Genomic DNA, 57,671 nt, shown 5'->3' with positions numbered 1-57,671 from the left:
TAAAGCCTGTAACTTAGTAAGTTCGAGACGTAAAAATTCACGTACTTCCTGATCATTGAATTGTGTATGAATAAACTGCGCACTTTCAGCATTTAATTGAATTAAATCAACTATTTGATTTTGCAGCTCTTCAATGTCATTAGCAATCGCACTCCATTTTTTCGGCAGTGCATCCGATATTGGCAGTTTTAGTTTTGATGAAGCAGGTGTCCAATGTTTTGCGGCATTCGGACTAATAAGCACCGTTTCCAACAGCCAGTTTTCTTCATTTTCCTCTGGCTCACTTAAACGCAGTGCTACCTTCACACCATCGAAAACATGGGAAGTTTGCATCGGCCAGCCACCATTTTGGAAAAATGGAATCAGTGCAAGCGTATCGTCTTTAGAAAGCCCGGCATCCATCAGTTTTTGTTCAACTGCATGCTGTAATAGGTCATTGGAAAATGAAAAGCCTTCTTCTGTTACAGTTACCTGCTGCCAAAGCTTTGGGTCATTCCAAAGCGGCAATGTCGTTTGGATTGTTTGAAAGTGATTCACAGTTTCATCATCATACGCAGCGAAATCCAAAAACGGATGACGATTTGCAGGTGACAGAACGTCTAGCAAATGAGATGCCGATATGATTAAATCACGCTCTTCCAATGAAGTGTGCAGACCGTAAAAACTTTGCTCAAATTTGAAAAAGAGTGACGGAGTCCAATTGGCTGTCGGTAAAATTAAATCATTTTTATTGAACGCAGTAGCGCGGAAGTAACCGGGACGCAGCGCTGAAAGCTTTATGCGAAAGACTTGTAGAAAGGGTAGCTTCGTATTAAATAAATATTGCATTGTATCGTTGCGCGGTAAACGCAATGTCACCTCCTATTAGCAAAATACATAATCTAGATGAGTAAATTGCTTTTATTTATCTCTTCTTGCAGTGCACGCAAACGTTTGTACTGCTGCTGCACGGCTTCAATATATGCTGTAAAGTAGTCGAGTTTTCCGGCTTTTTTGGAAGCCGATTTCATGGCACGCCAAATGCGGACTGCCTGCTTATAATTTTGCCGCGATTTCTGCTGAATTTCTTCCATCGCATAAAAATGGTAAAGAGGAAGCGCAGTTTCAGGTGACTGTGCAACAACATCCTTTAAACCGCACTGGTCTAAATAAGGAATCGATGAAGGATATAGCTGATGCAGTGCTACCCACTCGTCCAAACGATTTTGACGCAGTAAATAGTTTGAAAACGACTCAATCCCATATCTGCCAAACGAAGAGTACAGTGCGAGCTCCTCATTTTCACTTAATTGAATTTGACCGTATAAGTGATCGAGTTTACGCGTAAATTTTTGGCGACGAATCGGCAATAAGTTATCCTGCACAAACGTCTGTAAAAAAGGAAGGGCCTTTTTTAAAATAACAGTCGCGTCATCAACAAAGTCTTTCTGTAATGCATATTGGGCTATGTCGATAAACCCTTCCACATTATGTTCACTCATTGTTTCGACTGCTTGTTCCAGTTGTGGTGGGGAACTTAATAAAATATAAAAAATGGATTTTACTACATTCAATTCGATATCTGTGTTGCTATCATCGCTTTGTTCCAAAAGAGCCAGTTCATTTTTTAAGCGCTTTTGTTCATTAAATAGCTTAGTCCAAAATTGCAAATACAATGACAACCGGAATGCTGTTGCTCCTTTTTCGATAAAAAGAATCTCATGGACATTCTTCTGAATTGCATCAAAAAATGGTTCTGTTGCGAACAGCCTTGTTGTTTTACTTAATGTATCAATCGATCGCTGTATGCGGCTTAACGTATTTTCCAAAAAGAACTGAACATAATGATGGCTCAGATCTGTTTTCGTTTTGACTGCGTGTAACAGATAGTGTTTCGAAACAGCGATATCCATAAACAAGTTAAACAGCTCCTGCCATTCCTGCTCATAAGGGCGGTGGCGCTGAAGCTTAGTACGAATATTTTCAATTAAGCCCGATAACGTATACGGCTCCAATGGCTGCGGACCTTTAATTGCATAATTAAGCACTTCGTCAGCCATCATCTGCCAGTTTTCAGGACTGCGCTCTGACGCTAAAGACTGGAGCGGAACGGATCTTTTAGAACGCCAAATAGATAGCCATTGCTGCAGTGAAATAAAATACTGCGCCAGCTTTAAAATAACCGCAAGTTGATGTCGGCACAGTTCCTTTTTAGGGCAGCTACAGCTAATCTGTCGTTCCGGAAAATTAATTGTCACTTCCGCTGTATTGACATCCTGGATTTGGCATACCAGTATTTGACTGAATCTTGAATAGTGCGGTGGCTTGATTGCCTGATTACGGACAGAGAACATGGCGCGTGTCACCAATTCTGCATCTTCATTTGCTGAAGGGAGAAGCTGTTCTTCAAAGGATTGTAATGTATGTTGAATAAAGTCTTTATGTGCATGGGCAATCTCGGAAAAAGATAAACTCAAAACGGGTTTCCCCTCCCTAATAATTAATTGCATTGGAAATTTTAACATCCTTCAAGGTGAAGGAAGAAAAAAAGTCGTTCCTTCCATTATAATACGAATCCGGACAAATCGGTAATGTGAAGAGACATTGAATAAATTTTTTAAGCGAATAGCACTTTTTAAAAGGTTTGAAATGTGGAAAGTGTGGGGAAACTATAAGCAACAGAGAAATTGATTTAATATTCAAGAACACCTGAATGATTGCATCCATATGATAAATGAAATTAGGTCTTATGACTCGGATAAATGCCAACAAAATAAGTGAAGGAGGAATTCCCATGATTCAAGTACAATTTATGAAGCCTTTTTATACAAAAATGACAGGCACGAAATTACGCTTAGTCTTTGCTTATCAATACTTTTCCATTACAAAAGATGAGGAAGTTTTTCATTTTATCCCGATTGAAGGGAAAGAAATGATTATTGACTTAAACTCACTGCAAGTCGAAAACTTATCGGAAGTTTTTGTATTCCAGCGCGGCAACCGCTTCGTGCGTCTCCCGCTGTATCAGCTTTTACTCGTATCAAATGTACATGAGTATTTAATGCCGATTATTGAAAATGTATCAAGTAACGTAACACCATTAAAAAATGAAACGTCACCGGTATTCGATGAGGAAGTGGAAGGAATTGTTCGGGCTTTAGAAGAAAACAACTTATCCCGTCTAATCGATGAAGCGCTCGAATCACGTGATGAAGCATTGTTCCACAATTTAATTGCGGAAAAGGAACGATTAACTGGAGGCTATGCATCGTGATTGCCCATATAAACTAAACCCTGTTAGCTGATCTTAGCTAATGGGGTTTTTGTTTATTACAGATCATTTCTCACCAATTAGTATAACAATCTCTTACAAAGGCAAAATTAATAGGAAAGCTTTCATTAAACAGCTCGAATAATAAAAACTATTTCACACGGCGAGCAGAAAGTTGTATACTGTAATGCAGGACTAATTTTCAAGCATTTACAGGCAACCATTTGAACAACCATTCCGTCCTATAAATGAACGGAATTTTGAAACTGTATTAAATGAAGTTATTTAATTTATAAATAACGAATGCAGGCAAAATGCGTGAAACAAATTATACAATAATCAAACAATGAGATATAGCTTTTTTGAAAGTGAAGGAGAAACGATCATGACAAAATCAATCTGTGTCGTTGGATTAGGATACATCGGTTTACCAACGGCAGTAATGTTCGCAAATCACGGCGTAAAGGTACATGGTGTTGATGTGAATCCAGCAGCTGTGAAAAGTATTCAGGATAAACAATTACATATTGAGGAGAACGGTTTACAGGAGCGCCTGGACAAAGCGGTAGATGAAGGCTTTTTAACGGCATCAACGACACCTGTCGCTTCGGATGTGTATATTGTCGCGGTACCGTCACCAATTAATCCGGACAATACAGCGAATTTAGAATATGTTCGTCAAGCAACAGCTTCAATCGTACCTTTCGTGAAAAAGGGCGATTTAGTTATTTTAGAATCAACAGTACCACCAAAAACAGTAGAAAATGTAATGCTGCCTGAGTTAGTGAAATCTGGTTTAGAGATCGGTACAGAACTATTTGTAGCCCATTCTCCAGAGCGAGTTATTCCAGGGCGTATTTTTGAGGAGCTTGTAAACAATGACCGTATTGTTGGCGGGATTTCACAAAAATCAGCAGAACTTACAAAAGAACTGTATGAAACATTTGTTAAAGGTACGATCCATTTAACAGATGCAACAACAGCTGAATTAGTAAAAGTAATGGAAAACACATATCGTGATGTAAACATTGCATTTGCGAACGAACTGGCTAAAATGGCTGAGAAATTAGATGTGAACATTTGGGAAGCAATTAAATTTGCGAACTATCACCCACGTGTAAACGTCCATTTCCCAGGACCAGGTGTAGGCGGTCACTGTATCGCGGTTGATCCTTGGTTCTTAGTTGAATTAGGCGGAGAACAAGCCCAAATCATTCATTTATCACGTAACACGAATGACTCAATGCCAAGTTTCACTGCACAAAAAACACAGGCGATTTTAAATAAAAACGGTATTGCAGGCGCAACAGTTGCTGCATTAGGTTTAGCGTTTAAAGGAAATGTGGATGATATGCGTGAAAGCCCATCGACAATCGTAATCGATGAGTTAGAGAAACTAGGCTTAACTGTCGTTTCACATGACCCGCACATTAAGCAGAACAAACATAAAACACAAACACAAAGCATGCAGGAAGCGTTGGAACAAGCGGATATTTTAGTGTTCCTGACAGACCACAAAGAATTTAAAGAGCTGGATCCGTCAACATTAAACGCGAAAAGCAAAATCGTATTCGATACGAAAAACTGCCTAAACCGCGAAGCATGGGAAAAAGCAGGCTTCCAGTTCCACTTACTTGGAGATGCGAAGAACTAAATTATCTTTTAATAAAGATGATAAATTTATTGTACAAGCAAGTTGATTGGAATGTAGGGGAGGCGACTCCAGCGGGAATAGCAAAATTTATTTTGCGACGAAAGCGAAGCGGCAGGAACACCGACGCCTGAGAATACAGGCTCAGGCCGTGCCTGCGGAAAGCGTCCGACCCGAAATGGAAATCAACCCTCATGTAATGGGGAAGAACTAATATTGTAAACTTGGCAGTACGTCTAACACGTACTGCCTACTGTTTTTTATAGATGGAAAAAAAGAAGGGAAGACTATATATGAAAGAAACCGTACTCGGCATTCAAGTAAATACCGAAAGCTATGATGAATTACTTCCAAAAGTATTTGATCAAATCGAGAAACAGCAAAAGTCGTTAATTGTAGCTATTAATCCGGAAAAGATTATTAAAGCTAAAGAAGACCCGGCATTAAAAGCTCTTCTTAATAACGCAGAGTTTCAAATTCCGGATGGCATAGGGGTTATTTTGGCTTCGAAAATCCAGAAGGGTCAAATTACATCACGTGTAACAGGTGTCGATATGATGCTGCGTTTATGTGAAGAGGCAGCACAGCGTAAAAAACCTATTTTTCTTTATGGAGGGAAGCCGGGAATTGCAGATCAGGCCGCTAAGAAATTACAAGAACTCTACCCATCTATCCAAATTGCCGGCACACAGGATGGCTATGAAAAGGATAATCAAAAAGTTATAGATAAAATTAATAAAGCGAAGCCGGATCTACTGTTTGTAGCAATGGGTTCACCCAAGCAGGAAAACTGGATTAATGCGAACCGTGATCAGCTTCATCCAACGATTTATCAAGGTGTAGGTGGGTCATTTGACGTATTGGCAGGCAATGTGAAGAGAGCACCAGAAGCTTTCCAGAAAGTTGGAATGGAATGGTTTTACCGTTTAATGAAGGAGCCGCACCGGATTAAACGCCAAATCGCCTTGCCTTTATTCTTGCTAGAAGTAGCACGTGGAACGAAAAACAACAAGTAAAGGAAAAAAAATAGTGTAATCTTTGTAATATTTGATTGTTTATTTGTAATGTTAATGATACACTAAATTCAGTAGTGAGATTTCCTCTACGATATATATTAAATTTTAACTTTTCCCTGCAAGGAAAAACTCGGTTGGTAGCCCGAGAAAAAGGCTTTAGCATTTATATGCTAAAGCCTTTTTCTTTTTTTATTTTTGTCGAATTTTAGCGAACTAGTTCTATTAATTCGTACTGTTCATACACTAACCAGGTAGGAAAAAATATGGTCATATAAATAATAACTATATTACAAAAGTAATATATTAGTAATAATTGTAATGTGTGAATTCCAGTTAAATCATTGGTATAACTGCGATATATATCCATTTTTATTACTTTTTAATGTTATCAAAACCAATAATTTCCAAGATTTTTAATTATATTTGAATAGTATTGGAAATTAATTGTCAAAGAAAATGTTGTTTTTATTAGTAGATGTATGTCATAATTAAAGAAATTTGAAGTTATCTGAATATATTTACGGATTCATATCTTGAAAACTATAAAACAGGCTATTTCTGGATTTATTGTCAAAAAAAGATTGACATAGTAAATGTATACTACTAGAATTTATGTGTAGTTAGTTTTTCTGCACATATTTCGTGTGGGTAACTAAAATTATTATTTTCACTTATGAGGAGGAAATTTTTCAATGGCTAACCAACCAAAGAAATACAAAAAATTCGTAGCAACAGCTGCGACAGCTACATTAGTAGCATCTGCAATCGTACCAGTTGCATCTGCTGCATCATTATCGGACATCGCAGGTAACACACACGAAGAAGCGATCACATCATTAGTAGATGCTGGCGTTATCAACGGCTACCCAGATGGAACGTTCCAACCTAACAAAACTTTAACTCGTTCTGACGTAGTTAAATTATTAGGTAAATACTTAGTATCAAAAGGTTTAGAAGTACCTGCTGACTACAAAACAAACGTACGCTTCAACGACTTAACTTCAGCTTCAAACGATGAGTTATTAAAATATGCTGCAGTAGTATATGATGCAGGCGTATTCAACGGTTCAAACGGTAACTTATTAGCAGGTGACAACATCACTCGCGAAAACATGGCTGTTGTATTAGTTCGTGCATTCGATACTTTAAACAACATCGACCTAGTTTCTTATGTACAAGGTCAAGAGTACAAAAAAGACGTTAAAGATCTTTACACTGCTAAATCAGAAGCTCGTTCTGCAATCGAAGTTCTTGACTTCTTCGACATTACAAACCCAGCAGTAGCGAACTTCAATCCAAAAGGTTCAACTACTCGTGGTCAATTTGCTACATTCTTATACAAAACAATCAACACTGACTTCTCAGCTGTAACTGGTGTTGCAAACAGTGCAGTTTCAGAAATTAAAGCCGTTAACAACACTACTGTTGAAGTAACTTTCAAAGAAACTGTAGGGAACATCGAAGCTTTAGACTTCACTATCGATGGTCTTGAAGTGAAAAACGCTGTTGTTAAACAAACAGACGCTAAAACAGTTGTATTAACTACTGCTGCTCAAACTGGCGAAACTGTATACACTTTAAATGTAAATGCTGCTAAAGCTGGTACATTCAAAGGCGTTTCTGCTGTAATCCCTACTGCAGTGACTATGACAACTCAATCAGTACAAGGTAAACTTGGTCAACAAGTAACTGTTAAAGCTCAAGTAACTGTAGCTGAAGGTCAATCTAAAGCAGGTATTCCAGTAACATTCTCAGTTCCAGGAAACAATAATGATGCTGTATATCCAACAGTAACTGGCGAAGCTGTAACTAATGCGGAAGGTGTAGCAACATTCACATATACTCGTTACGGCGCAGGAACAGATTCAGTAACTGCTTATGCAACTGGCGATCGTTCTAAATTCTCAACTGGTTATGTATTCTGGGGTGTTGAAACAATCGTTTCAATCGAAGAAGTAACTACTGGTTCTACAATCAACAATGGTGCTAACAAAACTTACAAAGTTACTTACAAGAACCCAACAACTGGTAAACCAGAAGCGAACAAAGTATTTAATGTTTCTGTATTAGAAAACATTAATGTTACAGCTGAAAAGTTACAAAATGTTACAGTTAATGGTGAAGCTGTAAAACAGTTAACAAATGACACAGCTCCGGTTGCTGCACAAATTACAACAGATTCTAAAGGTGAAGCTACATTCACAATTTCAGGTACAAACACTGCTGAAGTAACACCAGTAGTATTTGAAGCACACAAAAATAATGGTCTATCTACATTTGGCGAAAAGTATGAAGCTTCAGATTTACAAGCACAAGGTGCTAAAGTGAAATTCTCAGCTTTACAAGCAGAATACACAATCGATGTTACACGTGAGGGCGGCGAAGTAGCAGCAATTGATTATACAAATGGTCGTGAATACAAAGTAACAGTTAAGAACAAAAATGGCGAAGTTGCGAAAAATGAAGTAGTAAACATTGCATTTAATGAAGATCTTGACCGTGTAATTAGCACAAATACAGATGCTTACTTTGTACAAGAAGATGCAAATGGTCGCGTGTACACTCCAAATTTAAAACAAATTACTGTTACAACTAACTCTAAAGGTGAAGCAAGTTTCGTTATTGCTAACGATACAGTAAGCACATATGCAACTCCTGTAGCTTGGATTGATATCAATAGTGCATATGTAAACAAACAAGGTAACCTTGATGAAGGTGAACCAAAAACTATTGCTGCAATTTCTTACTTCGAAGCTGAGAAATTAGATGGTGCTTCATTAAAAGTTAAGGATGCAAACGGTAAATTTAAAGGTACTGCAGATTTAAAAGGTAACGTAGCTGCAGAATTTAAAGTAGAACAAGTAAACCAAAGTGGTGAAACAACTACAATCGGATCACTTGAAGAAGTAACTTATACAATTCATAACACAGGTTCTAGTGTAATTTATATTGGAGAAGCTGGTTTAACAACATCGGTTTCTGATTCTGATAAAATTTCACCAAACCGTAGCAAAACTGTTAAATTAACAGGTGCTCAAGTGTTAAAATTAAGTTCTTATGAAGGTAAATCAGGTTCAGTTAAAGTTGTAGCAACTGGTAAAGTGAAACATGAAGGTAAAGAATTCAACTTTGTAGCAAAAGAAGCTACAGCAACATTCAAATCTTTAACTGCAATTGTAGATTCTACTGAAGGTATTGTTACTAAGTTTAACTCGGATACTAAACGTATCAAAATTGGCACAAAAGACGAAATTGACTTTAATGCAGCACATGCTGATAATAAAGTTAAATATTACTATATTTCTAATGGCGGTAAAGTAACAACTGGTTTCGAGCATTTCTCAACATTAGTTGGTGGTTATGCAACAAATGATATTACAGTAGCTTACTATAAAGATTCAAATGGTAATATTGAACTTACAGTAATTGATTCTACTCCTGCTGTTAATACTGTAGCTGGTACTACAGTTGTTGTAGACGGAGCTGGTGCTGGATCAGCAACTCCTGCTACTACTGCATTAGGCGAATTAACATTCACAAGTTCAGCAGGTATTGATCTTAATGGGTATAAAATTGTAACTGGTACAGTTGCTGATGGTACAGCTGTTACTGCTTCATTAACAGGTACAACTATCACTATCAATGGTGACTTCTCTGATACTGATGCAACTGGTGTATTCTCAACTACTGCTGACATCAATACAGCACTTGGTACATTAACATTACCGACTGGTGTAACAGTTACTGCAACTGGTACAGTAACAAAAGCTATCCCTGCTGGCGCTTCTTCTTTACCGTTCACAGGTGGTAAAGCTGCAACTCCAGCAAAAGATGAAGTTGCAACATTTACTGTAACAAATGGTGCTAAAGTTTCTGGGAATATCACAGTAGCACTTACTAACCCTACTTTAAATGTAAATGTAGCAGTAGTAGCTGGAGATAGTGCTGCAACTGTTGCAGGTAAAATTAGAGCAGCTTTAACAACTGTAACTACTGGTTATACTGTAGGTGGAACTGGCGCTGATGTAGTGTTTACTTCTACTTCTGCTGGTACTAACGTAACAAATCTTACAGTTACTATCACTAACTAATATTGAAAAAAACGTGCATTATAGGCACATACAACTCTGACAACACACTACAATTTATGAAAATATATTGAGTGAGGTTAGAGTGGGGAGAGTCTTATGTGAGAGAAATCTTGCATGGGACTTTTCTTTTTGCCTTTCAGCCTACGCTCATGTTCAGAGCCGTAATAACTTACCTTTGAAATATTTAATATTAATATGGAGTAATAAATAAATGCCTTTCATTCCGAATGTGGAGTGAAGGGCATTTTCTATTTTGAAGAAGGAGTTACAAATGGAAGAGAATCAAAAGAAAGTACCTGCAAAGAGAATTCAGTTAGTAGATGTATTGTTGGAGAGAAAGGGATCGCAGTTGTTTTCAGGAAGATGTGTTCGATCTCCAGAGGATGTGCCAAACATCATTCGAGATTTCATTGGGGATAGTGACAGAGAGAAGTTTGTTGTACTTGGATTGTCAACAAAGAATGAGCCACAATTGCTACAAGTGTGCACACAGGTTCCATCAATGCATCAATTGTGCATCCGAGGGAAGGAATGAAAGCACTCGTCATTTCAAATTGCAGTGGATGTGTAGTAGCTATACAACCATCCATCGAATGACGTCACACCATCACCAGAGGACATTGATGTGACGAATCGCTTAGTTGAAGCAGGTAAAATTATTGGTATTGATGTAATGGACCATCTAATTGGCATCGGATAAGTTCCTATCATAAAAAGAGAAAGGCTATATGTAGGTGCACATGAATACGATTCTATGCATTTCAGAAGTATTGTTACAAAAGTATGGTTTCTATGTTCCAATCTCCGAAATTGGATACGAGAACAATAGTTTCTATAAAGGCATTTTAAAAATCCAATTCAAACAGAGTGTGCTAACTATACAGATGCAGAAGGTAACTACTATTTAGTCATTCAGGTAGAAATTGTTTAATCAGAACCATACGAAGTTTGAACGGTAAATGGAAAGGTAGTTGGGAATTTTACAGATAGGGAGGAACAGGAATGAATGTATTTGAAGACCGTTATGTAAGAATCATTGTGAATAGCGAAACGTTTTATCGTGAAATTGGTGAGGATAATGAATTAGGCGCAAGAATCGCAGAAGTAGATTTTAATACCATCATTTTAGATGCAGTGTATAGCGATATTGTAACAGATGAACTTTTAGTTGATTTAGTACAAGTAAAAACAATCATTGATCGGATGCCAAACATTCATGACTGCAGCGTATGAAAAAACCTAAACATTGAAAAGTTACAATAAAGCAGTAAAGGCTATTCAATCAGTATTTGATGAAAAACAGCGTGAACTGCTGGAAAAAAGAATTCAGAAAACAGTCAACAATAATACAGCTAAAGCGAAAACACGTGTAGCCAATTATGAAAAGAAAAAACAAAAGCTAACCGGAACTTAGCGGTGAAATTAGTACAAGAGCTACCAAATGGAAAAGAAAAACAGCAGTTATTGAAAAGACTAAAATAAAGCTTTCATGCTTCAAGATAGAGTAAGCTAAACATAAAGCCCCAATTGTACATTTCTGGTATACCGGACCAGCTATTTTGTACAAAAGGGGCTTATATTATTAATAAATATGAAGTTTATACCTTACTTATTCCGTCACCAACGGATAATTCTCATCAGCCGCCCATTCGTTTAACGATCCATCATACACCGCCACATTTTCCTGACCTAATTTATTCAGCAACAATGCGTTCCATGTTGCAGCAATTCCGCCACCACAATAAGTAATCACTTTTTTAGAAGGATCAAGCGCACCTAATTTTTCAAAGGTAGCGCGTAATGTAGCATCATCGTTCAGTAAACGTGTTTCCGGATTTGAATGGGAACCGAAGAACGCATGCTTGCTTCCCGGAATATGACCAGGACGCGGGTATGTTGTTGTTTCACCTCGGAAGTCTGCCTCTGACAAACTGTTAATCAATACAATATTTTCATCACCTAAAGCTGCTTTTACCTCCTCTTTTGATACGATCAGATGCTCGCGGCGTTCTCCTGGAAATGGCGCAGGTTCATAATTGGAGATTCCTGATTCAGTTGGACGACCATCAAGTTTCCATTTGCGGAATCCGCCGTCGAGTACAGCTACATTATCAAAGCCTTCATATTTTAATTGCCAGCGTAAACGTGCCGACCAGTCGGATGCTAATATATCGACATTTACCAGTGGGCCGCGGTCATAGATCACTACATAAGTTTCCTCAGTAATTCCTAAAGGTTCCACAGCTTTCAGAAATTGCTCTCTTGTTGCAATTGTAAAAGGTGCCTTTCCTTCAGGGTTAGTGAAGTCTTTCAGTAAATCAACATAAGCCGCTCGGGGAATATGTTCTTCTTTATAAGCTTCGAAACCGGACCATAGCTCTGGAAACCCTTCTCCTTCAGGTATTTTTAAAAATGTTGATGCATCGATTAAGCGTAAGTTTGGATCTTCCAGTCGTGCTTCCAACCAGTAGCCGTCCACTACATATGGAATATTTCTCAAGATTATCAAGCTCCTTTTGAATTATTCTTACTGAATTACTCTGTATAAAATTTACTTTAGCACAAATTATTAGTGAGTTCTATTTGCTGCTTTGGTAAGTGGACATATCTAACATAATTTAGATGAGCTAGCTGTAATAGGTAATGAATGTAGAAATTTTAGGGGATAAGTAGAATTAACTATATACGAAGTAGATACTATTTATAAGAAATAAGACCCTAATTAGTATGATAGGAGAAATTACTCTACTACATATTTCTGAAATTTAATAAAATTTAAATATTGGATAAATATAACTTTAATATTCAAATGGTGTAATAGTGTAAGTAAGCGTTCCTATTATAAGAGAAGTTTCAAAAGCAAGAAGTTCATTTAATCTCCCAAAGCAAGCCCTTTAACTAAATAAAGTAGGGTTTGCTTTTTTTGAGATATAAAAAATAAATTATAAGGAGCTTAACAAATGAAGAATAATGGACTCAATTATGTTTCCAAAATTGTTTTATCATTTTTACTAGTATTATCCATGATTTTACCTCACTTTGCGGTTGTGAAGGCAGAAACAACCGGTGCTATTGGAGTTGGAGATGCAATCAGTCAGTTTAATCCAGCTTCAGTTAAGCCAAATGTAACAGTAGAGGGTTATATTGTAGGGTTTGCGAAAAGTGAAACCTCTTATGTAGTAGAAGCTGAAACCGATACGAATATTGCTATCGCGGACACACCGGGTGAAACCGATGTAACGAAAATGCTCTACGTTCAATTGCCAAATTCACCTGCTTCAATTAGAGCCGAATTTGGGTTAAAAACGAATCCTGGAAATCTTGGTAAAAAAGTAGTAATAACAGGTTCACTGGAAAAATATTTTGGTAACCATGCAGGATTAAAATCACCTAGTTTCATTCAGTTTGTTGGTAATGATACACCTAATCCAGAAGAGCCGACACAAGTAGCATCTATCAAAGCTTCTCCGACAACAGGCGAAATTTATGCAGGAACAAATGTAACACTATCAACGACTACTCAAAATGCAACGATTTATTACACAACTGATGGTTCTGAACCGACGACAGAAAGCACGGTTTATAATGGATCGACAGGTATTATTGTTGATGAAGCGATGACAATTAAGGCATTCGCGACAGCATCAGACTTGGCAAATAGCGAAGTTGCAACATTTGATTACACGATCAAAACAGCGCCAACAGCTATCTCAATTGAAGAGGCACGCAATAAGGCAATCGGCGAAGAAGTAATCGTTTCGGGAATTGTCACAGCAAAACTAGAATCAGCGACAGCACATATTCAGGACGAAACGGGTGCGGCGATTGCAATTTACCCTGCGGACAGCCTTTCAGCAAATGTGGGAGACTTTGTTTCTGTTCAAGGGAAAGTTGATGAATACAGTGGTCTTAAACAGCTAACGAAAATTTCTCTTATTAGTAAATCAGCGGCGACTTTACCAGAGCCGCAAGTTGTAACAAGTATTGGAATTGCAGAAGATAATGAATCGCGATTAGTAACATTAAAAGATATAGCGATTACCGGTTCAGGGCAAAACTTTACTGGATCAGATGCAGCCGGTACATTTGCAATTTATGATAAATTAAGAGATTCAGGTTTAGTAAGTGGAAAAACGTACGGAGAAATTACAGGGATTGTTGGTCAGTTTACAAACCATCAACTTCTTCCAATCCGAATTATTGAAGATACGTCTAAAGTACAGGATATCCAAGCTTCACATTCAGGCTACGTAACAGCCGGCACGAGTGTAACACTATCTACACTTACTGAAGGTGCGAAAATTTATTACACAGTGGATGGTTCACTACCTACTACAGCTAGTGCAGTATATACGGAACCTATTACAATCAATGACCGGATGACGATTAAAGCTATTGGAGTTAAAGAAGGCTTAACTGGCAGCGCGGTTGCAACATTCGTTTATGAAATCATTAATCTGGAAAATGCGACGATCAGTGAAATTCAAGGAGCAAGTCATACTTCGCCTTATGCAGGATTACAAGTGAATGATGTTGATGGAATTGTTACATTTGTAATTGATGGTTCAAATTTCATTATGCAGGAAAATACACCGTTTGATGGAGTTAAATCAACTGCGATTAAAGTGAACAAGTCTTCGCATGGTGTAACGATAGGAGACGTAGTGAAAGTAACGGGTACTGTAAATGAGGCTGGTGGCAATACGCGGTTGAAAGATACGCAAATTGCTGCAAATAAGATTGAAAAAACAGGTACAGCTGCGATTCCTGAAACACTAGTTATCGGTGAAGATTTACTACCACCGAATAAAATTATCGATAATGACAGTTTTGCAATTTTTGACCCTCAAGAAGACGGAATCGACTTCTGGGAGTCAATCGAATATATGCTTGTATCATTCACGGATGCAAGAGTAGTAGGACCAATGTATAACAATGATTCGCCAATCGTCGTTCCTAGCACAACAAATAATACGTTTAATGCCAATGGCGGTCTAAATATTGCTGCCGATGATTACAATCCTGAAAAGATTATGCTTGAAGGCGTATCAGGGAAGAACTATGAATCAGGCGATCGCTTTAATGATGCGCTGATCGGATTTGTAGAAAACTTCTCAGATGGCTATAGACTGAATACGAATAAAGTTTTCCCGGAAGTTACAAAGGCGAATATTCAGCAGGAAGTAACACATCTTGAACCGGTAGCTGATAAGCTGAACTTTGCATCTTACAATATCGAAAACTTTTCTAATAACAAAGATAATACATCCGATGAAAAAGCAGCAAAAATTGCTTCGACATTTGTACACAACATGAAGTCGCCGGATATTATTACATTAGTAGAAGTACAGGATAATGACGGACAAACAGATTCAGGGAATGCTGATGCTTCACAAAGTTACTTGCGATTAATTAATGAGATTAAACTAGCGGGTGGTCCTCAGTATGACTGGATTGATGTTATGCCGATTAATAATACAAGTGGTGGTGCGCCTGGCGGAAATATCCGTGTAGGATACTTATACAACCCGGAACGAGTTTCACTTGTTGGCGGAACAAGAGGAACTGGTACTCAGGCGAATGCATGGACCGAAGAAGGCAGTCTTGCATTGAATCCAGGTTTTGTGAATCCTTCAAAGTTTGAAGATACACGTAAACCAATTGCGGCAGAATTTGAATTCCAGGAAGAGCGAATTGTTGTTATTGGCGCACATTTAAATTCTAAAGGCGGAGATGACTCATTATGGGGTCCAACACAGCCACCAGTTTTAGGATCTGAAGCAGAGCGTATCGAGCTTGCACAAGTAATCAATGACTTTATTGTTGAAGGACTTGCCAAAGAACCAGACGTAAACATTGTTGTAGCAGGTGATATGAATGACTTTGAATTCACACCGGCTCTTGAAGCATTAAAAGGAAACGTTTTAACGAATATGGTGGACAAAGCTCCTGTGGAAGATCGCTTCAGCTACTATTTCCAAGGAAATAACCAAGTGCTTGATCATATTTTAGTTTCTAACAATCTTGCAGAAGTAACAGAGATTGATATGATTCATATTAATGCGAACTTTACTGAAGCACAGGGCCGTGCATCTGACCACGATCCGGTATTAGTCCAAATTGATTTGAAATCTGGTAAAGAAGAAACACCGGAGCCAATCGTACCGGAAAACGAGTACAATTATAAAAACTATAAAACAGGCAAGTTAATTATGAACCGCCCAAGTATTTCACTTACATTAGGAGAAAATACAACTATTAAAAACGGCATTGCGGTATTTAGTGAATATGCCGAATTCCATGGAACAGGGTTTGCAGACAAAACTGTAACGATCAGTCCGAAAAAAGGAAATGCGATTATTGATTTTAAAGGAACAAAAATCGATCAAATCATTATTGAAGGTAATCATGTGAAAGAAATACGCAATTTGCCATCCGATGCGAATATTACGTATACAAAAGGGGCATCACCAGAAACAATTGAATTTAAATAATAGATAACGGGGAGCATCGCCAAATTGGAAAATTGATTTGGTGATGCTTTTTTACTGGTTCAATACATAAATTTCTAACAAGATTGTCATAAATATGTTGCATATGCTGATATGGAATTAGTCCTGCTATGTTATAATACTAGCAATTATATTAAATCAAATATATCTACCTATATTTGGACTAGGAGATTGTAATGTTTTCGTTACGAAATTTCATTAAATTAAAATATTTATTCATATTAGTTATTGCCCTTGCCTTTGTACTTTCAACGCTAATCAGTGTTTACAGCAACTACAAAGGAAATATGAAATTAATGCAAGAACAGACACTGGAAAATAATCGGGTTTATGCGCTGAAATTAGCGGAAACAGTCGATAAATTTATTGTTAATTCAACAAACACGATGCGTTATAGTGCAGCAGAGATTGCTTATGACTTTGAAAATATAAACAAATCGCAGGAAGTAGCAAATCGTCTTTATTTACAAGGCGATACATTTAGTTCTGTTCTCATTGTTGATGCGGAAGGCAATATTATGGTGAATGCACCGCAATCTCTCGGTGAAGCAGGTAAGAAGGTTCCATCCATAAATGGACTGGAAAACTATGATAAACATGAACCTTTTGTTTCAGATCCATATATTTCACCTACAGGACGTAAAGTCATTACCATTTCGATGCCTATTTATGATGAATCGGGCAAATTTAAAGGAGTTTTGAGCGGCACGATTTATCTGTATGACTCCAATATTTTTGAATCGATTCTAGGTGAACATCCTTATGAAAATGGATCTTATGTGTATGTTGTCGATACTCGAGGGAAAATTATTTATCATCCTAGAAAAGAAAGATTAGGGGGAGATGCTTCCAGAAGCGAGGTAGTTGTTCAATTATTAAAAGAAAAACGTGGTGCTTTAGAAGCTGTTAATACATTTGACCAGCCAGTACTCGCAGGGTATAGCCAAAGTGAAAAAACACGGTGGGGGATTATTGTCCAAACACCATATGATGAAGCGCTTAGTATGGTAGGGCAACAAGTGCTAAGTGTGTTTAAAATTGGTTTACCTTTTATTATATTCTCAACAATTTTCGTATTTTTATTGGCCAGCCATATTGTTCGTCCTCTTGAAAAAATAGCGGAAATCACAGAAAACAGTGTGAAAGATCAAGAGATGAAAAAGCTGAAGGGAATCCGGGCCTGGTATTACGAGGTATATAAAATACAGGAAGCACTCATCAGTAGTTTTTCGGTTTTGCATGGGAAAGTGAATACACTGAAAGAAGAAACATCAACAGATTCATTAACAAAGCTATTGAACCGCCATACTTTTGAAAAGAAAATCAAAGTACTGACTGAGAAGCAAAAAGACTATACGCTCGTTATGTTGGATGTAGACTGGTTTAAATCAATAAATGATATGTATGGTCATATTGCAGGGGATGAGGTACTGCAAGTTTTAGCAAGTAAACTAAAAGAATCGTTACAAGAAGATGATTTAGCATGTCGTTACGGGGGAGAAGAATTTATTCTTGTCTTTACAGAAACAACGATTGAAGATGCTTATGAACGCGTTGAATCGCTTCGAGCAAATGTTCAGCAAAGTATCAGTCCTGAAGGAAAACCTCTTACATTTTCAGCTGGTATGGCAAATTATCCGCTACATGGTGACGAACTAAAGGCTATTATAGCAAAAGCTGATGAAGCCTTATATAAAGCGAAAGATAACGGGCGCAATCGTGTAGAAGTCACAAATGCATAATTTAAAAATCCAGTCTTCTTTAAAAATTAAGTGGAACTGTTTACTCTACATGGCATTGCTGGGTAGAGTTTTTTATATTATAGGGATTGAAAAATCTGTACAGAAGAATGGTGAAAATTATTCAAATTTATAAAGGGTGTTCTAGTTAATTGATAAATCACTAAAGAATGGTATGCTAAAATTATACAAATTTTTTTAAGTGTTAATTAAGCTTTTTTTATGTTTTAATTAGTTTTATTCTGCTTAAGTATAAATTTTGATCAAAATATAGGTGTTTAAAACTTAAAATTATTCTATTCTTTAGGAGAAATGCATGATCTCTTTAAAAAAATATATGAAACTAAAATACTTAATAGTCGCGGTTATTTCCCTCGCCTTTTTTCTTTCTGTAATTGTTAGTACATATTTTAGCTATCAAGGAAATGTGAAGTTTATGGAAGAACAGGCATTGGAAAATAACCGGGTATATGCCTTGAAATTATCTGAAACTATTGACCAATTTATCGGGGATACAAAAAGGGTTATGCGTTATAGTGCAGCAGAAATTGGTGAGGACTTTAATAATATGGAAACCCTGCAACAAGAGGTTAACCGTCTTTATTCGCAGGAAAACACATTTAGTTCTGTCGTTGTTGTAGATGCGAATGCGAATATTTTAGTCAATGCGCCACAAAATCTTGGTCTGGCTGGTAGTAAGGTAACATCAAATGAAGGGCTTGATGTGCTAAAAAGACGTACGGCTTATATTACCAATCCTTATATGTCGCCGACTGGTCGTGAAATTATTCTGCTTTCCATGCCAGTCTATAATAAAGAAGGTATATTTAAAGGGGTAGTGAACGGGACGATTTATTTGCATGAGTCGGATATTTTTGAAATGGTTTTAGGCCGGCACCCTTATGAAAACGGTTCTTATGTATATGTTGTGGATACAAATGGAAAGATCATTTATCATCCGGATAAAGCACGACTAGGGGAAAATGTCTCACAAAATGAGGTTGTAGAAAATCTGATAAAGGAAAAAAGCGGTGCAAAGGAAATTGTCAATACTCTTGATCAGCCAATGCTTGCTGGGTATAGCTCCACAGAAAGAACTCGCTGGGGAATTGTTGTTCAAACCCCGTATGATGAAGCAATAAATGCCGTTGGAAAACAAGTATCGGAAGTCTTTGCGCGAGGTTTGCCATTTATTCTTCTCTCAACTATTTTCGTCTTTATACTGGCAACACGTATTGTACGTCCGCTTCAAAGTATGGCGGAAATAGCAGGGAACAGTGCACAGGAGCAGGAGATGAACAAGCTCAAAGACATTCGCGCATGGTATTTTGAAGTGTTTAATATTCGGGAAGCCCTTATTCAAAGCTTTTCAATTTTGCATGGACAAGTTAATACACTTAAAGAAGAATCCTCTACGGATCCGTTAACAAAGCTTTTAAATCGCCGTACTTTTGACAAAATAATTCACTTATGGACCGAACAGCAAAAACCATATACATTAGTCATTTTAGATGTTGATTACTTTAAAAAAGTTAATGATTCCTATGGTCACACTATAGGAGACGAGGTATTGCAATTTATAGCTAGTAAATTAAAAGAAGTTGTTGGTGAAGAAGATTTAGCTTGCCGTTATGGTGGGGAAGAATTTATACTCCTGCTTTCTGAAGAGACGGTAGGTAATGCATATAGCCGGTTAGAAGCACTCCGCAAAGAAATTTCCCGACTTATTAGTCCGACAGGGGAAGTAATTACATTCTCAGCCGGAATCGCAAATTATCCGTTGCATGGGGATCAGCCAAAAATTATATTGGAAAAAGCGGACGCAGCACTATATGAAGCGAAAAAGAACGGGCGAAACCGTGTGGAAGTAACAAATGCATAATTTAAAAATCCAGTCTCTCTTTATAATTAAGAGGGACTGGATTTATTAGTTTAATAGAAATTAATCGTAAAGTAAGGGCTCTTTTTGCTGCTGTACTCCAAGCCTACAATTGCATTTTTATAGGCAGGCTGTAATAAATTATCACGATGTCCTTTACTATTCATAAAGCCTTCATGTGCATAAATCACATTGTAGTGACCATACGAAATATTTTCGCCCCAAGTTCTAAGTTCGGATTTGCTCATACCGCCGCTGATCATACGGTCATACGGTGTTGTTCCTGAAAGACCTGTATGAGAGAAATAGTTGTTATCGATCATATCTTTGCTGTGTTTACGTGCAATCGATGCCCATTGCGGTGAATGTGTAAGCGGACTAACCCCTTCAGCAGCACGTGCCTGGTTCATCAGCTCAACCATCAGCTGTTCAGAATGTTTTTGCGTATCCGATATATCACCGTAATAGCCATCTTTATTCACTTCAGAGTCTTTATGGACATAAAGAATTGAGCGAATGACGTTCTTTTTATGAATATCATAGAAAAACGTTACGTAATAGTCATCTATCAAATAGAAATTATATTCATTGGAAGCAGGTGTATTATAGATTACATTTCCGCGACGCACATCTGCATTTTTCGTTCCGTACTTCGCTTTTACATCGCTTGCATTATTTTTACCGATTTGCAGATCTTGTGCAGCAAAGAAGCTTTTTCCTTGTTTTGTCATATATCGTGCAACTATCTTATTGTTGTCGACACCTTCTAATTCAAAGTCCAGATTTTTGCCTGTTTGTTTCCAAGCGAAGTCATATTCACTATTGTAATTTGCTATAGCTGTGTCGGGTTTTTCAGCAGCTGGAGGTGTTGGTTCGCTGATTACTTCACCGGTCGTTTTGAAACTGAGTGCCCGATATAGGAATGTTGCCATTTGTGCACTTGTGACATTATTATTCGGTAAAAACTGATTTTTTTCATTGCCGGTCGTAATACCGTGGCTCGCTAAAATATTTACATAGTCATAGTACCAGCTGGATTTTGAGACGTCTTTAAAGCTGACTGACGTACCGCCGTTTAATTTCAGGCTTTCTACTAATATCTTTGACAGATGTGAGCGTTTTACTGGCTGATCCGGATTGAAATTGCCGTATTCATCCCCATCAAAAATGCCTGATTCATATGCCCAAATAATCTCTTGTGCAAAAGGAGTGGAATTCGTTACGTCTTTAAACTTTCCATCATAAGAACGAACTTTTGGAATGGAAAGGGCCGAATCGCTTGAAAGAATCGTCTGGAGAATTTTTGATGCTTCTGCGCGTGAAACAGGTTTGCTGAAATTAAATTGGTTGCCGGATTTATAATCATACACATTTAGGTTATTTAAATATTGGATAGCTTCCGTATGGGAATTGCGGCTGTTTTCCACATCATAAAACGTCTTTTTCGCAAAGACGTCATCACTTGCTACAAATAATGCGGAAGCGAGCAGGGTAGTCACTATGAAACTTTTTGTAATTCTTTTTTTCATTCGTTTCGACTCCTTTATTAAAATTCTATATTCCGTGTCTATTATTTTTTGTCTTTACCCGTACTGAAAGGCAACAAAACACGGTGTTATGTATCATAATAAAACGGCGGGAAGAGCATGTTCCCGCCGTTTTATATTTTATTTAATTAAATACCAAAGAGCATCTTTCCATGTCGCATCAACATATGTCCATTCAAACGTATGTAATGGGTACGGTCTGAATGTAGGGGCGAACAGATTCTTTTCGTCGCCGTCAATAAAGATTTGCTGTGGTGCGATAGGAGCTGTAAATACAGCCGTGTCCTCTAAATCTTCATCTTTAGCAGCGTCCTCTTTCTTGGAATCTTCCAGCTCAACAGTTTGGATTCGCGGTTCAGTAACTATGGCATCCTCTTCAAGGCCTTCTTCTTCGATGTTTTCCTCAATCGGTTCGCCATACATAAACTCTTCTTGTTTTATTTCCGCTTTATGCTTGAATAGTAGGTCAACCGGTTCTAATCTTGTTTTCCCATCTTCTCCTACTGTATAAATAAGGTTTCCTGAATAGTCTTGTTCATATTTTACAAGCCAATCCTCGTTTACTTGGAAGCTGTCATTTGCTTCAAATGTCGTAATTGTCGCATCTGCAAGTATACCAATCGGTGTTTCCGTTAACATGTCAGTTGGTTCGATGCTAACTTCATAGACCGTATCATCCGGCTTTACTTTATCGTTCTTTTTCATTTCATTAAACGCAATGGAATCACGTGCTGGTATTTGCTGTTTCTCCAGTACATCTCCATCAATGACCAGTTCATCTTCTTTGCCTTCATTCAAAATAACAGAAGCCTTTTGACCGATTTCGACTTCCTTCCAGTCTTCATGTTCCACATAGGCAACAAATTTCTTTTCAAGTGATTGAATTTGGAAAATAATCGAATCGCCTTCAAGAACAATTTCCTTAATAATTCCGTCCACTGGTGTAGTCAAAGAATTGTTGTTACTTAACTGGGAAATCATACTGTCCAAAATGCTAATTTGACGCTCCGTTTCCGCAATGGAACGTTGAATAATCGCAATACCTTCTGCTGTTGGCGTGCTTTGTTCAATACCCAGCTCCAGTGTTAAATTAATATTCCATAATTCATTATCGCCAAGTGTTGTTGAGTCTGTTGCTGTACTCGGTGAGGAAGAACTGTTTTCGGATTGTAAGTCTGAAACGATTCTTTCCAATTCTGATAGCTCGTTTTGATAAGCGTCGCGATCTGTCTCAAGACGTGAAATTTCACGTTCAGCTTCTTCCGGTTTATAAATGGCAAGCTCCGTTAACAGGCTAACACTTTGTCCTTGTGTAACGAGCACCTCGCTAATTGATTGTACAGGCGCTGCGATGAAATGTTCCTGCTTCGCTGCAACAACAGCATCCGTTTCCAGAACTTTTTCATGATAATCGGCTACTGCAAACTGCACATTGTTAATATAGTAGTTTTTCATAATAATATCATTGTCTTTTAACAGTAAATAACCATTCACCAAAACAAACACTAAGGCAACTGCGCTAAATATCTTTACTTTTTTTGTCATACGCATTACAGACCAAGCCACCCTTCGATCCAAGTTAAAACAGGAAGAATGCTATATAACGCAACAAGCGATGCCAATACGATTTGAATAAGTATTAACTTAAACAGCAACGCTTTCGGTCGATCTGTCCAATTCGATAAAAATATGTATTGAATCCATACCGCTATTATCGATGCGACTGTTAGCTGATTCAGGAAGAACAATAAATAGTCATGATAATGTACGTATGCCATCATAGGTGCCAATGAAAACATAGTGAACTGTGTAGAATATCCTGCTATTGCAAAGATAATCACCGTCAGCAGTTTTTCAAGAACAATGAAAAAGATGACATATAGCTGTATCTTTCGAATCCAGCCGTAATCGATATTTGTCAATAAATGAATCAAATATGTAATGACATAATAATGAATGATAAAAAATAAAATACCTGCCAGAATCGCACCGATTAATGACATCAGTCGAGCGAAACTATATAAATCTCCTTCACCATTTACCAGCAATGCTGTTAAGTCGGTTGTATTCATCCCCCAGAAGTTGCGGACTATAAAAAACAGTAAAGTAAAACCAAAAATAGCCAGCAAAATTTTCCGATACCCTATAAGTCTTTGATCTTCGCTACGTTCAATATTATGTATGAGTTGCGATGGGTGTGAAAGATGATGCCAAAACTTGTACTCGAACATAAATTCACCTCAATATTTTTATTAACATATGCTTAATACCCTAATTTGGAGTAAATAACACATATATTAACAGTGTAATAGAAAATATAGTTTCATTATAAACCTTATTGCAAAGTAAGTGTAAAAAGTATGTAAATTATGAGAAATAGGCTATATGAAGCGAGAGAGAAGTGCTACTTTTAGAAAAGGTAAAGATTAAATATAGAAGAGTACACTAAAAAAGAGGCTTAAGGAGTTAGCAATGAATTCTATGAAGCAAAATCGAATCAAATCACTTCTCGAAATATTTTTTATTTCAACACGATTAGGGCTGACATCCTTTGGGGGACCGACTGCTCATCTAGGATATTTTCATGAAGAATATGTACGAAGAAGAAAGTGGATGGATGAAAAAAGCTATGCGGATTTAGTTGCGCTTTGTCAGTTTCTGCCCGGGCCTTCGAGCAGCCAAGTGGGAATCGGCATTGGAATTATGCGCGCTGGAATACTGGGGGGAATTACATCATTTATAGGGTTTACATTTCCCTCGGTTGTAGCACTTATTGCATTTGCATTACTCATGACAGGGTTTGATGTCGGAAATGCGGGGTGGATTCATGGTTTGAAAATTGTGGCGGTAGCGATTGTTGCACATGCCATTATCGGGATGGCTAAAAGTCTGACACCCGACCTGAAAAGGAAGGCAATAGCCATTTTCGCTTTGCTTGTGACACTTCTTTGGCAAACTGCTTTTAGTCAAGTCGGGGTAATTATAATTGCCGCATGTATAGGGTATTTATTGCTGAAACAAAAGAATGACGGGGCAGGGGGGCATTCACTCTTTCCTGTTTCTAAACGGGTTGGAGGGTTTTGCCTTCTTTTGTTTGTTAGTTTATTGGTAGCTTTGCCTTTGTTGAAAGAGGCGACAGGTTCTTATTGGTTAGCAATGTTTGATAGTTTTTACCGCTCAGGCTCTTTCGTTTTTGGCGGGGGACATGTAGTGCTGCCATTACTGGAAAAGGAATTTGTCCCAACAGGCTGGATGAGCGAAGAAGCATTTTTATCGGGGTATGGTGTTACACAGGCAGTACCAGGTCCTCTCTTTACATTTGCCGCTTATTTAGGGACGGTCATGAATGGCTGGCAAGGTGGAGTAGTCGCGACAGTAGCAATTTTTTTACCGGCGTTTCTTTTAGTAATTGGTGCACTGCCGTTTTGGGATCAACTACGTAACCATCCGAAAATTACAGGTGCCATCATGGGTGTGAATGCAGCTGTTATTGGGCTTTTAATTGCTGCGTTATATACTCCAATCTGGACTAGTTCTATATTGGAGGCGAAGGATTTTGGGTTAGCCGTTGTGTTATTCAGCATGCTAGCTTACTGGAAACTGCCGCCATGGATTGTCGTTGTTACCGGGGCTGTAGCTGGGTTGGTATTTTTATAGGTAAAGGGGAAGCTGTCTCTGGCATTCGAGATGGCTTTTTTCGTGTTTATTAGGCCAGATTCTACTTTATACGTATTTTGTTCTAGTTATTATAGAAAAATTTTTACTTCTTTAACTAGGTATTCTACTTTTCTTCGCTAATTTCCACATTTGGGCTTAAACGTTCTACTTTCATTTGAAGGTATTGGAACTCTAATTCTATATTTGTAATTAATATACTAATTAGGAAATCATAAAAATACCATTTTAATACCATTTGTAAAAATATGAAAATTATATTATAAAACTAATTATTACCATGTAAATTAATTATTACCAATAATAATTACTTAAAGTTCTGAAAACTAAAGCATTGGTAATATTAGTATTGGTGGGTTTCCTTTATATTTCCTAAAATAGCATTGACATTAAAAAACCTTACTAATATACTAGATATTGTTATCGTAATATACGAGACAACATTTGTTAAAATGATAAAAAATTGTTTTTATTGGAGGAAATCATTCTATGGCTAACCAACCTAAGAAATATACTAAATTCGTAGCAGCTGCTGCTACAGCTACTCTTGTAGCATCTGCGATCGTTCCTGTAGCTTCTGCTGCTGGATTCTCAGACGTTGCTGATACAAACTCACACGCTGTTAACATTAACGCATTAGCGGAAGCTGGCATCATCGGAGGATATCCAGACGGCACTTTCAAACCAAACCAAGAATTAACTCGTGGTCAAGTTGTTAAAATGTTAGGTAAATGGGTAGAAGCTCAAGGTTTCGAAATCCCAGCTGACTATGCAACTAAAGCTCGTTTCACTGACTTAGCTGCAGACGCTAAAGACCAAGAATTAGTAAAATATGCTGCATTAGTATTCGATACTGGCGTTTTCGCTGGTTCTAACGGTGCATTAAACGCTGGTGGCAAAATCACTCGCGAAAACATGGCTCTTGTATTAGACCGCGCTTTCAAAGCAATCAACGACACTACATTAGTAGAAGTTGCTGCTGAAATCGAAGACGTTAAAGTTGCTGACTTAGCAACAGCTAAAGCTGAAGCTCGTGAAGCAATCCAAGCATTACGTAACTTGGGTATTTCTGGCGTTGAAAACTTCATGCCTAAAGACTCAGTAACTCGTGCACAATTCGCTACATTCTTAAACAAAACTATCAACACTGAAGTAGCACCAGTTGAGTTAACTTTAACTTCTGCTGTAGCAACTTCTGCAACAACTTTAGAAGTAGTTTTATCTGACGAATCTAAACACGTTGTAACTTTAGAAAAAGCTTTAGAAGCTAATAAAGAAACTGAAGTAACTTTCAAAATTGAAGAAACTGAATACACTGCAAAAGTAACTTACGTAGTAGAAGAATTACTTGTAGAAGAAGTAAAAGCAATTAACGCTAAAGAATTAACAGTAACTTTTAACAATTCTATTAAGAAAGATACAGTAATCGAATCTAATGGAACACTTGTTGATGGAACAATTACTTTAACATCTTTAGATGGTAGCGCAGTTACTGTAAATTCAGCTCTTGCTACATTAAGTGAAGATGGACGAACTTTAACATTACAAGCTCCAGCGGCTGAAGTATTCAACGGTCGTTATGATGTAGCTATTGCTAAAGGCGCTTTCAAATCAGCTGGAGATAAAGAAGTTGAAAAATTCGAAACTACTACTGGTAAATTTGAAGACAAAGTTGCTCCTTCAATTACTGGCACTACAAAAGTAACTTCTACTCAAGTAAAAGTTAACTTCTCTGAGCCTGTTAACGAAGCCGATGCTGCATCATTAGTAGCTAAAGCAACATTCAAATATGCTGATGGAACGGCTATTGATTCAGCAAAAATTACTGGTTCTGTATTAAGCGCTGATAAAAAGTCACTAACTATTGGATTAGGCGATGCTGATATCGTAGTTGGAAAAGAAATCGTTGTAACATTCATTGGCGTTAAAGATTTCGCTGGTAATATTATTGCACCTAACCCAGCAACTGTAACAATTCAAAAAGGTAATAAAGATGGTGTAGCACCAACAGTTGTTGATGTAAAAGCAGTTAACAACAAAGCTCTTGAAGTGAAATTCTCAGAAGAATTAGTTGGAAATCCTACTGTTACAGGTGTATCTGGAACTTTAACTTATACTCAAGATAAAAATGACAAAACTAAATATAAAGTTGAAACAACTGAAGCTCAAACTGGTTTAAAATCAGTTACTGTTAGCGCTGGTTATACAGACTTAAGTGGTGAAACTGGTGTAGCATTCACTAAAGTTGTAAACTTCGATACTGATACAGTAGCTCCAAAATTAGTTGCAACTAATATTGTTAAAGGTACAGATAATGCTGAATACCTAGAATTAACTTTTGATGAAGAAGTTACAAAATCAGCATCTTTATCTACTATTGCTGTAACTGGTACTAAAGTAAAAGATTATGTTACAACAGGTGTTACTGTAACAGTTCCAACTGCTAAATTAGTAGTAGATGCAGATAACAAAAAGGTTGCAACAATTAAATTAACTGATTTATTAGCTGGTGCTGATGTAGAAGGCGCAGTTTATGATTTAACATTAACTGGAAAAAATGCTGATGCTACTCCTGCAACTGTAGCAATGTTTGAAGATATTAGCGCTAATGCTGGTGCTTCATCACTAAAAGCTTCATTTACTCGTAATAAAGATGGCGTTGCAGATTCAAACCAAAAAGCTACAATTGATACTACTGTTGGTACAAACGGTATCACTGTAGATGACAACAACACTGTAACTGTTAACTTTAACCAAGAGCTTGACGGTGCAACAGCTACAGATGTAAACAACTATAAAATTGATGGCACAGTTGTAGAAAAAGCTGTATTAAATGCAGCGGTTGATGGTAAACAAACTGTTACATTAACTTTAAAAGCAGATTCTAATACATTTACTGGTGAAAGAAATGTAACAATCAGCAATGTTAAAGCTAAAAATGGTGTAGTAATGGACACTTATAATACTACTGAAGTATTAAAAGAAAATGTTGCTCCAACAATCACTAAAGCAGTATTAACTGATGTTAATAAAATTACTGTTACTTTCTCAGAAGCAGTAACTAACGCTGAAATTGATTCAAATGACTTTGAACTAAATATTGGTGGAGTTAAAGTCGCAACAAACGATACTATTACTACAGCTGCACAAACAACTGCTGCTACAACTCTTGTATTAACATTAGAAGCTGCTGTTACAGCGGATGATATTTCTAAAGGTTTAACAATTAAAGCATTAAACACAATTGATGTTAAAGATGTTGCCGAAAATAAAGTAGTAGCTCCTGTAACAGTAACTGTTGCTCAATAATTAGTTTCTTAATATTATTTTAAGAAATAATGATATAAGGGTATAAGTTAAAATATTGTTATATAATTTAAGCTCTGTGGAGAATTCTCCACAGAGCTTTTTATACATATAAATAATTAGAGTATGTTGATTTGTAATAAACAAGGAAAAATTATACAATATTCCCTATGGAGGGATGTACATGCATTTTTTTAACCAATTAAAAGTGAATGGGTGTTTGCTAGAAGTACAAGGTTATTTTCAGTCAAAAATGAATGTCCTGGAAATTCAGTGTAAAGAAGTATTGCCGCTGTTTAGAAATTGGAAATATGAAGAAGTGCTTGTTGAAGAATTTGCTTTAATCGATAATGATCAGACGGTTTATTCAGATAGCTCTCCTTTGGTTATAGCAGAAGTTTGTCATAATCAAATAAAGTTATTACATATATAAAACTATCAACTTAAATATTGGGGGAGTTACATATGAAAGTTCATACTAAATTTCTAGCATCTGCAACAGCAGCTGTTCTAGCAGCAACGGCTGTCGTTCCTGCAGCTAGTGCGGCTTCTTTTTCGGACATTAAAGGCAGTGGTCATGAGAATGCGATTACTTCACTATCGGAGCAGGGCATTATCGGAGGATATCCGGATGGAACATTCAAACCGAATCAAAACCTGACGCGTTCAGATGTTGTAAAACTGTTAGGGAAATATTTAGTTTCATTAGGTCATGAAGTTCCGAAAGATTATAAAACGAAAATGCGTTTTACAGATTTAACGGCGAAATCTCAGGATGAATTGTTGCAGTATGCGGCATTAGTAAAGGATGTTGGAGTTTTCCAAGGGAGTAACGGGGCACTTATGCACCGTGATCAGTTACGCCGTGACCAGATGGCGACTGTTTTAGTGCGCGCATTTAAAGTCATTAATGATTTTGATTATGTAGAGGCAATGAAAGAAACTGACTATAAATCGAATATTAGTGATTTAAGCAGAACATCTACAGAACACCAGGAATCTATTGAAACGCTGGCTTACTATGCGGTAACAAAGCAAAAAACATTCAATCCGAAAGATCCGACAAAGAGGGGGCAATTCGCAACATTCCTTTATAATATGCTGCAAATTGAAGTACCTAAACCTGAACCGGAAAAGCCTGTTTTAACAGTAAAAAAAGTAGAAGTACAAGCAGCTGACAAACTGCGTGTTACGCTTTCTGATGATAAGGCGTATATTGTGACATTAAAAACACCATTAGTGGAAAATGTTGAAACTGAAGTTACTTTTGATGTTAATGAACAAACATTTACTACTAAAGTGAAGTTTGAAGTACCGGATTTGAAAATCGCTTCTATTACAAATCCAAATGGCGGGCAAGTTGCGATTACATTTAATCAGCCTGTAAAACTGGGTGCAGAGTTAAATACAGCAGCCATCAATAAACTTGTAGCGGTTACAGGTATCGATCGTCTTGGACAAGTACAACTGTCAAAAGGACAATTAAGTGAAGATAAGCGCACTTTGACGGTGACAATTAATGCAACTACCGGGCTTGAAGGACGCTACCGAGTCGTAGTTGACGGTATTGAATCTGCAACATCGAAAAAGCTTGTTAAGTATGATGATATTGCAACTTTCATCCCTGATAAAACATCACCGGGAGTTTTGAAAGTAGAAAGCGTTTCGGCTACTAAAGTAAAAGTAATTTTTACAGAACCCGTTACAAATCCGATTGGAGTAACTCAATTTAAACTTGCAGATGGTTCGGTTGTTTCAGGTGTACAAGGGACAATTGAAAAAAATGCGACAGAAGTTATTTATGATTTATCCGCTGCTACAGCTCGTGGACAAGTATTGGCACCAGGCACAGCTATTACAATTACATTTGGAACAATCATTGATATTTCGAACAATCTTTCCTCACCGAACCCCTTAACAACTTTCGTTACGAAAGGGAATAAGGATGGGGTTGTACCAACGTTAACAAATGTTACGCAACTTGGTGCAAAAAAGTTCAAATTAACATTTTCTGAGGAAGTTCGTGCAATTGTACCCGCAGATATTACGATTGCTCAAAATACGTACTCACCAGGAATTACGAGTGTTGTGAAAGATAAAGATGATGCTAATTCCTATATTGTGGCAACGAATGGTTCTTTAAATGGCTATACTACAATATCGACAACGCCTGGACGTTATATTACCGATGTTTCCGGGGAAGTGAATGTATTTTCAACTGCGTATAACTTTGTAGCGGATACGACAATTCCATCTGTTGTTAGTACAAATGTTGTAAAAGATAAAGGGATCGAGTATTTAGAGTTTACATTTGACCGTAATGTAGAAGCGGCGGCATTTGCTCAGGTGTCGCTGACAGGCAACTATATTTTAAATGGGTATACGTATCCGTTAGAAAAATCCTTAGTCGGACAGCTTGAAAAATCAACGACGAACGACAAAACAGTCCGTGTTCGTTTAAGCAATTTAACTGGCTCTGGCGTGACAACTACTTCGGGCTACACATATTCAGTGGGTGCTACATTCACTGGAGTTACGAGTGAATATGGACAAGCGGTAAACCCGGCCTACCAAGTGAATTTTGTGCGTGGTTCGGATTATGCGCAAAATGAAGAAAAGCTTTCCGTTTTAAGTGTGGAAACTTCATATAATGCTAGACAGAGCACGGTGATTGACAATAAAACAATTGTCGTTACATTCTCTACACATGTGGACGGTAATACGGCATCGAACCTGCAAAACTATACTTTGGACGGTTTGACAATTCAACAAGCAGTTGTTAAACATAATGAACCGTACAAAGTATATTTAACGATTAAGGAAGACATTGCCCAATCACGCGGTACGAATTTAACAATCAGCAATTTACGGGCATTAAATTCAGTCGTAACAATGGAGCCTAAAACAGAACTGGTCTTTTTAAATGAAAATATCGCACCGCAATATGTGTATCACAATATTACAGGTACCGATACGATTACCCTTTCATTTAATGAAGCAGTTAAAAATGCTTTGAATCATTCGTTTGAGGTTAAAGTGGGCGATTTAGCTGTGCCGATTTCACAAGTTTATTCGACTACTAACGAGCAGGTGGCAATTCGACTAGCCCAACCGTTAAAATCAAACCAAGTTGTTACAATTACACAAACGGCCACTTCAACGGTAAGTGACTATGCAAATAATAAGTTAGTCCTATCACCGATTCAATTTACCGTTCCTACGAATATTAACTACTAATTTTTGGAGCATATCTATTTCGATAGATATGCTTTTTTATATATTTATAATACTTTTTAGTCATTTTAACTAAATTATGTTTATATTCAAATAATTAGTGGAAATGCAAAGGTTGTAAGCAAGTTTGAAGAAGAGGCAATATATTTAATTGTTTTACAAACTAGGAGGTTAATAAAGATGCAGAAAAAGTATAAGAAGTTTTTGACGACGGCAGCTACTGCGACATTAGTAGCTTCAGCAATTGTTCCGGCGGCAAGTGCGGCCAGTTTTTCGGACACAGCAGGAAATACTCATGAGCGTGCAATTGATTCACTTGTAAGCCAAGGCATCATTTCAGGATATCCGGATGGCACATTTAAACCAAATCGTACATTGACACGTTCGGATGTTGTAAAACTATTAGGTAAATACTTAGTGTCACAAGGTTATAAAATTCCTTCAGATTATAAAACAAATATGCGCTTTTCAGACTTGCGCAGCACATCACAGGACGAGCTATTGCAATACGCGGCATTAGTAAAAGACAACGGTGTATTTAACGGAAGTAACGGAAACCTGTTACCGGCCGATCCGATTACACGTGAAAATATGGCGGTTGTTTTAGTGCGCGCTTATACGAATATTAATAATTTTGACTTCCTAGGACATGTTATGGATCAAGATTTTAATGAGGATGTCATTGATTATAATAGGGCAAAGGCAGAGGCACGTTCAGCAATTAGAGTATTAGATTTCTACAATGTAACAGGTGTACCGAACTTCAATCCGAAAGGTAACACAACACGTGGACAGTTCTCTTCATTCCTGTACAAATTGCTACAAGTGGAAGTACCGGGTGAAGGGTTGAAAGCGATTGAAGTCGTTGACGCTACAACATTAAAAGTTACACTTACGGACAATACGGAACATACAGTAAAATTGGATACTCCTCTGGAAGCCGGTAAAGAAACACCGGTTAAGTTTACGATTAACGGTAAGCAGTATGCAACTTCTGTAACATATAATGTTGTGTTAACAGTTAAATCAGCAGAAGCTACTGCAGCAAATAAATTGAAAGTCACATTAAGCGACAACTCCGAACATGAAGTTACTTTAGAAAATAATCTTCCTGAAAATGAGGAAACAACTGTTGAATTTAAAATTGACGGTAAAGATTATTCAGCGAAAGTAACGTATGTGGTTACAGAAGTGAAAGTCGCATCGGTGAAGGCACTGAATGGTGGACAAATTGAAGTGAAATTCAATCAAAGAGTAGATTTGCCTGCCAGCTTAACATCTGCACAATTGGCAAACTATGTAACGGTTTCGGCTGTAGACAATAGTGCCGTTACTCTTTCGAGAGGGCAGTTAAGTGAAGATGGCCGTACATTGACAATCTCTACAAACGGTTCGGCAGCTTTAACAGGACGCTATCTTGTAAAAGTAAACAATGTAAAAAATACAGCCGGTACAACGGTTACTCCATATGATGACATCGTCAATTTTGGTACGGATACAGTGGCACCAACGTTAATAAGTACAGTAAACCGAGATGCGAAAACAGTTCGCGTTACGTTCTCAGAGCCTTTGCGCGCATTTAGTAACAGCAGTATTACATTCAGACTTGCCAACGGTACGAATGTAACAGGTATTACTGGAGAAATCGCTGCGGGTGCTACGTATGCAGACTTTGATTTATCAAATGCGATGGTAAATGGTCAGCCATTAGCCGCAAATACACAAGTGACTGCCTCATTTGCAGGACTGCGTGATATTGCCGGAAACTTCAGTACACCAAACCCGTTAACGACAAGCTTTGCAATGGGCGGGGCTGATGGAGTTAAACCAACGCTAACAAGCATTTCACAAACAGGCCCGAAAACATTCAGGCTGACATTCTCAGAACGAATTCAAAAACCGGCAATCGGTGATCTGGAGTTACGTTTAGGGAATTCGGCAAATGCGATTACGGCAATTGATGCAGTACCTGGGGATGATCGTTCATTTATTGTAACTGCTACAAATGATTTAACCGGTGTATATAATATTGGCACAGCAGCGGGCAAAACAATTACAGATATTTCAGGTGAAACGAATACCTTTGCGACTACTCATTCGTTTACGCTTGATATAGCTGCACCTGAAGTAGCGACAACTTCTGTAACACGAGAAGGTAATTTCGAGTATTTAAATATTACACTAAACAAACCAGTGGATTTAGTGAATGCATCTCGTGTAACCGCTTCCGGCACATATGTAAAAGGCGGAGTTACACATTCATTCAACGGAACAGCAACAGCGCCAGAGTATAGAGAAAACGGCAATCGTGCTGTAGTGCGTGTAAAACTGGACGATTTACTCGGTACAGGTGATGCGGATAATGCAACGTACAATGTGACATTATCATTCACAGAAGTAGATAGTGCATATGGCGTAAATACGGCAAATAAATTAGTCACTTTCCAACGTACATCGGATTATTCAAACAATGAAAATGTATTGAATACGCCGACAGTTACAACTTCAGTGACAGATTCAACGTTAACGAACAACCAAGTACGATTGAAGTTTAACCATGTGTTGGATGCAACAACAGCAGCTAATGCAAGCAATTATTCTATTCCAAATGCAAAGATTGCAAATGCGCAAGTTCTGAATAATGCATTGGATACGGTTATTCTGACACTATCGCCAAATGAAACAACGACAACTGGACCGCGTGAATTAACGATTAGAAATGTGAAAGCGAAAGATTCAATTGCAGATCAGCCGAACATAACAACTGAAGTCAATTTGAATGAAAATATTCGCCCGGTATTAAATTCCGCTGCATTTACATCAGCAAACCAAATTGAGCTTACTTTTAGCGAGAATGTAAGCGGTCTTGATACAGATTCATTTTTAATTGTAAATGCTGCAGGAGCAACGGTCGGAATTGCATCAGTAGCAGGATCGACGTCAGGCAATATTGTAAAGGTTACTTTGTCTGCAAATCAAGATGTAGGTACGACCGTTACGATTACCCCAGGTGCAGGAATTGAGGATGTAGTTGATGAAGCAGGCAATGCGGTAGTCGATACATTCACTTTAACTCCAACATTAAGAACGAATTAGGTTGCAGGTTTAAGGGCATACATGTTTGATTGCATGTATGCCTTTTTATGATGATTTAGTCTTCTAATAAATAGACGCCGTATGGGCTTAGATATAGTTGAACTTACAACCGAAATACATGAAAATGCTAATATCGCTATCGGAAGTTCTAATAAAGGGTAGAAATCAGCGAATATGTTCAATAATCTTTCTAATAAAATTGGTTAAGGTTAATGAGATGCCTACTGTAAGTTCTCATCTACACAAAACTAAAACTATTGTATAATTATGCTAACTAGTTTTAGAGGAAGGGTTGAAATAAATGAATAAGTTTTTCTATGGCTCAATTCTTACTGCGGTACTTGTTATTATTTCGAGTGTTATAATAAGTGGCCATTCAGTACAGGCATCTACAAATCCATTTACCGACGTAAAAGAAACGAATTCACATGCAAACGCAATAGTTTCTTTATATAATGAAGGCATTATTTCAGGCGTAACGAGTCAAACTTACGAGCCAGGTAAATCGGCTACACGTGGGGACGCGGCATTATATTTAGCGAATGCATTAAATCTGCAAAATAGTACAGCACCCAATCCAGGTTTTAAGGACGTTCCAACATCAAGCAAATATTACAAGGCCATCTCTGCATTAAATAAAGCGGGCATTGTAAACGGCTATGGCAATGAATTCCGTCCTGACGCAACATTGACTCGTTCTCAGTTAGCAAAAATGTTATCGATCGGCTTTGAGTTGGAACAATCTACTACTACAAAGACGAAATTTACCGATGTCAATAAGTTAACGGATACTGCAACGAAGAAATACATCCAGACATTAGTAGATTACGGAATTACAAAAGGTACGACTGCTACAACATTCAGCCCGAATATGAAATTAACACGCGCCCAGTTAGCAACATTTTTATATAATGCTATCGAAGCGACTTCAGATGACTTTATTGTTATTGGAGTAGAATAAGGAAGCGTTTTGACGAATGCACTTGAGTTTGAATAAGCTCAAGTGTATTTTTATGGGGAAATTTAGAGATTAAAATATTGAGATAGAGGGCAGAGAAGAAATGGAAAGTTCTTATGCAAAAGGAGAAAGTTTGTGCTTGAAAGTGGCCCCCGTAAAAGATATTAGCCGGTTGCCGTCAGAAAGTAGAACCTTTGTTGAGAAATGTGGAACAAATCATGTGGAAAGTAGAACCACCATGGTTAAAAGTAGAACAAATCACTCTAAAAGTAGAACCTAAATACAGAAAAGTAGAAAGCCCCCGCCGGAAAGTAGAACCTTTTTGTCGAAATGTAGAATCATGACGCGCAAAAGTAGAACTGCCTCCCCCGACACTAGAACCCCGACACCCCAATAAAGAAATACCTACTAAAGGAAGCGAGAATTACCATCGCTTCACAACAAGTAGCGTGCTACACTTAATTTGATTGCTATTATTCTATTAAATATTGTACATTTCAGTGAAATATATGGCGATATTCGGTATAATTTATACGTTATTGAAATAAAAGGAGGGAATCTGTCGAATGTTGAAAATAAAATCAGCACTGTTAGCCTCGCTACTATTTTTATCCACAGCGCTACCAACCGCAACGTATGCAAATGTACAAGGCACAGTTGAAGCTGAAAATCCAACAGCACAAAATTCAACCACTACTATGACTCCAACTACGGATTCCGGTAATATTCCAGTAGTTCAAGAGGAAACGGTTACAGATGAAAAGGAAGCGGAATCTACTTCTGCTGATGAAAAAGCTGAACAAACAACAACTACACCTGCTCAGCAAGAACCACAAACAGAAACATCTTCGGAAAAAGAGGAATCAGTAGAGCAAGAGCAAGAGTCTCCGGCACAAACTGAACAGCCTGCAACAGATTCAGAACAAAACGAGTCATCAGAGGAGCCAGCTAATCAGCCGCAAACAGGTGAAAAGTTAACGGTTAAGCAGAAGCTTGCGGATGTACCTGATAGTTTCTGGGCTAAAAATGAAGTAATGCAGCTTGTAGAAATGGGCGTTATCGGTGGTTATCCGGATGCACAATTCCGTCCAAATTTAAATATTAACCGTGGTCAGGCAGCAAACCTGTTTAAAGGGGCATTAAAGCTTCCAGATGGTAAGTATCAGAACAAGTTTTCAGATGTAAGTACGAAATCAAGCTTTTTACAAGGTGTATTTTCTACATATGAAGCTGGTATTTTTGGTGGTAAACCAGACGGACGTTTCGGTGTAGCGGATGCGTTAACACGTGAACAGATGGCAACGACTTTAGTGCGTGCATTTGATTTGAAAGATACAGGTAAAGAACTGACGTTTAAAGACTGGAACAAAATCAGTGAATCACATCGCGAAAATGTTAAAATTTTAGCACAGCACGGAATTACAACAGGGCGTGAAGACGGTACTTACGATCCGAAAGCAACAGTTAACCGTGTTACGTTCTCGGTCATGCTTCACCGTGCATTAGTTGCAACAAATCAAATTGCAAAAAACGAATATAAAGTGCAAGCAGCGGAAGTATCCAGTAATTTTAAAAACAATCGTGAAGAAATGAACTTTGCACAAGTAACATCGGATGCAAACCCGTTATATCTTCGTTCAACAGCTACGATTGTATTTAAAGGAACAACGACTGAAACTTACGGTGTTGCAAAGGATACAGTTTATAATTATGCTGTCGGAAACCAAGGGGCAACTGTAAAAGTAACGGTTCGTTCATTGGAAAACGGCGATGACTTTGTATTTACAACATTGACGAACAAGGGAAAATCAAAGCTGACTGTGGATTTATTCCATAAAGCGACAAATGTAACGAATTACCGTTTGTACCGCTATGATCGTTTCCCAATCGAAAAAAATTCAGCCGATGTATTTGGCTTTGACTCGTCATCATACCCGACTGGATTATTACGCATTATGGAGAATGAAAAGCTGGCGACAGATCGTATGGTCGGACAAGCATATCGTTCAAAACAATTAACTCAAAGCTATAAAGATACTGGCGGAACAAGTTATATGCGTGATTTGGAATCCGAGTATGAAGCGTATTCACAAGCATGGCTTGGCGAAGATTTATTCAGCTACTATACGCTAGTTTCTAATGGGAACGACATTGTTGATACTTGGTATATGGATTCAAATGAGCGTTTATTTAAAACAGATGAAAATATGAATGGCTGGATGCTTGAAACTGCGCTTAACTATAAGAAGCGTAACAACTGGTACACAGCAGAAGGTCCATACAATAAAATGGCGACAACTACAGAGCCAATGCCGAAATCTTACCAAGGGTTCGGGCGTAATCTATTGTTGGTAAAAGAAGACCGTGCACTTGTATTATTAAAAGAACAGGGCGACCGTTATTTTGCAAACTTAGTGAAAAACTCGTTCATTAACTTGAATAAGTTCAAAGGCGACGCGACTTACTGGAAGACAGAAGTAACGAGTACGTATTTGAAAAACTTATTTGGCATTACTGCACCGTTTATCGACACACGCTTCAATGAGCAGATTGCGTTATTCTACTATAATTCCGGAGCAGAGTTTAATATGCCGAACTATAAAGAGCCATTACGTAATTATGCGGATCTTTTAGCATCACGTAAACAGGCGGGGCATGTAATTAATGTTGCTAAAGACGCTTATTATATTTCAGATTATTTCCCAGTGAATCAGCAGGTGACAACACATGCATCAATGAACCATGTACTTGGTGGGATGAATGTATTATTATTGGCATATAAAGAATTCCAGGATCCTAAATATTTAGAAGCGGCCAAATCGATTAGCCGTGCATTGCAAATTGAAAAGAACAAGTGGATCCGTTCAAACGGAGATATTTGGTACCGTGTGAATCCAAAAGGTGAATTTGCCGGTGACGATTATCAGCACTTAACGCTTGAAGACTTGATCAACTCTTATAAAAACTGGAAAGATGTAGATCCATCACAATTACCGGTGTTTGAAGAGATGCTGATTTCAAAAGCGAATTATTTATCGAAAAACCGTTTAGGTCACACATACAAAATTAAAAATGGTCTTGAAGAAATCGGCATGTCCGAGTATTTACCGGAAGGCAAATTATATACAGACGCATTGTAATAAAAAATCACTCTATTCTTTATTGGATAGAGTGATTTTTTTTGAGGAAGTGGCGAATAAATATAAAAAATGTCAATTAAATATGGAATTGCCGATTATCTCATGTAAAGTGTCGATTATTTGATATTGAATGACTAAAATACTAATAAGCTCACAACGTTGACTAATATGAATAGATAATTGGCGTATAAATGTTGTCAGTTACGGATTTTGTAACTTTACAATGCATTTTGAAGAATAAGGATTTCCTTTAGGCGAAATAAGTATGTAAAGTGCCGAATATTCATTGGGCTCATTTACCCTAAATCCTTTTCCTTATATATCAACTAACAAACTGTGAGAATATGCCGATAATTAACCTAGGATTACGAACCATTTTTAAGCATGACCCGTGAAGGAAGGGATAAAACGATGAAGAAAAACTTGAAGGTTGGTTTGATGGCAGGACTCTTGATCACTCCGGCAATCGTCGCGCAGGCTGGAGAGGCAGAAGCGAGTGAAACACCGACTCCGTTTAATGTCGTAGCTTCAGTTACTGCAGAAGGATTATTGAACAGCTTTAAAGCTGCCAATGAAGAGTCCACAATTGCGACATTAACTCAGGAAAGAACAATTTACGATACATATAAAGATGATGAAACATTTGCGGATATCATGCCGCTGATAAATGCTAAACTGAAATATTTAGAAAAATACATGCAACTTAAGCAAGATGCAGCACAAGTAAAAATTTTAATTTCAAAGTTAACGAATACAAATAAAAACTTAGTTGCAGACAGACAAGTAGCACTTGAGGCACTTGAAAATCTAAATGTAAATTTGGAGAATGCCGGCAGTGAGTTAAGCAGTGCTGTAAACGGTAATGCAGGTACCTTCTTGGAAACATTACTGTATTACGATGCAAAAGATCAAACGGATTTCATTAATAAACACGTGACAGCGGCATCTTTAAGTCATCTGCAATCTTTTGAAGACCAAACGACAGCCATTGAGCAGTTTATTGAAAATTACATTAGTCCGGTCACGACATTAACCGCTCAGGAGTCATTTAGTAAGGAAAGCTTTATTAGCGCTGTGGCTAACGCACGTACTGCATTTAATGACATAACAGATCTTGCCTTTAAAAATGTATTGAAAGTTCAACTAGTAGAAAGTAATGCAGGGATTGAACAATTTATAAAAAATGCAGAAGCTGATATTAAAAAGGCACAAACGGTTGAAGATAAAATTAGAGATTTAGTTGGTAACCCACCAACTGCAACAACATTTAATTCAAAAGTAAATGCACTTGTTAAAGAATATGGACAATTAACAGCTCTTCAAAAAAATCTGGTACCAAACGCGGATGAATTAAAACCATATGAAAATGTATTAAACGTAGTAAATGAAATTACGAGAATTTCTAAGTTACCAGCAAATACTGAAGAATTCCGTGAAGAGGCAGAAAATGTAGAGAAACTATATAATGCCCTCGATCCTTTGGATACACGATTAGTAGTGAATTATGACAAATTACTAGAAATGCAAGCGGCAATTGAAAATGCAAAAAAAGTTGAAACAGAAATAGTAAAGATTGATTCAGCAAAATATGAAGAGAAAAGCTCAATCGTTGCAGATGCAAGAGCAGCGTACAATGCATTACCAACAACTGAGCGCAAATATGTTTTAAAAGAATTATTGGATCTCCTTACATCATGGGAAAAATCAACTGCAACTGCTGCAACGATCAATAAACAAATCGACGCGATCAAAACAGATGTATTTGCGAATCTGGATGATAAAAAGCTGACGGATACGAAAAAGCGCTCAACTACCACTTCATTTATTACAAAGGTGCGTACTGCGGAATCTTCGTATGCCAAAATTGAAGAGCGGGAGCTTGTTCATAATCGTGCTCGTCTAGAAGCTTTAATACCGATAACAAAAATTGCCGATCAAGTAGTGAATTTAAACGTCACGAGTACTACTTATGCAGAGGATTTAGTATCAGCGGAAAATAAGTTAAACGAATGGAATTCATTAAAAGAAGTGATTCCTCCAAATGAAGCAGCAAATGTCGAAAAGCTTCATCAATTTTTAACGTCCTATTTGCAATTACAAAAAGAGGAACAATCTAGCGCGGCAAAATTGGATGCTGATATTCTTATCTTTCAAAATGATGAATTAGTTGATTTGCAGCAAATTGATGCAGCTCGTGAAAAATATAATTCATTATCTGCAAACGGCAAGCGGTTAGTAAAAAATATTAAAGTATTAACAGAAATCGAAAAGGCGAACAAGGCAGTATTAAATACAATTCAGGCAATCAGCAAGATAGATGTAATGGCAAAAGATTTTACACGTAAAACGACGGCAGCTGAAACTTCTTTTAATAAACTGGCAGAGCCTATGCAAGGGCTTGTTTACAATAGAGATAAACTAGTTGAACTGTTGCCGTTCGCAAAGCTGATGCTGCAAATTGATGCAATTCGCCCAACGGCAGCTGAGTTCAAAGTTAGCCTTTCAACTCTACAAAATGATTTTGAAAAAATATTAAAGGATTATACTGCACCTGTAGAACCAATTACGGATTTAGAAAATATTCAATTAAGGCTTTTTACCGAATACGGGAAAAAATTAACGGACTATGAAGTGATTGTTTCAGATTCTTTTTCAATGGAAAGCCGAATTGATGCACTGCAAACGAAATCCGGTGAAGCATTCATCACCGATTTAGCGGAAGTATCGGCAGCTTACAAAAAATTGGATTCAGCAACAAAACGCAATGTCGGGAACTCAAAAGTTTTAACGGGGCTTGAACGGGACTACAAAGCATCATTGAAAGTAATCGATCTTATTGAAAAACTGCCTGTTCATACAGACCGTAATTACCCTTCAAAAGTATCTGCAGCTCAAAAAGCGTATGAACGGCTAACCGATAAGCAAAAGCAAGATGTTTATAACTATGGCTCGAAGCTGGACAATATTTTAAAAGTAGCGGATTTAATCAATCGTATTGAAAAACTGCGTGTCGGTTCAAAAACATATGAAGCGGATGTCACGGTAATTCGTGCGGAATATGCAGCATTGACTGGTGCGGAACAAGAACTCGTGCATAATATTACGAAACTTTCAGCTGCAGAACAAGGTGTTTCCGATGCCAAGCAAGTAATTGCACTCATTGATGCAGCGGTTCCTATGACAGAGAATTATATCCAAAAACTAGTCGATGCGCGAAACAGCTATGATAGTCTGGCTAAATCAGATCAGCGTTTAGTAACGAACTACAAAGACTTAACGACTCGTGAGCGTGGTGTAAAACCGGTACTAAAATTGGATAGTGATATATTAGCGTTGGATCCATCGAATGCACGTACTTTTATTTCGAAATTTAAATCGGCTGAAAAAGCATATGAAAAACTAACGATGTCTGAACGTTCACTGCTCATCAACAGCGAAAAGTTATTAGGAGATCTTACGACAATTTATAATGTAGTAAATGCAATCAATTCAATTAAGCCATCGAGCAAAACGTTTGTAGAAGAGACGGCGGCAGCGAGAGCATTATATAACGAACTGCCGGATGAGTTAGCGGTACAAGTGTCTAATTTACCGACATTGCAGGAACATGAACTGAATGTGGAAGGCGGCGCAAAGGTAGATGCGATGATTCGTGCATTAAATGCAGCACCGTCAAATGAATTTATCACCAAAATAAAAGAAGCGCGTGAAGCCTATAAATCGTTAAGCTCGGCCAACAAAAAAGGTGTTACACTCGAATTTGAATTAAAAGAGCAGGAAAAGTACATTAAACCAATCGAAGCGGCAATTAAAGCAATTGATGGCTTAAGCGATCCAAGAAATGATTTGAGCCGTCAATTTAATACAGTCAATAATGCTTTGAAAAAATTGGATGATAAACAAAAAGAGTATGTAACAAATATGGACCAATATTCGAACTTGTCCAATGTAATCCATGTCTATACACTGATTGCAGGGTTAAAGCCAAGCGACAAGTACTATCAAGGAAATATGGAAGCCGCAAAGCTGGCATATGACAAATTGTCGGAAGAGGAAAAACTGAAGGTTACAAACTATTACAAGTTACAGCAGGCTGTACTCGATGTAACGGAAGTCCAAAAGGTAACGTCAATCATTGCCTCATTGAATTCTTCTTCAAGCAATTTTGTTACAGATGTTACGAATGCATTGTCTGCATATAAAGCACTTCCTTCCGGTTCTAAGCGCCAAGTACTGAACTACTCGGTACTTCAGCAAGCCGAAAAAGATTTAAAAGCGGCGGAACGTGTCATGAAGCAAATAGAGGATTTGGATTCATCTTTAAGAACGTTTGCTTCAAGAGCGAAGTCTGCGAAAGCTGCTTACGAACGCCTGACTATCAACCAAAAGACTTTAGTGAAAAACTACAATAAACTGCAGGCTGCTATTTTTGAATTAGGCTTGTAATTTTATTGAAAATACTATAATTTAATTACTGTACCCCAAAAGGTAGAATGGAAAGTCTGCCTTTTGGGGTATTTTTTAGTGTAAACTAAGATTAAAGAGAGACGCCTAATTATAGAATATAAAAAAGATTTCTGTCGAATTTGGCATAAAATTTCTATTTCGTGGCTTTTAAGTTAGTTGCAAGTTTTTCTGTTAAGAGAAAAGTAATTAATCCATTGTATAATAAGTTATGGACTGATAGGGGGGGTTTGATGAAACGGGTTTTAATTATGGGGTCCATCATTGCGTGTTTATTACATGCACCATCTTCTGAGGCATATGCAAAAACGACTCCAACTTTCACCGATGTGAAAAGTACGTATTGGGCGGCACCTGTAATATATGAGCTAGTTGAAAAAGGATTTATGGAAGGCTATACAGACGGTACATTCAAACCGAACAGTACGACGACTCGTGCTGAGGCGGCAAGTATTATTGCAAGAACGATGGGCGTACAACTAACGACTGATTTTGTTCCAAAATTTACGGATGTTCCTACAGATCACCGTTATTATAAAGAAATTTGTAAACTAGCAGAATTGGGGATTATTCAAAACGCTAGTGAGTTTCATCCTGAAGCCCCTTTAAAGCGCGCACATATTTCAAAAATGATTGCTCTTGCCTATGCGGTTGAAGTGGATCAGAAAAACAAGACATCGTTTAAGGATCTGCCTAAAAACTATTGGGCAAAAGATTATATTGAATCGCTGGCAGATGTGGAAATTGTAAAAGGAAAGACTGCAAAAACTTTTGAACCGAATGAGTTTGTTACGCGTGCTCATGTAGCTGCACTCACTATGCGCGGAATGGAGTTTAAGGAAAAGGTTAAAAATTTGGATGTAGTATATGACTTTTTGCAAAAGGATTATATTGATACAGTGAATCATCATAAACAGTGGGAGAAAAAAATATTGGAGCTTGTTAACAAGGAACGGGCTGCTAAAGGACTTTCACCACTTATGCAAGATAAGAAATTAACACAGATCGCCATTATTAAAGTGAAGGATATGCTAAAACGCAATTATTTCGAACATAATTCAACTTTTTACGGCAACCCGTGGGATTTAGCGACGTTATTTGATTATGAGTATACAAGCTATGGAGAAAATTTAGCCCGAAACTTCGAGTCACCGGAAACGACGGTAAAGGCTTGGATGGCTTCACCGAAACATCGTGACAATATTTTAAAAGAAGTATATACACATATGGGTATCGGCATTGAGCAATCTAAAAATGGGAAATATTATGTAGTTCAACATTTTTCTAGTAAATGAACTGGTAAATACTAGTACCTTACATTACAGTAATGTTACAAGTTTTATTTCATTAATATAAATATTCTATAAAAAACACCGAATCTCTGCGTAAATGCTGAGATTCGGTGTTTTCTGTTTTTATATCAAAATACTACAAACTGTTACACAAGTGAAAAATAATATCACAATTATATATGTTACCCTGTTATTAGGTTAAATAAACATGAACAAACAAGTTTTACGTTATGTTATACCTCGAATATTCATCGCGAGGCCTATTTTGAAGGGAGTTCCATTTTAAAGTGAAAAAGAAAATCTTATTACCGATCTTTGCAACTTTCATGATTTTTTCAGGTGTAGGGATGGGTTCAAATAATACAGCACAAGCAGCATCAGTTTCAGAATTAACAGCAACAGCTTCTAAATATATCGGTGTACCATACGTTTACGGAGGAACAACAGCAAGCGGGTTAGATTGCTCTGGATTTACTCAATTAGTATTCAAGCAATTGGGCTTTGACTTAAACCGTACAGCAGCTGCTCAATATAAACAAGGTAGTGCCGTTTCAAAATCAGATTTACAACCAGGCGATTTAGTATTCTTTAATACAACTGGTAAAACCGCTTCTCACGTTGGTATCTCATTAGGAGGAAATAAATTCGTTCACGCTGGTACAAGCACAGGCGTTACTGAAGCAAGTTTAAGTTCTTCTTACTGGGCGAAGCGTTATAACGGAGCAAAACGCGTAGCAAGCTTTGGCGAAAGTCAAAAAGTAGTTGCAGCAGTTTCTTCAGTTGAAAAAGAAGAAGTAAAAGATTCAGCAATCGATTTCACGGTTTATGCATCACGTGGTGAAGTAGCAATTCAATTAGCTAAAACATTAGGTTTAGATACATCTGATACAAATTCACCATTCACAGATATTAAATCATCATCTAAATATGCAGGTGCAGCAACTGCACTATATAAATTAGGCGTTTTCACTGGTGATGAAGGTAAATTCAATCCAGCTTCACCATTAACACGTGCTCAAATGGCAAAAGTGTTAGTAAAAGCATTCGACTTGAAAATGAAGCAGGATACTTTAAACTTCACAGATGTACCAACATCTCACTGGGCACATAGCGACATCTCGATCTTAGCATCGAACGGCATCACAGTAGGTAAAGGTGACGGCACATTCGGTACAAACGACAACGTTATGTTAAAACATTTAACAGCTTTCATTAACCGTTTACAATAATAAGTTTGGCAAAACCAATACTTAATGAATAAAAATTAGTAACTTCTACATATCTCAATAGATATCCACCTTGCAGGGAAGTACTTACTAATAGTAGTTGAAACACAGACAAATTTGTCTGTGTTTCTTTTTTGTTGTGGGGCTTGGGCTATGTACTGCTTTATTAGCCAATGGGGGAGAGAAAGTGGAAATAATTTCGACTGAAGTAGAAAGCTGAAATTTAATAGAAGATTTCCGAATGAAGGTAGAAACTTTTCCATCAAAAGTACAACGTTTGCCAGTTGAAGTGGAAGCTGCAGTTCATAATGTGGAACAATTCAGATCGAAAGTAGAAAGCGGTAACCTTATTAGAAGTTCTCTAAATAAAGGTAGAAACTTTCCTATCAAAAGTAAAACGTTTGCCAGTTGAAGTGGAAGCTATAGCTAAAAATGTAGAACATTTCATACCTAAAGTAGAACGCGCACATATATTAGCCAATTCCAGACTAAAATTAGAACCACTTTCATCTATAGCAGAATCTCTCATCTCTTATATGAAAAATATCACATTCTACTTCCTGTAAACTAGAAAAATATTAAGTTTCTTGCTTTGTACATATTAATTTTATGAATAATTTGGTAAAATGGGAACTATCTAATAGAGGGGAGGATTTTAACATTGTCTTTGCGTAATCTTGTCGTGACGGTGACAATCATCTTCATGGCAATGTTCCAATTGAATACGGCCTATGCTAGTACAAGCTTTGCCGATGTCCCTTCTTCAAACGGGGCGTATAATGAAATAAATTATTTAGTAAATGCGGGTGTCATAAAAGGGTATACGGAAAATGGTAAAACTCTTTATAAACCGAACGCCCATGTAACCCGTGGACAAGCTGCTAAAATGGTCGTTGTGGCCACAAATAACAAGCCTTTAACTGTAAAAAATTCTTCTTTTTCTGATGTTACATTGGGAACAGAACTTTCGGGTTATGTAGAAAGTGCGTTGGAATTAGGGTTTTTCTCTGAGCAATCTAAAGGGAAATTTGGACCGAACACACCTTTAACACGAGAAGAAATGAGTAAAGTGCTGGCCATTGCATTTAAATTAAACACAGCTCAAACGGAAAAGCTGGAAATTCCTTTTAAGGATATTAAACCGACGTATGGCTACTATCCTTATATCGCGGCGATTTACTTTAACGGAATTACAATGGAGGCCGATAAATATAATCCGAAAAATTCAGTAACACGTGCGCAGTTCGCTTCATTTATCGCTCGTGCATCTTCCGAAAAGTATCGTTTACCGTTGCCAGTACAAGGGGTGAACGTTCCGGATGTTTCAGCAGCAATTGCTTCTGTTAAAGCAAATGTTAATAATTTAAATGTCCGTACATCTGCCTCTTCTTCAAATGCATCGAATATTTTGGCGAAAGTAAATACAGGTGCATCGTTTGCCGTATTTGATATCCAGAAAGACGGTTGGCTGAAGGTTTCACATGAGGGACGCTATGCTTATGTTTATAAGGATTATGTAGATTTTATAGATGAATCCGGCAAGCTTCTTAACAAAGTCCAAAAGCATGTTTACGCATTAGGCAACATTCAAGCATATGAAAAGCGTGATGTTGGTTCAAATAGTGTAAGTTCAATAGCAGCAAAAGAGAAAATTGCAGTTTATAATACGATTGGCAATTGGTATGTTACGTTAGTAAATGGTTTACCTGCCTATGTACGAGTGTCTCAAACCGAGGATTCATTACAGACAGAACCAGTAACTCCGCCAGCAGTGGTACCGGAAAAACCGGCAGTGGAAGAGGAAAATAATGTACCGAACCCTCCTGCGGAAAATAACGGAGAAAACGAACAACCAGTAACGCCGCCGCAACAGCTATTGACGAATACTGTAGGTAAAGCGACAGTTGATGCCTTGCAAATTCGTGAGTCGGCTTCAGGAACTTCACGTTCGCTTGGGCAAATTAAGCGAGGAACATTAGTGGAAGTCCATTCGGTATCCGGAAGCTGGGCTAAAATCACATATAACGGTATTAACGGTTATATTAATAAAACTTATTTACAACTTCTTAATCAAAAAGGACCTGCTGTAAAAGATCGTATTATTGTTCTTGATCCAGGTCATGGTGGTAAAGACCCAGGTGCTGTCAAAAGTAATGCACGTGAAAAGGAAATCGTTCTAAAAGTTGCGAATCTAGTGAAGCAGAAGCTTGAAAAAGATGGTGCGATCATAAAAATGACGCGTTCTGGTGATACATATCCTAGCTTAGAGGATCGTGTTCGATACGCTAAAAATGAGAACGGTGAAATTTTTATCAGCCTTCATGCAAATGCAGCAGCAAAGGAATCAGCGAATGGAACGGAAACATTCTACAGTGTTACTTCCAATGCAAATGAAAAAGAAGATTTAGCGTTGGCAACAGCTATTAATAATGAAATCGTTAAAAACGCGAAAATGTACAACCGTGGTGTAAAGCGTGCAGATTACGTTGTTATTAAAGGAAACGTAATGCCTGCTGTTTTAGTGGAGCTCGGCTTCATTACAAATACTGCAGATAGAGAAAAGCTTGTATCTGACGAGTATGTCGAAATTTTTGCCCAGTCTATTTACAACGGCATTGTGCAATATTATACGAAATAATTGGCTGAGCGGCTTTCTGATTGGGGGGCTGCTCAGTTTTTTATTTATGTATGATTTTCTAATATGTTTCGCAGAAGTTCTAATATCCTGTGAAATGTTCTAATAAAAGTGCCAAGTTCTAATATAATAGCCATTTCTTCAAATATGTCATTCAGATGTTCTAATATCATACCCCGAAGTTCAAATATTCTAACCCAATCTTCTAATAACCTTCCTAACTTTTCTAATAAACTGTCACTCCGGAAACCCCAGGCCAAAACTACAAAAAAAACCAGCACTTCCGTAGAAGTACTGGATTAAAAATTAATTTCCTGGAATTAATTGAACTAAATCAGAGCGTACCCAACCGTGTTTTGCAGGAGGGTTATTGTCTGACAAAATTTTGTACCATACATAGCCGTCCGTACCTTTCGTTTCTTCAACGATTGCGACAGGATAGCCGAACACGCCTGTTTCACCTACATATTTCGCTTTATAAGTGAAGTGAATTGGCGATGATGTTGTTGGTTCATTACGCACATTTACAAGATGGCCATTTTCATATGATACGAATGCCAAGTTCGCCTGCTTGTAATCTTTTTTACCGAAGCGGTTGTCCATGCGATACATATGACCGGCAATTTTACTGCCCCAGAATGGATCTGATGCATAGTGAACATTCATGCCGGATGTTTTATTCCCCGGTACTGCACCTTTTGCGTAAGCACCTGATTGAGGCACGTACTTCAAATTGACGTAGCGGTTAATAAACGCAAGTACACTATCATCACGGTTTTTATATACTTGACCTAATGTTGGATCAGTGTCGAACACTTCAATACCAAAAATGTTGTTTTTCGTCAGTGCATTTTTACTTACTCCGTAATCACCTTCATGCATTGCTGCAGCTAAAATGAATAAGGCATTGACATGATATTGTGATTCCACCTGCTTTAAAAATTTCCCCATCCCGATTAAACGAGATTCAATCGTTGCTTTGGCATATTGAGGGGAAGTTTTGATTGCCTGGCGCTCTTTTAATAATGTCATAATCATATTGTCCAGTTCTTCAGCTGTATAATTAGATGGCTGACGAATCGACTGGAATTGGAAATACGGATAATGTGTTCCTACTTTTTTCGTTAATAGAACATCAGAGTAGAAGTTTACACCATCTTGGCTATAATATTGTGACCCCGGTTTTATAAAGTCCGGTGCTTCACTCACTACATAATTCCCGTAATACTTTTGTGTAATATGGTTATACGTACGATGTGTTAAGTAACCGCCTTCAGCAAAATAGTAGTCTTGTCCTTTAATTAAGCTTGTTGGTGTTAATGTTACTTCATCAATTTTCGCATAGCCTTTTGTATCTGCTAATTGAACGATTGCATACTCATCATTGCTTCCAATATATTTAAACTGAGAGCCTTCTACAGCATACGATAACGACTTCGTGAAGTTTTTATCTGAATAAATTGTTACAGTGTTTGCTTTCGTATCAGCTGCTGAAGCGATACCAGAAGACATTTTAATGATTTTGTCGCCTTTAATAATTATGTTTGAACCAGAACTTTTTAACGCTGACTCTGCTTGTTCGTAGTTAAAATAAACAGTAGAGTTTTTCGTTATTACTCCATTTGAAATTTTACCTACATAATAAATATTAGGGTTCGGAGCTGGCGTTTCCGTCGGTTCTTCACCTTCTTTTACAGCAAATGTTTCGATTGTCGTTTGCATACGGAATAAAAATGCTGCGGCATGCGCGATTGTCGCATTGCCTTGAGGTTCAAAAAATACCCCATTTTTCGTATGTGATCCACGGATAATATTGTAGTAAACGTTTGTAGCTACTGCCGGTTTGAACTGATCACTAATTTTGTTGTTATCCTTGAACGTTAGTGGTTGTCCTTCCAACGGCACGTTTGAATAACGCAATGCTTTTTCCAAAAGTGCTGCCATATGCTGGCGCGTAATTTTTTCGTTCGGACGGAATGTGCCATCAGGATAACCGCTTAAAATGTTTGATCCGGCAGCTGCCTGGATTTCACGTGTCAGTTCATTACCAGCTTTTAAATCCTTAAAAGTGTATGTAGACGAATCTGGTAATTTAAGTGCGCGGGTAATATAAGAAGCAAATTCTCCACGCGTAACGGCACGGTTAGGATTGAAATTTCCTTTACTGTCTGGTCGAATGACATTTTGATTAGACCAATATGTTAATTCATTTACCATTTGATGGCCTTTTATATCATTTGCATGAGATGTTGATTGTGTTGTGAAAGACAGAGCAACGACTAATGCGAATGCTAGTCCAACTATTTTTTTAAACACAGATTCACGCTCCTTTCCTATATGATGATATTTTACCAATATATGAGCGAGAATCATAGATGAATCCTAATACTTTAGATGTTTGTAATATAAATGTAATTAAAAAGTCCTTTGAAACCTAGTTTAAAGATAGGGAAAAAAGAGCTCTGTAATATAAGAGTTGAAGATATAAAAAAGAGTGAGCCAGATTGAAGCTCATAAAAAAATTTAATGTGAAAAATAAGTGGGGGGGTGTGATTGAAGGATAAGAGTGAATGAGAAGGAAGCAACTTAAAAAAGTTTCTTGTTTTATCTTTCTAATAAACAATTAAGAATTATAAGTTTAATGCTTTCGATATTTTCTTTACTTCCTTTGTTAAGTAATGAAGCTGTTCATGAACTTCCTGGAGGTCCACGTTATTTTGGCTGTAGTTACTGGCCTGCTGTTGTGCTTCCTGCAGTGCAAGAGCAGAAGCAAATGTTGAAATCCCTTCCGCTAACGTAGCTAATAAACCGGCCAACACCTCAAGTGAAGCGGCTTGAATTAATGGATTGTTATCGATTGGCGGTTCATTGTTTTTCTTACGGTTATTTTGCAATACTACGACCTCCAAAATAGTGATGTATATATTTTATGGTTTTTAGGAGTAATTATGAATGGCTAGGTGGAATTTGTTTCAGAAAGTTTTAAATCTATCTAGTCTATTTAATGGTAAAATTTAGATATATAGATAGGAGGTTGGTGGGACATTTGAAAATGAATAAGGCTTATAAAATCATTAAATATATTGTGGATAAAGCACTTTTCCTTATTTTGAGCTTTTATACAGCGCTTTTTTGTTTCATATTCCATTTAGGATGGGCTGTAGATATCATTACCGTCGATACACCGCATGAAGAACATGTGACTGTACCTTTCCAAGATTATATTATGCACTTTTTAATAGGTAGTTTTATATTAAGTGTTTATATTTACAATTTGTTCGGAAACCAATTCTACAAAAAAAATAAAAATAGGTATATTTACTTTCATACTTGGTTTATCAATGCTGCTCAGTACAATCGAGCTGTTTTCAATGTTAGTCCTATTTAGAACGATGCCAGTAGAATTTTATATTTCTCAACTTACGGTCCTTATTTTTCCTTTCTTATTATTGATGGTTATAATCAAAAAACATCGGGAGTTATTTAAATGGAAAAGTAAGGGGTTCTCGAATATGAAGATTTGAAGAGAGGCAAAAATTTTGTCTCTTTTTTTTGTCCAAATATGGTTCCTATTTATTTAGGACCGAAAAACCATTGATCTGACAATTATTCTAGTAATTTAGGGTGTGTTTTATACTCTCATTGAATTATAATTGTAACCATATTATACTTAAGTTCGTCTTAATCCACATGAGCAAAACTCATCTAAAAATAGAGAACTTCATATAGGAAAGGGTTTGGGACTTCTATGAATGACATTTCTGTCAAAATGAATAAAAAAGAGTGGCTCGAAATTTTTGGGGCAATTCTTGTACTTGTGGCGGCCATACTGCTTCCGCCTTCGATAGCGCAAATCAGTACAGCAATTTTCTTTGTACTCTTCGCATTTTTTAAGCCATTTCAAAGTTTAGTAATTTTAGTACCGTACGTTATTTTCCGTACATTCTTTATTGAACTCAACCCTGGTCTTAAACTCATCGGCGATTTAATTACGATCGTCGTATTGCTGCGTTTATTTTTATTAAATACGAAGAAATTTAAAACTTGGTTTCATTTCAAACCATTTGAATACTTCTTCTTCGCCTTTTTAATCTTCGGTGCAATCATTGGATACAAAAACGGTGTATCACTAGGTGCAATTGTCTTCCAATTACGTACATTCGGTGTTATGTATTTACTGTATTACATTCTAAGCCGCAGTGAATTGCCGAAAAACTTCCTTGTGAAATTGGCATGGGTTACAGTATTTTCAGGAGCTGTTATTTTCATTCAGGGGATCGTCGAAAAACTGTCGATGCGTCAATTATTAATGCCGGAAGTATGGACGGAAAAAATACTTTCTTCAACAAACTTCGTGCGTATCTACGGTATGCTGAACAATCCAAACTCGTTGGCATTAGTCATGTTCTTTGCAATTGCCGCAGTATTTTTCCTGCGCTGGGCATATAAAGACAATGAATTTAAATGGACGTTCCGTATTGCACAGGTCGCATTCTTTGGAATGCTGTTATTGACACTTTCACGTGGTACATGGATTTCTGCATTCATGCTTGTCTTATTCTTTATGTTGCTATCTCGTAATTGGCAGTTATTAAAGAGAATTGCCATTTCATTTGTTGTAGCAATCGCGCTTATTTATTTCCCTGTAAACTGGGGAGTATCATTTTTACAAAACTTAGGTGTGGAAAACACGGTAGCACCTGAGGAAATTTCAGGTGGTATCAGCAATCGTTTCACGGAAACATTCTCGGACGACACGTTGGAGCTTATGCAGGAAAGTGGTCGTATGTTCTATATTAAAAAAGGATTTGAAGTGCTGAAAGATTATCCGATTACAGGTGCCGGCTTCGGTACATTCGGTGGTTCGGCTACTTTATCATATGACTCACCAATTTATGAGGAGTACGGTATCCGTTCTGATATTTATGGAGGCAAAAACTTCTATTCGGATAACCAATACATCCAGGTTATTGCGGAGACAGGAGCAGTCGGCGTTCTATTATTTGCCGGATTCCTTCTTGCGATGGTATGGATGTACTGGAAAGAACGTAAAACAGTCTTTGGACAATATTTATTCGGGCTATGGTTCGCAACAGGTGTAGCCGGCTTCTTCTATAATATTTGGGAATTAAAAGTATATGTGTTGTTCTACTTTATTCTCTTTGGAATTTTTGCGAGTATGCGCACAATGTATCCAATGCTCAAGCTTAGCGATTACGAAAAACAAAAAGCAGAATAATTCAAGGAACTATCTTCTTAGGGGGATAGTTCTTTTTTATTGAAATTAAAAGACTCGAAGCTTATGTAACTTTATGTAGGAAAAACCTGTATTTTGTAAAATGTAACAAAAGATTAATAGTCTCACACGCGAAAATTTGTTAAGGTTAGAGATAGGACATTAAGAGAGGAAGGTGACTTGCTTCAAGTTAACTAGGAAGCACAAATTATGAAAACAAATAAATCTCTATTTATTGCAGTGCTAATGGTGTTTGCACTTATTTTCAGTACACCGCAATTTGCAAGTGCAGCACAATCGACAAATGACTCATACCCGCTTTCAACAGGGGTAACATATTCGAACTATACTCATAAAGGTTCTAAAACAAGTATAGTTAATCATTTAGAAGTAGATTTAACAGACTCTTTCACAAAGATCGGGTTAGGCTTACCAACTCCGGTTAATACACTAATGACAACAACGCAACATGCGAACAGTCATACGAAGGAAGGAAATCGTGTAGTTGGGGCAATCAACTCTAACTTCTACAATATGGGGGATGGCTATCCTTTATATTTAATTTCTCAATATAATACTATCGTTACACCAAGCGTTATTTCAGACTCAAGTTCGAACTATGTCAGCCAACCGATCGCATTCGGTATTACAAAGGACGGATATGGAGAGATTGCTTACTACAATAGTAAGATTAACGTTACATATAACGGTCAAACGAATGAAGTAAATGGTCTTAATGTAAAGCGCGGAACAGATGAGGCGGTTGTTTATACACCGCAAAACCATAGTTCTATGACGCCGAACAACGGAAAAGGTATGGAGTTTATCGTTGAAACTGGCAACACAATCGGTGCAACGAAATTCGGACAGACTTTAACAGGTAAAGTAACTGCAATCCGCGGTTATGATGATGAAACAAAAACGAAAATTCCGCGTAACGGTTTCGTTCTTTCTTTTAACGGATCGGCATGGGGCGATAAATACCGTGGAATTAAAATCGGTGATGAAATTTCAGTAAACTTTGCTATTGATGATCGTTGGATGGATGCACAGTTTATGATGGCAAGTGGTCCATTACTAGTATTGGACGGCAAGAAAAATCTCACAATCAATGAATCAAGCTCACGTGCTAGAGAAGTTGCACCACGTACAGCTATTGCAATCAGCAAAGACAAGAAGAAAGTACACTTAGTTACAGTGGACGGACGTATTAACTCTAGTGCAGGTATGACTTTACCACAGTTTGCGGATTATCTAGTAAGCCTTGGTTTTGACCGTGCGATTAATTTAGATGGCGGCGGTTCAACAACAATGGGTATTCGTAAATACGGCAGCAACACTGTCGTTTTAGCCAATACACCGTCTGGAGGTACACAACGTCGCGTATCTGCAATTATTGAAGCTATCAGTACAGCACCAACAACAAATACACCTAAATATATTCAAGTAAATCGTGATAAAGTAGGTACGCTATTAGTCGGTGCAACAGTGAAACTTACACCAAACTATGTGTTGGACGAATATTACAATCCATTGGCAGTAAATGCAAGTGATTTTGTGTTAACACCGCAAAATAACACAGTAACAGTTAACGGCTTAAGTTATACAGCTGTAGCGTCTGGCTCTGAACGTATCACGGTTTCAAATAAAGGCGCAACACAAACAATTAGCTTCAATGTAGTGGATGCACCTGCTGGACTTTCTATTTCAGGAGTATCAGCTCCAATTGAACCAAATGCATCACTTCAATTAAAAGCAAATGTAACAGGGTCAAATAATGAAACACTAATTTATAACGACTCGCAAATTAAATGGTCTGTTGATGGAAACATCGGTTCAGTATCCAGCTCAGGTCTTTTCAAATCGAATGGTAAAGAAGGCACTGCCCGTGTAACAGCGACATTAGGAACAAAATCTGTTTCTAAAGATATCGTTGTAAAGGCGGTAGAAAAACCATTATTCAAAGATATTTCTGTGAACAATGTTTATAAAAAAGAAATTCAGTATTTAGTAGATAATAACTTAATCAACGGGTATCCGGATGGTACATTCAAACCGGATTTAGCATTAAACCGTGGTCAAGCAGCTGTATTGCTGACTCGTGCATTAGGCTTATCGACAAAAGATGTGCCAAACCCTGGATTCAGCGATCTATCAACAAAGAGCACATATTATGGTGCTGTTGCTGCGATTGTACAAGCAGGAATCATGAGCGGTACTGGTGATGGCAAGTACGAACCGGGCAAACCATTAACTCGTGCTCAAATGGCGAAAATCTTAGTTGAAGCATATAAGTTAACGGGTACTACTTCTACGAAATTTAAAGATGTAAGCACAAAGCACTGGGCATACGATTATATTCATACGCTAGCAGCAAATGAAATTACGACAGGTTATGAAGATAATACTTATAAACCAAGTCAAGAAGTATCACGCGTGCACTTCAGCTTATTCTTATACCGTACAATTACACAAAATAAATAAGTGAGAACCTTTGTAAAGTTGCAGCGAGGAATCGCAACTTTTACAAAGGTTTTTTTATGGAGAGCAGAGGGCTTTGGGGAAGAGAGGGGGAAGGGCAAGTGAAGTGAGACTGGTACGAGGCATTTTATTGCGAAGAGAGGGTTTTATAGATGGGAATGTAAGTATAGACTCAGGTGCTGTGGTTGGAAGTAGAATATTTTGGCACGGAAGTAAAACTCTTGGGCTGGAAAGTAGAATTTCGCTCGGGTAAAGTAGAAAGATTCATTTGAAAAGTAGTACCGGTTGCGTGTATTCGCCAAGATGTCGGAGAAAGTAGAATCTTTTGGCGTGAAAGTAGAACTCCGCGCCAGGGAAGTAGAACGTTTCTCGGGTAAAGTAGAAAGATTCATTCGAAAAGTAGAACCGGTTGTAAGTATTCACCAAGATGTCGGGGAAAGTAGAATTTTTTGGCGTGAAAGTAGAACTACGCGCCAGGAAAGTAGAACATTTCTCGGGTAAAGTAGAAAGATTCATCTGAAAAGTAGAACCGGTTGCATGTATTCGCCAAGATGTCGAAGAAAGTAGAACATATTTGTGTGAAAGTAGAACGTTTCCCCGGTAAAGTAGAAAGATTCATTCGAAAAGTAAAACGATTTGGTATCAAATGAGAATATCAAGCCATTAAAGTAGAACTGTACCCGAGAAAAGTACACTCTTATATTTCGTAAGTAACTCCTCACCTCCTTTAAGTAGAATTATTCAAATATGAGTTACAGCTACATAAGGAAATTACCTTATCCGTTCTAAAACGTCTTCAGGAATTAAATAATAAACCCCACGTCCCTTGCCGAATTGTTCAAAGTTTAAGCGCTTCAACAGCTTGGAAGCAACTGCTTTACAGTCAATCCCGACAAATGCCCTTAATTCACGATTGGTAATACGATCACCAATCAATACGCGATATTGATGTAAAGCTAAAAAGATTGCCTCTTTACTTTTCACGCCACAGTGTGGGCAAATCCATAATCCGTGATGGTAAGACATGACATGCTGAAAGTCACATTTTTTGCAATGGACGCCATTTCGAATTCGATACCTTTCTATTTTTCTTCTAACAGGAAGCCGACAAGAAATCGCCAATAATTCACTTTCCAATTGATCTAAAACCACTGTTGTTTCATCATAGTTTTCATATAATTTCTCCAGAAACTTTGGCAAGCCGCTTAAATGAATAATCGGAGAACCGTTTAAAGAGGAATCC

Annotated in this window: 34 protein-coding genes (2 of these 34 only partly in view); 25 read left to right on the top strand and 9 right to left on the bottom strand. The window is 37.5% G+C overall.

The window, feature by feature from the left end; translation table 11 throughout:
• On the bottom strand, positions 1 to 852 hold the 5' portion of the coding sequence (locus tag ACQKN3_RS10975; protein WP_427711358.1) for a DEAD/DEAH box helicase. 1,926 nt of this gene lie to the left of the window's left edge; the window shows 852 of its 2,778 coding nt (coding positions 1–852); it begins with the start codon at positions 850 to 852; its stop codon lies off the left edge, out of view.
• A gap of 29 nt (positions 853 to 881) precedes the next feature.
• Entirely contained in the window at positions 882 to 2,456 is a 1,575-nt protein-coding gene (locus ACQKN3_RS10970; protein ID WP_427711356.1) for an SWIM zinc finger family protein, read from the bottom strand.
• Between the two features lie 317 nt (positions 2,457 to 2,773).
• On the opposite strand from ACQKN3_RS10970, the gene ACQKN3_RS10965 reads away from it, so the two are divergent.
• From ACQKN3_RS10965 to ACQKN3_RS10930, 8 genes are all read left to right on the top strand, one after another.
• On the top strand, positions 2,774 to 3,253 hold the full coding sequence (locus ACQKN3_RS10965) for an IDEAL domain-containing protein (protein ID WP_079524668.1): 480 nt from the start codon (positions 2,774 to 2,776) through the stop codon (positions 3,251 to 3,253).
• A gap of 382 nt (positions 3,254 to 3,635) precedes the next feature.
• Positions 3,636 to 4,904 carry a nucleotide sugar dehydrogenase gene (locus ACQKN3_RS10960; RefSeq protein WP_427711354.1) on the top strand — a complete coding sequence of 423 codons (1,269 nt, stop codon included), beginning with the start codon at positions 3,636 to 3,638 and terminating at the stop codon, positions 4,902 to 4,904.
• 290 nt (positions 4,905 to 5,194) lie between these two features.
• Positions 5,195 to 5,917 (top strand): WecB/TagA/CpsF family glycosyltransferase, encoded by a 723-nt coding sequence (locus ACQKN3_RS10955; RefSeq protein ID WP_427711352.1) that lies wholly within the window; start codon positions 5,195 to 5,197, stop codon positions 5,915 to 5,917.
• A 692-nt stretch (positions 5,918 to 6,609) separates the two neighbouring features.
• Complete coding sequence (locus tag ACQKN3_RS10950; protein WP_427711350.1) at positions 6,610 to 10,008, top strand: S-layer homology domain-containing protein; 3,399 nt, start codon at positions 6,610 to 6,612, stop codon at positions 10,006 to 10,008.
• A gap of 271 nt (positions 10,009 to 10,279) precedes the next feature.
• A complete protein-coding gene (locus ACQKN3_RS10945; RefSeq protein ID WP_427711348.1) occupies positions 10,280 to 10,543 on the top strand; it encodes a hypothetical protein in 264 nt (87 codons plus the stop codon).
• A 90-nt stretch (positions 10,544 to 10,633) separates the two neighbouring features.
• Positions 10,634 to 10,708 (top strand): hypothetical protein, encoded by a 75-nt coding sequence (locus tag ACQKN3_RS10940; protein WP_427711657.1) that lies wholly within the window; start codon positions 10,634 to 10,636, stop codon positions 10,706 to 10,708.
• A gap of 302 nt (positions 10,709 to 11,010) precedes the next feature.
• A complete protein-coding gene (locus ACQKN3_RS10935) occupies positions 11,011 to 11,241 on the top strand; it encodes a hypothetical protein (protein WP_427711346.1) in 231 nt (76 codons plus the stop codon).
• 13 nt (positions 11,242 to 11,254) lie between these two features.
• A complete protein-coding gene (locus tag ACQKN3_RS10930) occupies positions 11,255 to 11,422 on the top strand; it encodes a hypothetical protein (RefSeq protein ID WP_427711344.1) in 168 nt (55 codons plus the stop codon).
• A 195-nt stretch (positions 11,423 to 11,617) separates the two neighbouring features.
• On the opposite strand, the gene ACQKN3_RS10925 is transcribed toward ACQKN3_RS10930, so the two are convergent.
• On the bottom strand, positions 11,618 to 12,508 hold the full coding sequence (locus ACQKN3_RS10925) for a sulfurtransferase (RefSeq protein ID WP_427711342.1): 891 nt from the start codon (positions 12,506 to 12,508) through the stop codon (positions 11,618 to 11,620).
• A 460-nt stretch (positions 12,509 to 12,968) separates the two neighbouring features.
• Between ACQKN3_RS10925 and ACQKN3_RS10920 the strand changes: the two genes are divergently transcribed.
• The 3 genes from ACQKN3_RS10920 (at position 12,969) to ACQKN3_RS10910 (ending at position 20,141) form a co-directional block, all read left to right on the top strand.
• Positions 12,969 to 16,502, top strand: coding sequence for a chitobiase/beta-hexosaminidase C-terminal domain-containing protein (locus ACQKN3_RS10920; protein WP_427711340.1), 3,534 nt, complete (start codon positions 12,969 to 12,971; stop codon positions 16,500 to 16,502).
• A gap of 194 nt (positions 16,503 to 16,696) precedes the next feature.
• Positions 16,697 to 18,262 (top strand): sensor domain-containing diguanylate cyclase, encoded by a 1,566-nt coding sequence (locus tag ACQKN3_RS10915; protein WP_427711338.1) that lies wholly within the window; start codon positions 16,697 to 16,699, stop codon positions 18,260 to 18,262.
• A gap of 313 nt (positions 18,263 to 18,575) precedes the next feature.
• Positions 18,576 to 20,141, top strand: a complete 1,566-nt coding sequence (locus ACQKN3_RS10910) for a sensor domain-containing diguanylate cyclase (protein ID WP_427711336.1) — start codon at positions 18,576 to 18,578, stop codon at positions 20,139 to 20,141.
• A gap of 50 nt (positions 20,142 to 20,191) precedes the next feature.
• Here the strand turns inward: ACQKN3_RS10910 and ACQKN3_RS10905 are convergent, their stop codons facing one another.
• The 3 genes from ACQKN3_RS10905 to ACQKN3_RS10895 all read right to left on the bottom strand — a co-directional run bounded on the left by ACQKN3_RS10905 (position 20,192) and on the right by ACQKN3_RS10895 (position 23,916).
• Positions 20,192 to 21,667: an S-layer homology domain-containing protein gene (locus tag ACQKN3_RS10905; protein ID WP_427711334.1), complete on the bottom strand. Its 1,476-nt coding sequence runs from the start codon at positions 21,665 to 21,667 to the stop codon at positions 20,192 to 20,194.
• A gap of 138 nt (positions 21,668 to 21,805) precedes the next feature.
• Positions 21,806 to 23,236 (bottom strand): HlyD family secretion protein, encoded by a 1,431-nt coding sequence (locus tag ACQKN3_RS10900; protein ID WP_427711332.1) that lies wholly within the window; start codon positions 23,234 to 23,236, stop codon positions 21,806 to 21,808.
• The gene (locus ACQKN3_RS10895) at positions 23,236 to 23,916 is read right to left on the bottom strand and encodes an amino acid transporter (protein ID WP_427711330.1); all 681 of its coding nucleotides are present in this window, start codon (positions 23,914 to 23,916) and stop codon (positions 23,236 to 23,238) included. The genes ACQKN3_RS10900 and ACQKN3_RS10895 overlap by 1 nt, the downstream gene beginning before the upstream one ends.
• A gap of 241 nt (positions 23,917 to 24,157) precedes the next feature.
• On the opposite strand from ACQKN3_RS10895, the gene ACQKN3_RS10890 reads away from it, so the two are divergent.
• From ACQKN3_RS10890 to ACQKN3_RS10840, 11 genes are all read left to right on the top strand, one after another.
• Positions 24,158 to 25,342: a chromate transporter gene (locus ACQKN3_RS10890; protein WP_427711328.1), complete on the top strand. Its 1,185-nt coding sequence runs from the start codon at positions 24,158 to 24,160 to the stop codon at positions 25,340 to 25,342.
• A gap of 507 nt (positions 25,343 to 25,849) precedes the next feature.
• Complete coding sequence (locus tag ACQKN3_RS10885) at positions 25,850 to 28,669, top strand: S-layer homology domain-containing protein (RefSeq protein ID WP_427711326.1); 2,820 nt, start codon at positions 25,850 to 25,852, stop codon at positions 28,667 to 28,669.
• A 181-nt stretch (positions 28,670 to 28,850) separates the two neighbouring features.
• Positions 28,851 to 29,099 (top strand): hypothetical protein, encoded by a 249-nt coding sequence (locus tag ACQKN3_RS10880; RefSeq protein WP_427711324.1) that lies wholly within the window; start codon positions 28,851 to 28,853, stop codon positions 29,097 to 29,099.
• Between the two features lie 32 nt (positions 29,100 to 29,131).
• On the top strand, positions 29,132 to 31,903 hold the full coding sequence (locus tag ACQKN3_RS10875) for an S-layer homology domain-containing protein (protein WP_427711323.1): 2,772 nt from the start codon (positions 29,132 to 29,134) through the stop codon (positions 31,901 to 31,903).
• Positions 31,904 to 32,080: 177 nt separating this feature from the next.
• Entirely contained in the window at positions 32,081 to 34,996 is a 2,916-nt protein-coding gene (locus ACQKN3_RS10870; RefSeq protein ID WP_427711321.1) for an S-layer homology domain-containing protein, read from the top strand.
• A 301-nt stretch (positions 34,997 to 35,297) separates the two neighbouring features.
• On the top strand, positions 35,298 to 35,957 hold the full coding sequence (locus ACQKN3_RS10865) for an S-layer homology domain-containing protein (protein WP_427711319.1): 660 nt from the start codon (positions 35,298 to 35,300) through the stop codon (positions 35,955 to 35,957).
• 563 nt (positions 35,958 to 36,520) lie between these two features.
• Positions 36,521 to 39,094: an S-layer homology domain-containing protein gene (locus ACQKN3_RS10860; RefSeq protein WP_427711317.1), complete on the top strand. Its 2,574-nt coding sequence runs from the start codon at positions 36,521 to 36,523 to the stop codon at positions 39,092 to 39,094.
• Positions 39,095 to 39,505: 411 nt separating this feature from the next.
• A complete protein-coding gene (locus ACQKN3_RS10855) occupies positions 39,506 to 43,540 on the top strand; it encodes a hypothetical protein (RefSeq protein WP_427711315.1) in 4,035 nt (1,344 codons plus the stop codon).
• 251 nt (positions 43,541 to 43,791) lie between these two features.
• Positions 43,792 to 44,853 (top strand): S-layer homology domain-containing protein, encoded by a 1,062-nt coding sequence (locus ACQKN3_RS10850; protein ID WP_427711313.1) that lies wholly within the window; start codon positions 43,792 to 43,794, stop codon positions 44,851 to 44,853.
• 284 nt (positions 44,854 to 45,137) lie between these two features.
• Positions 45,138 to 46,079, top strand: a complete 942-nt coding sequence (locus ACQKN3_RS10845) for an NlpC/P60 family protein (RefSeq protein WP_251689802.1) — start codon at positions 45,138 to 45,140, stop codon at positions 46,077 to 46,079.
• Positions 46,080 to 46,737: 658 nt separating this feature from the next.
• Positions 46,738 to 48,714 carry an N-acetylmuramoyl-L-alanine amidase gene (locus ACQKN3_RS10840; RefSeq protein ID WP_427711310.1) on the top strand — a complete coding sequence of 659 codons (1,977 nt, stop codon included), beginning with the start codon at positions 46,738 to 46,740 and terminating at the stop codon, positions 48,712 to 48,714.
• 303 nt (positions 48,715 to 49,017) lie between these two features.
• Here the strand turns inward: ACQKN3_RS10840 and ACQKN3_RS10835 are convergent, their stop codons facing one another.
• Positions 49,018 to 51,027, bottom strand: a complete 2,010-nt coding sequence (locus tag ACQKN3_RS10835) for an S-layer homology domain-containing protein (protein ID WP_427711308.1) — start codon at positions 51,025 to 51,027, stop codon at positions 49,018 to 49,020.
• Positions 51,028 to 51,341: 314 nt separating this feature from the next.
• A complete protein-coding gene (locus ACQKN3_RS10830) occupies positions 51,342 to 51,605 on the bottom strand; it encodes a multidrug ABC transporter ATPase (protein WP_251689799.1) in 264 nt (87 codons plus the stop codon).
• A gap of 152 nt (positions 51,606 to 51,757) precedes the next feature.
• On the opposite strand from ACQKN3_RS10830, the gene ACQKN3_RS10825 reads away from it, so the two are divergent.
• The 3 genes from ACQKN3_RS10825 to ACQKN3_RS10815 all read left to right on the top strand — a co-directional run bounded on the left by ACQKN3_RS10825 (position 51,758) and on the right by ACQKN3_RS10815 (position 56,431).
• A complete protein-coding gene (locus tag ACQKN3_RS10825) occupies positions 51,758 to 52,099 on the top strand; it encodes a hypothetical protein (RefSeq protein ID WP_427711306.1) in 342 nt (113 codons plus the stop codon).
• Between the two features lie 360 nt (positions 52,100 to 52,459).
• The gene (locus ACQKN3_RS10820; RefSeq protein WP_427711304.1) at positions 52,460 to 53,950 is read left to right on the top strand and encodes an O-antigen ligase family protein; all 1,491 of its coding nucleotides are present in this window, start codon (positions 52,460 to 52,462) and stop codon (positions 53,948 to 53,950) included.
• 207 nt (positions 53,951 to 54,157) lie between these two features.
• Positions 54,158 to 56,431, top strand: a complete 2,274-nt coding sequence (locus tag ACQKN3_RS10815; RefSeq protein ID WP_427711302.1) for an S-layer homology domain-containing protein — start codon at positions 54,158 to 54,160, stop codon at positions 56,429 to 56,431.
• A 768-nt stretch (positions 56,432 to 57,199) separates the two neighbouring features.
• Here ACQKN3_RS10815 and ACQKN3_RS10810 read toward each other — a convergent pair.
• Positions 57,200 to 57,671 carry the 3' portion of a nuclease-related domain-containing protein gene (locus ACQKN3_RS10810; RefSeq protein WP_427711301.1) on the bottom strand. 452 nt of this gene lie beyond the right edge of the window, so 472 of the gene's 924 nt are visible here — the last part of the coding sequence; its start codon lies beyond the right edge, outside the window; it ends in the stop codon at positions 57,200 to 57,202.

The organism is Solibacillus sp. NPDC093137 (assembly GCF_050280445.1).
Taxonomy (GTDB): domain Bacteria; phylum Bacillota; class Bacilli; order Bacillales_A; family Planococcaceae; genus Solibacillus; species Solibacillus isronensis_B.
Note: the sequence above shows the minus strand (reverse complement) of the source record. Positions and strands in the feature narration are given on the sequence as shown.

Excerpts from the sequence above, each read along its gene's own strand:
- ACQKN3_RS10890 (WP_427711328.1), top strand. The coding sequence starts at position 24,158 with ATGAATTCTATGAAGCAAAATCGAATCAAATCACTTCTCGAAATATTT.
- ACQKN3_RS10945 (WP_427711348.1), top strand. The coding sequence starts at position 10,280 with ATGGAAGAGAATCAAAAGAAAGTACCTGCAAAGAGAATTCAGTTAGTA.
- ACQKN3_RS10865 (WP_427711319.1), top strand. The coding sequence starts at position 35,298 with ATGAATAAGTTTTTCTATGGCTCAATTCTTACTGCGGTACTTGTTATT.
- ACQKN3_RS10885 (WP_427711326.1), top strand. The coding sequence starts at position 25,850 with ATGGCTAACCAACCTAAGAAATATACTAAATTCGTAGCAGCTGCTGCT.
- ACQKN3_RS10905 (WP_427711334.1), bottom strand. The coding sequence starts at position 21,667 with ATGAAAAAAAGAATTACAAAAAGTTTCATAGTGACTACCCTGCTCGCT.
- ACQKN3_RS10900 (WP_427711332.1), bottom strand. The coding sequence starts at position 23,236 with ATGCGTATGACAAAAAAAGTAAAGATATTTAGCGCAGTTGCCTTAGTG.
- ACQKN3_RS10920 (WP_427711340.1), top strand. The coding sequence starts at position 12,969 with ATGAAGAATAATGGACTCAATTATGTTTCCAAAATTGTTTTATCATTT.
- ACQKN3_RS10875 (WP_427711323.1), top strand. The coding sequence starts at position 29,132 with ATGAAAGTTCATACTAAATTTCTAGCATCTGCAACAGCAGCTGTTCTA.
- ACQKN3_RS10935 (WP_427711346.1), top strand. The coding sequence starts at position 11,011 with ATGAATGTATTTGAAGACCGTTATGTAAGAATCATTGTGAATAGCGAA.
- ACQKN3_RS10860 (WP_427711317.1), top strand. The coding sequence starts at position 36,521 with ATGTTGAAAATAAAATCAGCACTGTTAGCCTCGCTACTATTTTTATCC.
- ACQKN3_RS10855 (WP_427711315.1), top strand. The coding sequence starts at position 39,506 with ATGAAGAAAAACTTGAAGGTTGGTTTGATGGCAGGACTCTTGATCACT.
- ACQKN3_RS10880 (WP_427711324.1), top strand. The coding sequence starts at position 28,851 with ATGCATTTTTTTAACCAATTAAAAGTGAATGGGTGTTTGCTAGAAGTA.
- ACQKN3_RS10915 (WP_427711338.1), top strand. The coding sequence starts at position 16,697 with ATGTTTTCGTTACGAAATTTCATTAAATTAAAATATTTATTCATATTA.
- ACQKN3_RS10910 (WP_427711336.1), top strand. The coding sequence starts at position 18,576 with ATGATCTCTTTAAAAAAATATATGAAACTAAAATACTTAATAGTCGCG.
- ACQKN3_RS10965 (WP_079524668.1), top strand. The coding sequence starts at position 2,774 with ATGATTCAAGTACAATTTATGAAGCCTTTTTATACAAAAATGACAGGC.
- ACQKN3_RS10850 (WP_427711313.1), top strand. The coding sequence starts at position 43,792 with ATGAAACGGGTTTTAATTATGGGGTCCATCATTGCGTGTTTATTACAT.
- ACQKN3_RS10870 (WP_427711321.1), top strand. The coding sequence starts at position 32,081 with ATGCAGAAAAAGTATAAGAAGTTTTTGACGACGGCAGCTACTGCGACA.
- ACQKN3_RS10960 (WP_427711354.1), top strand. The coding sequence starts at position 3,636 with ATGACAAAATCAATCTGTGTCGTTGGATTAGGATACATCGGTTTACCA.
- ACQKN3_RS10950 (WP_427711350.1), top strand. The coding sequence starts at position 6,610 with ATGGCTAACCAACCAAAGAAATACAAAAAATTCGTAGCAACAGCTGCG.
- ACQKN3_RS10815 (WP_427711302.1), top strand. The coding sequence starts at position 54,158 with ATGAAAACAAATAAATCTCTATTTATTGCAGTGCTAATGGTGTTTGCA.
- ACQKN3_RS10955 (WP_427711352.1), top strand. The coding sequence starts at position 5,195 with ATGAAAGAAACCGTACTCGGCATTCAAGTAAATACCGAAAGCTATGAT.
- ACQKN3_RS10820 (WP_427711304.1), top strand. The coding sequence starts at position 52,460 with ATGAATGACATTTCTGTCAAAATGAATAAAAAAGAGTGGCTCGAAATT.
- ACQKN3_RS10895 (WP_427711330.1), bottom strand. The coding sequence starts at position 23,916 with ATGTTCGAGTACAAGTTTTGGCATCATCTTTCACACCCATCGCAACTC.